Genomic DNA, 57671 nt, shown 5'->3' on the forward strand with positions numbered 1-57671 from the left:
GTTTCTTTTCTGCTTACATAATTAAACGTCAGCGCTGCAGAATTCCCATGTCGTAGACTTACAAAAAAACACCTGCACAAAAAGCGCAGATGTTTTTCCAGTAAAAATGAAAAAAGTAACGTGCAGGTAGTAATTCTTGTTTTGCCTTATTCAGCCGCTACGATATTTACCAGGTTTAAAGCAATATCATTCAGCAGGCAGTCGGCTTCTTTTTCTTCGGCCAGTGTCTGGGTTAATAATTTGGCAGCGTCATTTTCGCCAAGCGTTTTCGCGAAAGCGCATAAAGTGCCGTATGAAGCAATTTCGTAATGTTCTATTTTTTGCGAAGCAGCAATAATTCCTGCATCTCTAACTGCCCCCGGATTGGTTTCGAGCAGAATACTGTCGCCTTCTTTTAATAATCCGGCCATGGCTTCGCATTTTTTTCCTTCTGCTTTTTCTCCCAAGGTCTCAAAAACCTGATTTAATCTTTCGATCTGATTTTCAGTTACGGCCAGATGTTCTTCGATAGTACTTTTAAGTCCTGCCGCAGCTGCATTGGCAGCCATTTTTGGCAGGGCGGTTACCAATGCGTTTTCTGCCCAGTAGATGTCTTTCAGACTATCTATAAAAAGTTGTCTAAGTTCTGTTGCAGCATCAGGTGCCGGAACAATAACCAGATCCTTGTTTGTTTTTTTGGTTTTATTTTCTGCTGTTTGTTTTTCTGAATTTTTCATAATTTATTTTTTTTGAAATTAATTGTACAGGTTGGGTTCGCGCTGCCAGAAACGGTGTTGGGACATAGCGGTTATAAATTCCTGAGCAAATCCCGGCGAGGCAATGTCGCTTGTTAAAACAATACCGGAATCATAATTGGTCATTTCTGCAACAAAAGGAGCTCCGCTCACGATAGACGAAGCATCACCATCGGCACCAATAACTTTACAATGTTTGTAGGCATCGTTTAGAAACTCCATTACTTCGGGGTTTTCGGCCAGTTCGTTAAGCATAGTTCCGTGAGGTATGTAAACAGCATCAAATAATACTGACGATGCGGTTAGAAAACTAAAATCGGCAGCAATGGCGCCGCCGGAATCGGTTACAATAGATCCCAGATGCGGTGCAATGATGCATCCTTTTGCATCTTCTTTTTTAAGGGCTTTTTTTATGTTCATGACTGCTGCTTCAGAAACTCCGTCAGCACAAATTATAGCTGTTTTTCTGGATGCAATTGTAGGCGAATTGGTCGGGTTTTTAACCATACTCAAAGCATCCGAAGATTCTACAGCCTGTTCTACGGTTTGCGGTTCCTGATTGCCGCCTTCATTTTCAGGAGAAACTCCCTTATTAATTGGTGTTTCAAGAATTGGCGGTACAGTGGCACCCAGTCCCAGCGCTACTTTTTCTGCTAATTGTCTGTCAACCTGAGATAGCAGTCCCAGCATTCTTACCCGAATTGCGGTTGTTTCTACTTTTCCTAATTCAAAACGCAGGGCTTTTACAATATGGCTTTTTTCTTCATCGGTCTGGCTGTTGAAGAATAGTTTTGCCTGTCCGAAATGATCATTGAAACTTTCGCTTCTTTCTCTTACCTTATGAGCGTCAATTCGTTCGTTGAAGCTTGAGAAACCGCCTTCGGCAATTTTTGCCTGATACGGACAGCCGCCTCCAAGTGAGTTTGGGTGATAACTTACGCGTCCTGTATTGATTTCCTGGCGCATATGTCCGTCGCGCTGATTGTTGTGAATTGGCGCGACGCTTCGGTTAATTGGGATTTCGTGAAAGTTTGGACTGCCTAATCTTGATAACTGTGTATCGGTATAAGAAAATAATCTTCCTTGTAATAACGGATCATTGGTAAAATCAATTCCCGGTACAATATGCCCCGGATGAAAAGCGATCTGTTCTGTTTCGGCAAAGAAATTATCCGGATTTTTGTTCAGTACTATTCTTCCCACAATCGTTACGGGAACAATTTCTTCCGGAACAATCTTGGTTGGATCCAATAAATCAAAATCGTATTTGTGTTCGTCTTTGTCTGGGATTATCTGCACGCCTAATTCCCATTCCGGGAAATTCCCCATTTCTATGGCTTCCCATAAATCTTCTCTGTGAAAATCAGGATTTTTTCCTGAAATTTTCTGAGCTTCATCCCAGGCAACGCCATGTGTTCCTAATTTGGGTTTCCAGTGAAATTTTACAAAAACCGATTGTTCCTCGGCATTTACGAATCTAAAGGTATGTACTCCAAATCCTTCCATCATTCTGTAACTTCTGGGAATAGCACGATCAGACATTACCCACATAATCATGTGCATAGATTCCGGCATCAGCGAAATAAAATCCCAAAAGGTATCGTGTGCAGAGGCGGCCTGAGGCATTTCGTTGTGGGGTTCCGGTTTTACGGCGTGTACCAGATCCGGAAACTTTGAAGCATCCTGTATAAAGAATACCGGAATATTATTGGCAACGAGGTCGTAAATTCCTTCCTGAGTGTAGAATTTAACAGCAAATCCTCTCGCATCGCGGGCAAGATCTGTAGAACCTCTTGATCCGGCCACGGTAGAAAATCTTGCAAATACGGGTGTTTTTTGCCCTTTTTCCTGCAAGAATCCTGCTTTGGTCAATTCAGGAATCGGGTTAGTAACTTCAAAAAAACCGTGAGCGCCTGAACCTCTGGCATGAACGATTCTTTCAGGAATTCTCTCGTGGTCAAAATGTGTTATTTTTTCTCTAAGAATGAAATCTTCTAACAGGGAAGGACCTCTTTCTCCGGCTTTCAGCGAATTGTTATCATCATTAATTCGGACACCCTGATCTGTAGTCAGGAATTTATTTGTGCCGTCCGATTTGTTAATTGATAAATCACGTTGTTTTTCGTCTTGAAAATTTTTCATAAAATATCTTATTAGTTAAATGCTCTTTGAAATTTTATGGATGTTTACTTGCAGATTTATAGTGAGTTACAAGTTTGTAAATATCCAGTTTATCAAAGTTAACTGATAAGATTATGATGTGTTTATAAAATTAGAATTGTAAATTCTACAATTGCCATAAGTAAAATAAGACGAAAAACAAGCTGCGAAATATTCTTAAATCCAGTCATCTCCAACTTTATAATCGTCCGGAAGATAGGTAAGATACTGGACCATTCTTGGGTTTTCTCCCCGGTTTGGAGTAGCGCAATGCGGGAGTCTGCTGTCCCAGATTATAAAATCGCCCGCATTTCCGGTTATAGGCTTTGGTGTTAAGGTCTGGAGGGCTTTTTCCCTCGGATTTTCGCCGGGTTTTAATTCGTCGAGCCACTGATCGATTTGGTTATGAAAACCCGGTACGCAATGAAAAGCACCATCATTTGAACCGCAGTCTGTCAAATAAAAGAGTCCTTGTAAATTATGACTGAACGGACGCTTTAAATTGGTATCCCAATGCAGTCCGCTTCCTAAAAAAACAAATTGTTCATTTTCAGGCGGATTAAAACTAACCTTATCAATGACTTTATAAATTTTAGTGGTTTTATACAGCTGTTCGTATGCTTTTTTTACCCTTGGTGATAATCGGTTTTTGTTTAAGGTTTCATGATCAGAAAAATTAAGCATTAAACCCTTTTGGTTTTTATGGCGTTTATACCAGTTTTCTCTGCTGCCTGGATCTATTTCTAAATAATCCCAGATTGCCTGCTGTGTGTTTCGGCAATCTTCTTTAGAAATGGCTTCTTTAACGATAACATACCCGTTTTCATTCCAGAATTTAAGATCTTCTTCTGAAAGAACATTCTCTGTCAAATCTTCACTTTCAGTATTTACGGTTCGCTGCCTTTTAGTTATCCATGTTTTGAAAGTCTCAAATTCGGGTCTTTCATGAAATAAATACTGCAGAGTGTCTTCCATGCCAATTCCGAGCTGGTATAACGTTTTTACTTCGTTATCCCAATTATTTGAAACGTTTTTAGAAATGTCTTCTGACGGATGTACAGAACGTTTCCATAATCCTTCGAGTATTGTCCAGGGCATATTTTTCAGGGTTTAAGATTAAACAGAAGGTTTCAAAAATAAAGTTTTTAAAGTTTTCTCTTTAAAGTAGAAATACCTGTTATTTCTTTTTTTACAATTTTTCTGATTTTATTCAGGCTATTTGACTGATCCTGAATTTAGTTTTGTATTTTGGTCTTGGTTAATATGGATCGATCCGGTGAAATGAAAAACACGTATTGAAAAACAGTTCCGCTGGAACGGTTCATATAAAACGCAATTCCAAGTTGACAACATTTTTTACAAATATTTTTTAAACATTAATTAAACTTATACATAAAAAACGATGCCCCAAAATCCTTCCCCCGAAGATGTAAAGAAAGTTTTTGATCTCTATTTTAATGCTGATATCAACATTTGGAAAGGATTCTCGGAAAAAATTAAAGTACGGAATTTCCAAAAATCAGAAATTATAAAAGAATACAATGAGATCGAAAAGTACCTTAATATTATCATTAAAGGTTCTGCCGGATTATTTGTATGGGGCGGTGACAGGGATATTTGCATTAATCTGCTTTACGAAAACAGTTTTTTGAGTGATTATCTTTCTTTCCTGAACCAAAAACCGACAGTTATGAAAGCCGAAGCTCTGGAAGATGTTACTTTATGGTCTATCAGTTACAATGATTTAAATGAGCTTTACGGTCGTTCTGAAACAGGGCTGCGGATTGGTAAGGCCATTTCGGAAATGCTGTATATCCGAAAGCAGGAAGAACAAATCAGCCTTTTAACACTGACGCCGCAGGAACGTTATTTAAAACTTATCGAATCGCGTCCTGCTATAGTACAAAGAACTTCTTTAAAAATTATCGCTTCTTATCTTGGACTTACTGCAGAAAGTTTAAGCCGTATCCGTAAGAGGGTGATGGAAAAATAATAGAAAAAATATTATAAAAGTAATTTCTTACCCAAAGTCAATTTTATTTCAGTCCGGGGTTAGTAAGTTTGTCTAGCTAATCAAAAACAAATACGAATCAAATCCCACAATTATGAAAAGTAAAATTAACTTTAAAGCCATTGCAGTTTATTATATAATAGCGCTTATATGCAGATATTTAGCCGTTAAAACAAATCTTTTGGCCGGAATCGAAAACGGGTATATTGTTATTCTGCTTCGCGGAGTTGGACCGGCTTTGGGCGCTTTTGCTGCGATCAAAATATTTTCGATTAAAAACGGAATGTCATTAAAAGGATTTTACAAAAATACCCTGATTCCGTTTGCGGTATACTGGCTTCTTCCTGCATTTTTGATCGCCGGAGTATATTACTTTACAGCGGGTAAATTTCCTGTTTTATTAATGTTTACCGTTTTAGTTTACGGACTTTTAGAAGAAATAGGGTGGCGAGGTTTTCTTCAGGAAGAACTAAAATCGCTGCCGGTTTTTACATCAACTTTAATTATTGGTTTAATGTGGTTTTTGTGGCACTTAAATATAGATATGACGACAAGCAATATGGTTTTCCTTGGTATTATCTTTTTTGGAACCTGGGGAATCGGGAAAATATATTCGAAAACAGCTTCGCTTCTGGCTGTTGCAGGCGTACATTCGCTGAATAACTTTTTTAGAGAAGGACTGCATGATACAGAACTTATCCTGATTGTAGTTTTACTGGTAATCTGGATTGCTTTTGTTATTTTTTATGACAGAAAAAAGAAAACTGTTTTAGCTCAGGAAGCCGTATGATTTTAGCCATTTTTTATTTTTTAACAGGATTAATAACGATGCTGTTCGGGAATTAAATTTTTCTCTTTCAGTTTACTGATGATAGTTATTATTTTTTCAGATACAGGAATATCGCCGATTAATTCCAAAACGGGTGAATCTGTTTTTTCCAGCCACGATTTATGCGCGTTTAAAGTTCTGTTGGCAATTCCTGTATCAAAATCATAATCGTGAGCCCATTTTACAAATTCCTCATATTTTTCTTTTCTCAAAGAATCGGTATAAATCAGGTCTCCGTAACGTTCCAGTTCACGATTTTTAAGACGTTGCATTCTAATTTCATTCGGGAGATGGAGAAAGACTATTAAATCGAAAACCGGAAAAATATTTTCTCCCCAATGAATGATTGAACCGCCCAGAATAAAATTTTTACTCTCGTTTAATGCTTTAGAAATACGGGTATTCCTTTCTTCGGGATTTCTTTTTATAGTAAATGGCGGCTCTGTTTCTTCCCAGAAATAAGCATCACTGTCAAAATAGTCAAGGTTTAGTTTTTCTGCCAATGCTTCTCCTAAAGTAGTAACACCGCTTGCTGATGCGCCAAAAATATGCAGTTTCATAAAAAGAATAATTTACTGATAATGAATTGAGAATAGAATATGAGCAAAGATATTAATTATCATTTCAGGATTCTGTTTTGATTTTTTATGACTGAGGTTTGAAAAAAGGAGTTTTATTTTTAATTTTAAAATTCTAATATTTAAACAATTCAAAATGCCCTGGAATCCTGACATCTATAATAAGTTTAAAAATATTCGTTTTCAGCCTTTTTACGATCTTATTGATTTAATCGAAGACAATGGCAAAATGCAGAGCATAGATTTAGGATGCGGTACAGGCGAACAGACGTACATTCTTTCTGAGAAATTTGAGTCGGCGCAGTTTATCGGAATTGATTCTTCAGAAGAAATGCTGGCAAAATCACAATCACTTAAAAATGAACGTTTAGATTTTAAACAGGGAACGACAGAAGATATTATAGCTTCCGGGCAAAAATGGGATTTGATTTTTAGCAATGCCGCTTTGCAATGGTCAGATGATCATCACAAATTATTTTCTTCGCTTATAAATCTGGTGAATGAAAACGGACAGTTTGCGGTTCAGATGCCTGTTCAGGCCGAAAATATTCTAAACAAAATTTTACTCGATTTGGTTCAGGAAGAACCGTATAAAAGTCAGTTAAAAAACTGGAAAAGAGAATCTCCATTGTTGAGTATAGACGAGTACGCCCAGATTTTATTTGACAGCGGACTCGAAAATATCCAGATCATGCAGAAAGTGTATCCTATTATTGCCGATGATGCACAGCAGCTGCTTGATTTTATATCAGGTTCGGCTTTGATTCCGTATATCGAAAGACTCACAATCGAACAACAGCAGCCTTTTATCAGCGAGTACAAAAAACGTATCGAAAAAGCTTTCCCGAAATTCCCGGCGATTTATGCTTTTAAACGATTATTGTTGTACGGAAAGAAAAAATAGACGTTTTATTTTTCGAGTATTTCTTCGATGATTATTTTCTGTACTTCGGCTGGTTTTTCTGTAAGTACAGAATGTCCTGCGTCTTTAAATGAAAACAACTTCTTTTTAGGAGCTTTTATAACCTCAAAATATTGTTTTGCAATGCCAAAGTTGGTCTGTAGATCTTTTTCTCCCAAGAAGAAATAAACCGGACATTTGAGCTGAGGCAGTTCGGTAATAAGATTTTGCCGAATGGCTTTATTCCATGTTGGCAGCCAGATATCCGACCATGATTTTAGATATTCCTTTAAAGCCGTTGTATCTTGTGGAGAAAAAGGATGTCCATCATAATCAAACATCCATTTTCTGGAATAGTAGATCTGCTGCGAATCTCCAAACGGAATTTTTATTGTTTTCAGTTCTTTCAGCGCTTGTACATTATTTTTTTCTTTGGCGTTAATTTCTAGTTTATCCAGCAGTAATTGTTCGCTTTTGGTTTGATTTATCATAGGGCTGAAAGCAAGATAAGCGTACAAAAGTTCAGGATGTCTGGCGGCCATTTTGAAACCCAGAACTGTTCCCCAGGATTCTCCCACGAGATACAGTTTCTTTTTATTAAATTTTTTTAAAAGCTGTGTAATTACTTCATGAGTATCATTTACCATTAAATCTAGCGTAATGGGAACCGAAGTCTTGTTTAAAGCCAGTGTTTTACCGCTTTCACGCTGATCCCACTGAATTACCATAAAATGCTGCTGGAGCATATTACTGAATGTTTCTGCCTGTTTCATTCTGGAACTGCCCGGACCGCCGTGCAGAAACAAAATCAACGGAGCATCTTTAAGACCCTTATACGAAACGGCCTGTTTTATTTTTCCAATTGTTAATGTATCCAGAGTTTGGGCTTGTGTAAACGTAACACCTGCTGAGAAAGCGAGGCAGAAAGCAATAAAACGAAATTGGTTTTTCATATAAGAGGCTTTAAATCAGTTTTATAAATGCTAATTTATAAAAAAAGTCTTATGATGAACGTACCTTTGTATTAATTTATTGATAGTTTTAGTGCGTTATGCTTTTTATCCTAAGGATATATCATAAGAAACATAAAAGCAAATAAGTTAACCAGCAGGACAACCCCGTAAACAATATTCGATTTTCCTTTGCTTAAAGACAGCATTACCGTAAAAACCGAAAGCGCCAGCAGTACAATCGATTTTATATCGAGTCCGAGGATAATAGGCATATCCATAATAATACAAACCACGGCCACACTCGGAATCGTAAGTCCAATACTTGCAAGAGCTGAACCCAACGCTAAATTAAGACTCGTCTGAAGTCTGTTTTTTCTTGCCGCTATAATGGCCGCTATGGCTTCGGGCAGTAAAATAATCATGGCTATAATAACCCCAACGAGACTTTTAGGCAGGTGATAACTTATAATAATACTTTCGATTGCAGGAGATAATGTTTTGGCCAGCAAGACTACAATTCCTAAACTGACTAATAAAAATACCAGACTGACAGCGAAGACTTTATTTGAAATTTCAACCGGTTCGGTTTTTTCACTATCAGCAGTTCCGGTAAGGAAATACTGTCGGTAGCCTTTTGTTTGTGCAAACAAAAACGAAGAATAAATAACAATACAGGCAATAGAAGCAAAAATAAGCTGAGGCATGGAATAATATGAACCGTGAACACTTTCGGTAAAAGTGGGAAATACCAGTGTAAATACGATAATCGAAACCAGCGAAACCAGGCCGATTGTTACGGAATTTGTTGAGAAATTAGGTTCGTAATGTCTTAGACTGCCAATTAAAAGGCACAAACCAATAATTCCGTTCAGGATAAGCATGGTTGCGGCGTAAACGGTGTCTCTTGCTAATGAAGCGGCTTCAGAACCTTCAGAAATCATCAGCGAGATAATAATAGAAACTTCAATAACAGTTATAGATATAGCAAGAATAATAGTTCCATATGGCTCTCCAACACGTTCGGCAATAATTTCAGAATGATGTACGGCCGACATTACGCTTAGTATCAACAGTACGCTGGCCAGAATCTGGAAAATACTGCTGTTGTCGACAAGTCCGCTGAAAAAGAGAATCCACGATAATACCGGAATAATAACTGACCATTGAAGTAATTGTTTCATATAGTGTTTTTTAATAGGCTGAATAAATTTGTTCTATTGTCGTACTGCACGATTTTTTTAGAATCCGTAATATAGCGATTTTATGGCGATAAACCTTGTCAATTTGGAACATAAAGCGAATTCTAATGGAATTTTAATGTTAGAATTGCATAAAAGAAATACGATAGTCTGTTTTTTTCGTTATCTGATTTATGTAAATTAGCATAAGACAAACCTGACTGAAAAGAAATAATGAAAAGAGTAATTTTAAATCTTGCCGTAACGCTTGATGGTTTTATTGAAGGTACAAACGGAGAAGTAGATTGGTGTATCATGGATAGTGATATGAACTTTGATGCTTTTTTAGAAAGTATTGACACCATTTTTTACGGAAGAGTAAGTTACGATGCCTGGGGAAATTATCAGCCTGAAGAAAATGCAGATAATGCCGAAAAGAAATTATGGGAAGAAATTCATTCAAAAAATAAAATTGTTTTTTCGAGTGAAAACAGAGAGGATGAAAGAGCCGGTTTTATTTCGTCCGGCATTGCAGAAAAAGTAACTGCGTTAAAGAAACAAAACGGAAAAGATATCTGGCTTTACGGCGGTGCCGGTTTAATTAAAACTTTTATCGATCTCGGCCTTGTAGATGTCTATCAAATATCGGTTCATCCTACTGTGCTGGGAAGCGGAAAGCCGTTGTTTGAGGATTTAAAAAATAGAATAAACCTTAAACTTAGCAATACCAGAGTATTTAAATCCGGCGTTGTCGAACTTACTTATATTCCGCAATAAAAAAGTTGTTTAATAAGAAAACAGATGATATGAATAGAGATTTTAAATTAATCATAATCCTGTTTACAGCTTTTCTGCCTATAGCGGTTTCTGCTCAGTTTCAGGAAAACTTATCAAAAAATATCACGCTGAGTATCAATGAAAATATCGAAACGTATTTTTTTGCCGAAAAACTTGCCGTGGAGCATATAGGTTATTATGTATTTAGCAATAAGGATTCAAATTACGACCATCAGCCTCTTGTAAGCCATTCTTTTGAGCATTTTAAAAAATGGAAGGACAGCGAAACGGTTTTAAAAATTGCAGATTTACTAACAAAACTTCGTCCTGTTTTAAGTGACAATTCGCAGATCCTGGAATATCTGTGGTATTGCAAACCTTTTCCTGAAAAGGGATTTCGTTATGAGCTTCCTAAAAGTGCCGCTATTAATGACAGTGTTCATTATCCGGGTGCAAAAGTTTTAACAGCAGAATTGACTAATCTTTTAATTTCATTTTATAAAGAAACCAAAGCAGGCGGGTACATTCGCCAGAATAAAAAGTATTACAAAGGTGCTATGAATGAAGCATCAAAATATATAGCTGTAAAATCGATTCCGTTTGAAGAACAGTGGTACGGACAAAAATTTTCTGGTTATGCTTTTATTCTCATGCCCGGAATGCCTATTCCGCATGGTGAAGATAATTACCGAGCCTTTGGTAATATGCTCATAACACCAAAAGGACAAGAACCGGCCATGGTTTTCAGTTCAAGTGTAATGGTGGATAAAAAAGAAAAATTATCCGATTATAAAAAGTTCGGTTTCGATAATCAGCAGGTTACAAGGTTGTTGACCGTTCATGAATTAGGGCATTCTTTTGTGAATCCGCTTTTAAAGGATTTTAAGAAGGAAATTCAAAGAGATTCACTTTTGCTTACGCCAAAATTGAAAAAGCATTTGGAAACCTCTTATATATTCAGCTGGGAAAATTGTATTACAGAGCATCTCGTTCGTCTGGGAGAAATTAGAACCGCTAAATTAATGAATGATACTGTAGAGGAAGAACGTTTACGAAAAGAACATACCGTAACATTGGGTTTTGTCCTGCTTCCTTTTTTAGAAGAGATAATTGTAAAATATGAATCAGACCGAAAGACCTATCCTGATTTTAAAAGTTTCCTCCCCGTTATATTTGAATCGCTTGAGACGCTGAAACCTGAAGACATTGACAAACTTATTCAAACCTGAAACTTCAAACTTGAAACCTGAAACCTGAAACAAAAAAAACTGTTCATAACATGTTGATAAATAATAGTTTGCCAACTGTGTTAAATAAATTTTTCGAATGCTTAATTATTATAAATTTATAATTGAATGATCGTTAACTATTTAAAAATATTAACCAATGGAAAGAGCTATAAAATTGCAGGTTCGCAAGGAACTGGATGGGAAACAACAATTAAATATTATTAAACTTAAAGGGACTTTGATATCAAAAGGTTTCACCGAAATTATACATATAAGCGATCAGGATGATGAATTTCATATTAATTCATTCGAAACCGCAATGGAATCCCGACGCGAAGTAAAAGAATTTATTCAGGATTTTATCAACAAGGAAAATCTCACTAATACTATAAGTGTTTTAGTGTAATTAGTAATTTGTCAGCTTTGAATGCTGTTTAAGCAATCGTGCTGACAAATACCGGGTCCGGAGTACAATTTTCTGTAGTTTCATCCCAGTCTCCCCAGTCACCGTTATACTTTTTAATAAATACCAGTTCGTTATTATCTCCTGTACTAAGACAGGTTTGATACGGACATGTACTAGATTTTTCGCTGTAAGTTGTTTTTGAAGTTTCCATCGCTTTAGTATTTAGAAGTGTACTGTCAAAATTACAAACTAATGCATATCAGTTTGTTACAGTACAATTGGCTTTGGTTTCAAAATTTACATGCCGCCGTCATCCGTACAAACGAAAGTATTAGTTTAGCTTTTCGGTAGTTTCCATGCGAAGGCAGTACTCACTTCCCAGATAAAGTGGATTTCCATGTTTCTCAGACCAGAATCCGTCTAGTATATCGCGGTTCATACAGCGATAAACCGCAACGCCTTTATATGTTTTATGGTCATCTCCTTTATAACTGAAATTAATCACCAGAATATTATCCTTAAAAAAGCCGTGTCCTTTTTGTTCCTGAGTTCCGTTTATAAGCCAGTTTGCAATTATACGGTTATTCGGGTCTAAGGTTAAAGTCAAAATGCCTTTATAACTCATTTGGTTTCCCTCATCCTGATTACTTCCTGAAATGGCATATCTGCCTGCTAAATCTTGTATCGTCATGTGTTTTCAAAAAATTGAGATGCAAATATAGGAAGGAATTTGTAAAGGAGTGACAAAGCTGCAAAGCGTCATAGGACCAAAGTTTTTTATTATAGAGTAACTATAAAGTTGTCATTTAGGCTGTAGGGAGAAATCACACAAGCAACTCCGTAACGTAATTGTCAATCTTTGTCGATCCCCGTGTGTGATTTCTCCCTCCGGTCGAAATGACAAACTGTAAAAAAACTGTACGTCTTTTGCGGTAAACCCCTGCAGAACTCCAATTCTTAATTAAACTTATATCTCTTATATGGTTCCAAAAACATTCATCAAAAATGCATTTTTTATTTCTTAATCTAGGTTAATCAATCACCAGGCATAACCGAAGTAAATTTGTAAAAGAAAAATCAATAACAATTTAATACATCAAAATACCATGGAAAATAGAATTTTAGGCTTACACCATATTACTGCAATTGCAGGTGACGCTAAACGCAACTTTGACTTTTATTCAAAGATTTTAGGATTACGTTTCATTAAAAAAACCGTCAACTTTGATGACCCGGGAACGTATCACTTCTATTTTGGAGATGAAATAGGAAGTGCCGGAACTATCTTAACTTTTTTTCCTTGGGGAGAAGGAATCCAGCAGGGAAGAAAAGGTTCAGGAATGGCAACCGAAATTGGGTACTCAGTTCCAAAAGGAAGTCTGGATTTCTGGCAGAAACGTTTCGAACAATACAATGTAATCTACAATAAACCGGCTGAAAAATTCGGAGAAAAATATTTGACTTTTCTTGATCCGGACGGATTAAAACTGGAATTAATCGAATCTAAAACAGAAGATAACAGAAAAGGCTGGGAAACCGATGAAGTAAAAGCAGCTGCAGCAACAAAAGGATTTCATAACATTACTTTGACTTTAAACGATATTAAACCAACCGCTGCGGTATTAACAGAAATTTTTGGTTACAAATTGATCGATCAGGATGTAAACCGTTACCGTTATGCAACAGATGCCGTAGAAAATGCTGCAATTGTTGACCTGGTAGAATTAGCTGATGAAAAAAGAGGTTTAAATGCTAACGGAACCGTTCACCACGTGGCGTTCAGAGTAAAAAATGACGAAATTTTGATGCACTTCCGTGAAAAAGTCGAAGAATACGGATTATCAATTACACCGCAGATTGACAGACAGTATTTCCATTCTTTGTATTTCAGAGAACCGGGCGGCGTGTTATTCGAAATTGCAACAGATAACCCAGGATTTACAGTAGACGAAAGTTTAGAAGAATTAGGACAGAACTTAAAACTTCCGGCACAATACGAGCCACAGAGAAAACTTATCGAAGAACATCTGGTAAAAATTAATTAATTCTGACCCGTTAGGAGAGCATATAATTTTAGCATAATGTTGTAAAGAATTGCATCCAAGCGGGTTAATTCAAAATTTTAGTATATTAGAATCATCTAAGAAATTGATTATTAATTTAAAACACTACTCATGATTACGTACAAGAATGTTTTTTTACTCGGTTTAGCAGCACTGTTTTTAACAGCATGCAATAAAGAAAAAGCCTTAGAAAAGGAGAACTCAACAGTTAATGCTTATTTGACAGATACCACATCGGGTATAAAAACCGGAGGCGTGCAGGTTGTACAAATCAATACACCAAAAGGAAAATTCAATGTATGGACAAAGAGAATAGGAAATAATCCGAAAATCAAGTTACTGCTCCTGAACGGAGGTCCGGGAGCAACTCATGAGTATTTTGAATGTATGGAAAGTTTTCTTCCAGCAGAAGGCATCGAGTTTATTTACTACGATCAGCTGGGGACGGGGAATTCAGACAATCCGGATGATACATCCCTTTGGGATCTGCCTCGTTTTGTTGAAGAGGTAGAACAGGTGCGTCAGGCCTTAAAACTGGATAAAGACAACTTTTATCTCTTAGGGCATTCATGGGGTGGTATTCTGGCATCACAATATGCACTTAAATATCAACAGCATTTAAAGGGACTTATTATTTCGAATATGATGATGAGCGCCATAGAATATGATAAATATGCCGATGAGGTTTTAGCCAAACAAATGGACCCGAAAGCTCTGGAAAGAATAAGGGAAATCGAAAAAAAGAAAGATTTCCAGAACCCGGAATACATGGAGCTGCTGTTACCGAATTTCTATGCCAAACACATCATGCGTGCCGATCCTGATTCATGGCCGGAACCTATAAACCGTTCTTTCAGTAAAATCAATCAATCGTTGTATGTTACCATGCAGGGACCAAGCGAATTCGGTCTTTCGGGAAAACTTGAAAAGTGGGATATTACAAAAGAACTCCCAAAATTGACGGTCCCAACTTTGTCCATTGGTGCAAAATACGATACAATGGATCCGGAACACATGAAATGGATTGCCTCTCAGGTTAAAAACGGAACGTATTTGTACTGCGAAAAAGGAAGCCACATGAGTATGTACGACGATCAGGATACTTATATGAACGGACTGATTAAATTTTTAAAAGACACAAATAAAAAAACAAACTAGAAGTTTGAGCAATAAACTTCATTATAAAAGATATGGAAACAATAAAACTGGAATTAGACGAAAAAAAACACGGTGCTTTTAATCTTTACGCAGATGATAAAAAACTGGGAGAAATGACCGTAAGCATTAAACCTGATCTATTGACCGTTTACCACACAGGTGTTGAGCCGGAAGGAGAAGGAAAAGGATATGCTAAAAAACTTCTGGAAGAAATGACGACGTATGCACGTGCCAATAACTTAATGGTATTACCGCTTTGTCCGTATGTACATGCCCAGTTCAAAAGACATCCGGACGAATATGCGGATATCTGGAAGAAATAATTAAAAACAAAAATCATGAATTTAGAAAATATAACAGCCGGAGTGCCTTTAAAAGAAGCCAAAAAAGCATTGATACTTCTTCATGGAAGAGGTGCCGGTTCCAACGATATACTGTCAATAGCAAGACATCTTAAAGTAGAAGATTTTGCTTTGGTTGCGCCACAAGCCGAAAACAGAACCTGGTATCCGTATTCGTTTTTAGCGCTTATTGAAGAAAATGAACCTTTCTTATCTAATTCGCTCGAAACGATTTCAAAGATTGTAACAGGACTTGAAGAAAACGGCATTACAAAAGAGAACATTTATTTCCTCGGCTTTTCGCAGGGCGCTTGTCTGGCCTTAGATTATACAACACGAAATGCAGCCAGATATGGCGGTGTGGTGGCTTTTACCGGCGGACTTATAGGCGATCAGGTTTACAAAGATCATTATAAAGGAGATTTTGCAAATACTCCCGTTTTTATTGGTACCAGCGATCCTGATTTTCATGTCCCGGTAGAACGAGTAAATGATACCGAAGTTTTTCTGCAAAGTATGGGAGCTTTGGTTACTAAAAAAATCTACCCGGATATGGGACATACGATTAGTCAGGATGAAGTAGATCTGGCAAATGAACTTGTTTTTACAAAAAAATAATGATCACCATAACCCGAATTTACAGCGATGCCAATGGCGAAAGTCATTTTGAAGATTTTGAAGTTCCGTTGAAAAACAACGGTGACATCGGGTTTTTATCTGATGATGAACTTGTTCATTCAATTGTTTTCAGGGAAGTTAACCCTTCATATGATTACGATTTTCACAATGCACCGGACCGTCAGTATATTATTCTGCTGGACGGAGGGGTAGAAATTGAAACTTCTTTGGGAGACAAAAGAATTTTTAATACCGGTTCAATTCTGCTGGTTGAAGATACAACCGGAAAAGGTCACAAAACAAAGAATATTGAACAAAAACTCAGAAAGTCAATATTTATTAAATTATAAAAGAAACAGCTCCTGAATTCAATATTCCGGAGCTGTTTTATTTTGATTGAAATAGTATTAATTACTTTTTGCTTTCAGCCATTCGTTTACATCATTAAACATCTGTTGATTAACCGTGTGGCCTTCTTCATACGAATGAAATTCAGGTTTGATGTTTTTAGTTGTAAGATATTCAAAAGCATCAACAGCATATTGATGGTTAAGAACTGCATCTTGTTTACCGTGTGAAATAAAAACTTTTAGTTTTTCAAGTTTGGATGTTTTGGCTTCAAAAGGTTTGATTTCCGGTAAAAGACGGCCGCTCATTACGGCAATTCCTTTTACTTTTTCAGGAGCTGTAAGCGCCGTGCTGTAACTCATAATACCGCCCTGACTAAATCCCATCAGGAAAACTTTTTCAGGATCAAAATCAATTTCTTTTTTCAGATCTTCTATAAAATCAATTAACAGAAGCCGGGAACTTTCAGCCTGTTTCTCGTTAATCTGTGGTTTTCCGCCAGAAAAATCAACCTGAAACCAGGCATAACTTCCCGCTCCAAAAGTAAGCGGACCTCTAGCTGAAACTACAACAAAATTATCCGGAAGGGCAGGAGCAAAAGAAAAAAGGTTCTGCTCATTTCCTCCCACGCCATGCAGTAAAATAACCAAAGGCGGTTTTGTCGTTTTTATTTTAGGCTGTCTGACCAAATAAAACAATTTGGTGTTTTCTGTATTGGTATTCATAATCGTAAAACTGAAGATTGTAAGTAGTGCCAGAATCCCAAAGGAGATTCCAAAAGATTTTTTTATTCTCATGCCTTGTCTATTTTTACAGACAGCATATTTAGAGATCCTGCTACTAATTTGTCGTTAAAAATAGTGGCTTTTTCATCTTTTTCCCTTAGACCTAAAGTGTATAAAAGCGGTAAATAATGTTCAGGTGTTGGTATTGAAAGCAGGAACTCTTTTCCCTGTTTGTTAAAATTAATAAGAGAATTATGATCATGCTCTACGATCATTTTTTTCATTTTTTCGTTGGCAATATGAGCCCATTCGTACCCATAACCCGGAACCATCATTTTATCCCAGGCTGCGAGCTGTAAATTGTGCACCGTGTTGCCGCTGCCCACAATCAGAACGCCTTTGCGTCGGAGTGCAGCCAGTTCTTTTCCTAATTCATAATGATAGGATGCCGGTTTGGTATAATCGATACTCATTTCGATAATCGGGATATCGGCATTTGGGTATAGGAATTTCACCACTGTCCAGCAGCCGTGATCCAGACCCCAGTCATTACTTAATCCAACCGAAGTTGAAGTGATTAATTTTTGAGTTTCCAACGCCAGCTCAGGACTTCCGGGCGCAGGATACTGCACGTCAAAAAGCGCCTGAGGAAAACCGCCGAAATCATGAATTGTAGGTGGCTGCTGCATGGCTGTTACAAATGTTCCTCTGGTTTCCCAATGGGCAGAAATACAAAGTATCGCCTTTGGTTTTGGCAATGATTTGGCTATTTGCTGAAAACCCTGTGTAAAGTTATTATCAGCCAGTGCGTTCATCGGATTACCGTGTCCTAAAAACAGAACCGGCATTCGTTCTGTTGCACCAAAAGTGTCAACAGCAGTTTTAAGTGAGCTCAGTTTCATAGCTGCAGCTCCAATAGGTAATAGTGCCATGGTTTTTAGAAAATCTTTTCGATTCATTTTATTATTGTTGCTTAAAAAGTATCTTTTATTGTGATACAAAGTTGCAGCTAATTACAATGAAAGTGGTAACGATTTTCGGAAGAAAGGTTGTGTTTTTAAGAAAGAAGCTTCTGCATTTCGTCCCTGAACTCCGTTGGAGTCATTCCGGATTTGCGCTTAAAAGCGTGTGTAAAATAGGTTTTTTCATTAAAGCCGAGTTCATAGCCTATAGCCGCCACATTCATATCGGTGGTCATTAAAAGGTTTTTGGCTTCGGTAAGTTTTCGGGTTTCAATAATTTCCGAAACACTCTGCTGTAAAATGGCCTGACAGATGAGGTTTAAATTTCGGGACGACATAAAAAGTTTATCGGCATAAAAATTTACATCTTTGGAATCTTTATAATGCTCTTCTAATAACCGAAGAAAATTTTTAAAAGTAGAGCTTTGTATTTTTTTAGATTCGTCGTTGTTGAGGTTCAACTTTCGGCGCTCTGATTCAATAATCGTAAAAAGTGCGCTGAGCAATTGTTTGATAACCGCCAGATCCGGTGCTTCCTGCGAATATTCATCAAAAATGATTCGGCACAGCATATCCAGTTTTTCATAACACTGATTACTCTGCAGACTTATGTTGGCTTTATCATGAAACGACGCGTAAAGACTGAAAGTGGTTTCGGCAATAAATTCGCTTTTAAAACGAATAACCCACATATCGCATTCACCATCTTTGACAAGAGGTTTTGCTCTATGAATTTTTCCCTGCGTAACAAAGCTTATAAAAGGCGCTTCGATTAATTTAGAATCAAAATCTATAAAATGCTCAAGCATGCCTTTGTTCCCAATAATCAGTTCTTCAAAATTATGGGCATGCGGTTCGTTTACAGACTGCATGATCTTTTCAGATTCGGCAGCAGTAATGCAGAACATTTTAAAAATCTCTGTCATGGTATTTTTTTTGGAGTTTTAAAGGTAGGTATTTTTTTGAAAGTTTAGTTTTTAGAAAAAAAATCCCTTTAAACCCAAAGGCTAAAGGGATGTTTAAAAAGAATAGTTTTAACTCAATGACAGATATGAATACGTTTTATATGAGTTTGATTACGACAATTTCATTTCATCTAATTATTTTATTGTAAAAAACTACATTTCAATAATAATAAACTCGCTTCTTCGGTTCATTTGATGTTCTTCTTCAGAACATTTTACGCCATCGGCACATTTATTTACAAGCTGTGTTTCTCCGTAACCTTTTCCGGTTAAACGGTCAGAAGTTACGCCGTTATCTGCCAGCCATTTTATGATCGATTTGGCTCTTTTGTCTGATAAGGCCTGATTGTATTTATGTGACTGACGGCTGTCTGTATGCGAACGAATATCAAGTTTCATGGTTGGATATTGCTGCATGACCTGGAGTACTTTTTCTAAATCAAGTGCCGCCTCCGGACGAATATCGGCTTTGTTCAAATCAAAATAAATGGTTTTGATTCCCACAAATTTACCCAGATCATCTCCAATCGTTACTTTGGCTTTGGTGCTTTCCAATACTATGTCGGTATTTGTTGTTCCGTTTTCTTTTTTGATAGAAACGGATTGTTCTTTGGACGCATAATTTTCTTTTTCGGCTCTAATCGAATACACGTTTCCGCAGGTTACAGCAAAAGTAAATCGTCCGTTTTCATCTGAATTTATAGTATTAAGCAGCTGATATTTTGCATCGAATAAACTTATGGTACTGTTTGGTAAAATAGTACCCGAAGCCAGATCTGTAATTGTTCCCCTTAGTTCCTGAACACAGATTAATTTTTTGGTTTCTAAAAATTTATAAATATCATCAGAACCAGTACCGCCATTTTTATTAGAGGAGAAAAAGCCTCTGCGGGATTTTGGATCGATGATATATCCGAAATCATCCTGAGGAGAATTGATATCAGTCCCCACATTTTTAATTTCACTTACGCCGTTTTCGGATATTTTTCCGGTAAAAATATCAAGACCGCCAAGTCCGGGATGACCATCTGAGGCAAAATAAATTTCATTTTCGCTGGTTATATACGGAAAGGTTTCTTTTCCTTCGGTATTAATACCGCTTCCTAAATTTTCCGGAGTACTAAACTGGCCATCAGCTTTAATCCCGACTTTAAAAATATCCGACTGCCCGATTGTTCCCGGCATATCTGATGCAAAATACAATGTTTTTTCATCCGGACTCAAAGCAGGATGCGCCGTACTGTAATTATCGCTGGTGAAAGGAAGCGCTGTAATATTTACCCATTTATCGTTTTCAAGGGTCGCTTTGTAGATTTTTATTAAAGTGGTTTTATGCTCGTTTTTCCCTTTTTTTCCATCCACATAATTGTTTCGGGTAAAATAAACCGTTTTTCCGTCTTTGGTAAAAACAGGCGTAGCTTCATGAAATTTGGAGTTGATTCCGTTATTTAATTTTACCGGACTGCCTAAATTGAAATCGGCATCGAGTTCAGCTTCGTATAAATTGGTATACGAACCGCCTGTCCATTTGTCTTTTAGCTGTCCAAATGTACCTTTGTCTCGGGCAGAAGTAAAGACGATTTTGTTTTGGTAAAGTGCCGTTCCGTAATCCGAATATTCAGAGTTGATACCGGCGTTTTCAATTTTATAACGTCCGGAATTGGCTTTGATTTCTTCCAGATAATTTTTATCAGCTTTATACAATTGGGCTCTTTTATCATTTTTTGATTTCTGATAAAATAAATCCAGCATTTCATTGGCTTTTACTGTATTTCCAATTGATTTTAAAGATTGTGAATAACGGTAATAATATTCCGGTTCGGTTTCTGTATTCAAAGCAAACAATTCGCCGTACCATTTTGCCGCTTTTTCAAATTCAGAATTAAAGTAAAACGAATTTCCAAGTTTTTCAAACAGTTCCTGAGATTTGTATCCTTTTTCGGCTGTGCTTTCGTAAATTTTAATGGCATCGATATAGGCATGCGTATCGTATTTTTTATCTGCAGCGGCGATTCTTTTTTCCTGCGAAAAAGCTGTCGAAGAATAAATTAAGGATATAAGAAAGAGAAGTATATATTTTTTCATGGTAATTAATTTAGAAGAAACGTGGATTGGTAACATTACCGCTGTTTTTGAAGAATTCAAAGCGAAGGAATATTTCATGTGATCCTGAATTGTAATTATTTAATTTGGTAGTTTCACGATCGTAGGCGTAGCCAAGAAAAAGTCCGTTTGAGATCTGGAAACCCGCCATAGCACTCAAAGCAGCATCCCAGCGGTAGGAAACTCCGGCAGTAAATTTGTCGTTGAAAAGGAAGTTCGCCGAAAGATCAACCTGAAGCGGTGCGCCTTCAACCATTTTGGTAAGCAGAGCAGGTTTGAATTTCAGATACTGGTACTGATCGAGATTAAATACATAACCGGCAATTAAATAATAATTAATTTTCTCTTTGTAAATCGCTACGTCATTGTCGTTATAACGATTGGTTTCTATAAAATTAGGAATCGACAAACCTACATATGCTTTGTCTGAATGCAGATATACTCCGGCACCAATATTAGGAGAAAAAGTATTGGATGCACTCTGGAATCGCGGATCGCCCTGATTTTTTGGATTTAGTTTATTGATGTCCAGATTGAATAAATTGGCAGTTCCTTTTAAACCAAAAGAAAGTTTATACATCGCTGATGCCTGAATCGTATATGAAACATCGGCAGAAAAATTATTTCGGTTAACCGGTCCGATTTTATCATTGATAAACGAAATACCGACACCAAGATTCGTATCGCTGATAGGTGAATTTACAGAAAAAGAACTGGTTTCGGGCGCTCCGTCAAGTCCGACCCATTGTGTACGATATAAACCAAAAACACTCAAAGCCTCTCTGGATCCGGCATAAGCAGGGTTTATATTTATTGTATTGTACATGTATTGTGTAAACTGTGCGTCTTGTTGTGCAGTACTTACCAAACCGGTTAAGAGAATAGCGACTGTCAATAATTTAATTTTCATGTTTTTATCTTTAATATTTCTGGCTTAATCAAGTCTGGCTTGTTTTAGCGCTTCAGAGAAAAATGGGCTTTGAATTCTTTTTCGGTTTCGTTTTCGTAATAAATGACCTTGAACCAATAATCGGTTGAGGGCAGGGCGGTTCCGTTATAATTTCCGTCCCAGCCTTCGCCGGAAGGTTTTATAGAAGTGATGAGTTTGGCGTAGCGGTCAAAAATGTAAATAATAGACCGCTGCTGGTCTTTTAAACTCGTAATATTCCACAAATCGTTATAACCGTCGCCATTTGGGGTAAAGAACTTGGGATAATCTACAACCAAAACTTCAACGGTAAGGGTTCCGGCACATCCATTTACATCTTTTACCTGTACGATGTGCGTTCCGGCACTGACATTATAGAAATAATTCGATTCCTGTTCCGGTCCGTTGTCAAGTGAATACACAAAGTTTCCTGTTCCGGTAACCGTTGCCATAATGGTGGCATTGGACGCGAAAAATTCTGAAACGACTTTTGCTTTTAAATTTTCAGGGCCGTTAGAAAGAACAACTTCTGTACTGGCCATTTTTGCCGGACAACCAAAGCTGTTAGTCACTTCTACCGTATACGTTCCCGGTTCTGCGGCGGTAAACGAAGCATTTCGGGAAGACTGCAATTGTCCGTCTTTATACCATTTAAAAGTGAAATCGGATGTTGAAAGTCCGGTTTCTATTACGGCAGGAGAGATAAGATTACCATTGGCATCATAACAAATGGTGTATTTTGGGCGAAGATTTACGCCTTCGGCCGGAATGATATTGAGCTCCAGTTCTGATATGGCAAAGCATCCTCCGGTGTTTTGAACTCTGATGAAAACAGAATTTGAATTTGTGATAGTATAGTTTCTGAAATTTGAAATAGGATTGACGTTGTTTTCAGCATTGATTCTGCTGGCAAAATATCCCGAAACAGAAGTTCCGGTTTCGCTATTAAGAATTTCCTGTTCGTAAACACTTAAATCATAAAAATCCTGCTGGCAGATTGTTTTTTCCAGAAGAACGGCAGGTTCCGGTTTTTTGCTGATTTGTATTTGTAAATCAACAAAAGTTTTACAGCCCGAAGCATCTGAAATTTCAGCAATAACCGACTGAGAATATGGAATTGTCATCTGGAAATTTGCCGGATCTGCAATAGCAATTTCGTTTGCCGAATCTGCTGCATTCAAATAATATTTTACATGAAGCTGAGCATTCTGATTGGTGATTTCAGCATTTTTTGAAGTCAGATTTACCATTTTTAGTCCGTCTGCTGTATCATCATCACATTCAGCCAGAGTTGAAGGCGTCTGAACTTGTGGCGGCGTACATTCGGTATCTGTATCTGTGCAGGCAGCGCAGACCGGATTAGGATCTGGAACTGAACTCGAAACGGTAACCGTATTGGTCAGGTTTCCTGTAAAATCTTCGGGAATGACTACTGTAACTTTATAAGTAATTGTAGTTTCTACGGGAATGTTTGCAATAATATCGGTTAAATTACCAGTACCGGTTTTTCCGTTTCCTGTCCAGCTCATAGTGGTAATTCCGGCTGGGATTATGTCGTTTACCGAAACATTTACCGCATTACTCGGTCCGTTATTGGTAATTGAAATATCATAAACTGTTGTAGTTCCGGGTACATAAACGGTTTGGTTATTTGTTTTAACGGTAACCAGATCGGCATTTAAAACAACAGGCGTAACAGTAGGATCGTTTAAGACTGTCGTTTTAGGATTATCTGAAAGTACGGTAACCGAATTATGATCCGGATTTTCACCCGCAGCTTCTGCCTGATTTGTTACAGATCCCGCAGCAGCATCGGCACTGGTTATGGTATGCGATGCCTGAATGGTGGTACTTTCTCCAGGATTCAGAATTGCTGTCAAGGCCGGAGAAATACTTCCTGGATCGGCATTAATATCTGAAATGACAATGTTGCTTATAACTGTTTGTCCAGTATTGGTCAGGATTAAATCGTAAACAATGACATCTCCTACATTGTAATAGGTTTCTTTTTGAGAGGCTTTTGTAAAACGTAAGGCGCTTGCCTGTGCAATAGCCTCAGAGGTATTATTGGTAAGATCAACATCGGTGTTTGTTCCTGTGATAACGGCTTTATTTACAAAATCTCCCGCCGCTCTGATTGCTGCAGTAATTGTAAGCGTTTCGAGTGCGCCTGAAATTAAATTCCCAACAGTCCAGATTCCGGTTGTATTGTTGTAAGTTCCTCGTGTTGTGACAGCATTTACGAACTGATAGCCGTTTGGAAGTAAATCGGTTATGCGCACATTTGTATCGTCTCCTGTACCAATATTAGAAGCCGTTATTTGAAAAACAGCCTGATTTCCAACGATAGAAGTTACTTCTTTTTCAACTTTTAAATCGGTACATGGATTTACTGAAATGAAAACCGGAGCAGAAGGCGCTGTTAAACCACAATCTCTTGTTGCCACCACGGTATAATTTCCGGTTTTTATGGCTGTATATTCCGCTTCTACCGCACCTGGAATAAGCACATCATCCAGATACCATTGATAAGGTTCAAGACCCGGAGTGGTAGACAAAGTAACAGAACAGGTATTGGTTGAACTCACTTTTGCAGGCGGTTCAGGCGAATCGCTGAAAGCAGAGAAAAATCCCGACATAGAGAATCCTTCTCCCTGCTGAATTATACTGGTGGTTAATCGGGCATTGGATGTGATGTTGATTACGGCTGGGTTTCCAATATTTACATCAGTAAAACGGAGCATATAGAATCCTGTACTGCCAATAGGAACACGCGGCGCAGTTAAACTTTCCAGATTAACGCCGTTAAGAAAAACGGGTTCCGTCGCGCTTTCTAAAATGGTGTAGCCAAAGTAGGGAAGATCTGTATTGTTATAACTGATGAATTTTCGGGTAATGATGCTTTTAGAACCGGAACAGCCCCCAATTGGCAGTACGGTCGAAATATCGGTTTCACAGTTTACAGCGGTTGCCGAATATACCACAACGGGTTTTGTTGCATTTACAAAAGTCGAAGAATACATATTTTGTGTATCTCCATGATGAATGGTCACAAAGCTTCCCGGGTTTGGAAGTATTTCTGTGGTCGTACCAATTTGATTTCCTGCTGCATCAAAATGAATTAACTGCACGCTTGTATTGGCTTCTGAGGCCACGATGGTACTTTGTTCAGGATCATTAGGACCTGTTCCGGCTGTTCCGTTACCGCGAACAAGCATATAACGTCTGCCCAGCATATTTACCGGAGCAATCTGATCGACTGTCGCGTCCTCGCCGTTTCCGCTGCAGGCCTGCGGTGTATCGCCGTATGTTCCTACGTTTACAACAACAGCTTTATCCGAAGTCAGCAGAGAACCCATTGGAGCAACAAATAATCGGCTTTGACCTGCGTTTAAAAGGGCTGTCATGGTTCCGTTAAGCGAAATTGCGGTGCCGTTTTCTGTTGCCATTACAGAGTATATAGGTGCGTCATTGACAATTCCGGTATAACTGCTTCGGTAATAACCAAGACGGAAAGCCAGTCCAAGTCCTTCGTTTCCAAAGCTGACAAGTGAGGCATTTCCTTTAATATTGGTATTGTTGGTTCCCGGTGTATCGGAGGCTATATTTCGCATGTTTACCGAAACGGGCGCTGTGGCTTCAACAATAAGACCGCGGTTGGATGCAACGCTGTTTATAGTGTTTCTTGGAAGACTTGCAGGGTCGCCTTCAAAGCGGTACGAAACCGGATTATCTGCTGTTAGGGTTAAAGTGGTAATGGAGGTTCCGTTGCTTTTTTTAAGTTCTACGGTTACAGTTCCCGCTGCGATGGTTGAGATTACAATTTCGTTTGCATCACTCCAATACTGCCACGGCGACGGCGCAATGTAATGCTTAGACGCATACTGCGCCATTGCCTGACAGCTGAAAATCAGAAGGAACAAATAAGGGAATATTTTTTTTAGCAGCATTTCTTAGGTTATCTGAATAGTTCAAATTACTGGCTGATGTAAACCCAGCCGGCTGTTGATTTCGCGTCTTTAAAATGAATAATGTAATAATAGGTTCCATCCGGAAGTCGGTCTCCTTTATCTGATTGACCTTCCCATTCATTACTATAGTTCTGTCTGGTATACACAACGTGACCAAAACGGTTAAAAATCTGCAGGTTCGAAATAGGAGGTAAGTCGGTTAAATCGAAGAAATCGTTCATTCCGTCACCGTTTGGAGAAATTACATTCGGGATATTGCCGTCGTATTCGGTACAGATTGGATTTGGTGCGATGCATTGTAAATCAGTATCAGTGCACGATGCACATGCAGGATTTGGGTCTTCGGTATCGCTTGATACGGCAACGGTATTTACCAAATCGCCTTTGTAATCCTGCGGTGTGCTGATGGTAACGGTGTAAATTACCGAAGTTCCGTTTGGAAGTTCATTTATTGAGGCATTAAGCGCGCCTTTTCCTGAATTTCCTAGATTATCTGTCCATTTCATAATCGAAATGCCTGTTGGAAGTTCATCTTTTACCACCACATTTTTGGCTGTATCAGGACCATTATTCTGAACCGAAATTGTATACACAACGTCTTTTCCGGGAATATAATACTCCTGATTATCGGTTTTTACGGTCACTAAATCTGCTTTCGGAATGTATTCGGTATTGATATCCGTACAAGCCGCACAATCCGGATTTGGATCGGTTGTTGAGCTGGTTACAACGGTTGTGTTGATTAAATTTCCTGTAAAACTTTCTGGTACTTCAATCGTTACGGTATACACTAAAGCATCTCCGTTTTTTAATTCATTTACGGTTTCATCCAGTCTGCCGTTTCCGGAATTCCCCAGATTATCCGTCCAGTTCATGATGGTAATTCCCTGCGGGATTTCGTCATTTACGTTTACGTTATAGGCATTTCCCGGACCATTATTGGTAACAGTAATGGTATAAACGGTATTTGTTCCTGCGATATACGAGTCTTTATTGTCCGTTTTAACGGTAACCAGATCGGCTTCAGAAACAACAGGTGTAACAGTGGCGTCTCGTAATACAGGTGTCGAAGGATCATCAGAATTAACTTTTATAAAGATATCTTCAAAACTTTCGCCCACAATCGTAGCCTGATTGGTTACTTTTTTGGCAGTAATATCGGCTTGTGTAATAGTATGATTTGCGGTAATGGTAATAACCTGACCCGGATTTAATGCAGAAATAGAAGAGGGAGTAACACTTCCGGCATCGGCATTGGCATCGAGAACCGAAAGGTTGTAAAGCGACACATTTCCGGTATTGGTTAAGGTTAAGTCATAAGTAATAACTTCTCCAATATTACGGTAAAGAGATTTCTGTGCTTTTTTGGTTAAAGTCATATTCCATTCCGGTTCAGCCTGAGCTGTATTATTGGATTGGTTTGAATCTAAATTTGCACCTTCAATTTTAGCTGTGTTAAGATGATTTCCGTTTTCATTTACGGCAGCCGTTATTTCCAGAACCGCTTCCTGATCGATATCTAAAGTGCCGATAGTCCAGATTCCGGTTGTTTTGTTGTACGTTCCGTTTGCGGCTGATGCCGAGGCAAAAACATAGCCGTTTGGCAGTAAATCTGTTACTTTTACGCCTGTGTCCTGAAAAGGACCGCTGTTTTTGGCTTTGATAACAAAAGTAATTTTCCCGCTGTTGCCTGCGTTTGCAATTTCTTTGGTAACACTTAAATCACTGCATACTTTAACTAAAAGAGGAGATGACTGATTGGTTATCCCGCAGTCCATAGTTCCGGTAACGGTATAATTTCCTGAGTTTTTAACCGTGATCGTCTGCTCTGCTGCACCCGGAATGGCAACACCGTCAACATACCATTGATAAGGTGCTAAACCAGCCTGAGTCGAAATAACCGTATTACAGTTTTCATTGGATACAATTTCGGGTTTGGTGATGGTTTCATTAAAAGATGAAAAGAAACCCGACATTGTAAAACCATTTCCCTGCTGTACGATACTTACCGTCATTTTTGCATTAGATGTGATGTTGTATTTTTCCGGACTTCCAATTTCGGTATTGGTAAAAGTGATGATATAATAACCCGTAGAACCAATTGCGATTCTTGATTTACCTGTAAGAGTTTCTAAGTTTGAGCCGTTAATAAGAACAGGTTCTGTGGCGCTTGCCAGAATAATATATCCAAAAGCATCCAGATCGTTGCCGTTGTACGAAGTGAATTTTTGCGTAACAATTTCGTTTGAACCTGTACAGTCTCCTACCGGAATAACTGTAGACATATCTACTTCGCATAAATCGGCAGAACCTGAATAAATAATAACAGCTTTATCAGCTTCTACAAAAGATGAGGAATAAATATTTTGGGCATCTCCGTGGTGAAACGTGTACGATCCGCCTTCAAGCGGAATAGTTTGTGTTGAATTGTTCAAAAATACGCCATCCGGACTGTAATTGGCAATTTTTACAACCGTATTGGGCTGTGTAGCTATAATGGTGCTTTGTTCCGGATAATTCAGCTGGGTTCCGGGTGTCCCGTTTCCTCTTACGATGACATAGTTTTTTCCGAGTGACTGTGCCGGAATAACCTGTGTCACGATACCATCAGAACATCCCCCGGGAGCATCAGAATACGCTCCGGCATTTACTACAATCATTTTATCAGATGTAAGGCCGGCTCCCATTTTGGCAGGAAACAAATAACTCTGTCCTTTGTTAAGAGTAGTCAGAACAGCATTGTCAAGCAAAACCTGTGTATTGTCTTCGGTCGCCATAACAGAATATACAGGTGCATTTCCTGATATTCCCGTAAAATCAGTACGGTAATAACCTAATCGAAAAGAAGTTCCTTTTCCTTTATCTCCAAAACTTACCAGAGAGGCATTTCCCTTAATGAAATTCCCCAGGTTGTCAGATCCCGTATTTCCTTCGTCTGAAGCAATATTCCTTACGTTTACGGCAATTGGAGTAGAAGAACTCACAATTAAGCCACGGTCGTTATAAACCGTATTTACAGCATTTCGGGGCGTAGACATGGGTACGCCTTCAAAACGGTAAACAGCAGGAAATGAAGAAGTCAGGGCAAGAGTAACGATTTCGGTTCCGTCACTTTTAGAAATGGTTGCATTTACAATTCCCGTAGAAATGGTCGTAATTACGATTTCGTTGGCATCGCTCCAGTACTGCCATGGCGATGGTGCAATGTAATGATCATTAGAATATTGTGCCGCTGCTTTTGTCGAAAATAAAAGTATCGAAAGGATAAAGAGTAGAACTGCGTATTTTTTCATTGTGAATTTAGTTTACCTGTTAGTCATTTAGCAGGCTGTTTATCTAAAAACAAACTTCACAGACAAAAAAGAATGTCTGTGAGGCTTGTTTGTAAATTATTGTATAGGATTGATTCTTATTTTCTGATCATTTTCTGAACAACCGTTTTTCCGTTTTCAAATAAAATGCGAACCAGATATACACCTTGCGGTACATTTGAAAGATCAATTACAGAAGATTTTCCGTTTGAAATCTGCTGTCCGGTAATATTGAAAACCGTAACCTCTTTCACCACTTCAGAAGCTTCAATAGACGCATAATCTGAAGTTGGATTAGGATAAATGCTGTAGCTTGCTTTATCAAAATCTCCGGTTCCTAATTTGGCTTCAACATTAATAGTATAATCTTCTGTTTCTCCTTGTGAATTAAATCCGCAGGCACCTGAACCTACCCAGCCGCTTACAGCTTTAAAACGCATTCTGGTTGAACCTAAAAGAGCATTTGGCGGTACCGATGTTGTAAATTGTAATGCGCCGCCTACTTCTTCACTTTGAGAAACGTATACCATTTCGTTATCATCAAAAATCATATCCTGATTCCAGTCGATCCATACCGATAAGAAGGTAAAACCAACAAGTGAACCTGTAAAGTGAACATTAAATGTAATATCTGTATTGATATTGGCCGTTAGTACTTTATCTGTAAAATCGCTGTAACCCTGACCTGAACAAGTCGAAGTATTATTTAAATTAACCGCTGCTCCGGTTGTAGCCACACTTATAATTGATAAGTTTTCGCATCCGTTTACAAAATAAGACTCGCAGTATTTGGCAGGCTGGCCAGAAATCGTGATTTCGATTTCGGCAGTAACAGCAAGGTTCGATTTAAGAGAAGCCTTAACTTTTACCGTTCCGTTATCAACAGCCGTTACTTTTCCGTTACTGTCAATTGTGGCCAATGAACTTCCTTCAGTAATAGTCCAGTTCACTTCAGATCCTGCGATTACGTTGTTGTTTAGAGAAACCTGTACATCCAAAATTCCGTTTTTTAGCGTGATCGCTGCCGGAGCGCCGTTTGCTGCCGCAAGCATTAAAACATCTGTAATTGGCTGTTTTGTAGTAATCGCCAAAATCGACATTCTGATCTGCGATGCATACTCTGCACCGGCATCTCCTGCAAAATCAAAGTCTGCGCTTTTTATCGTTTTATTGATATTGCCTGACTCGATGCTTAAAAGAACTTCGTAAAGTCTAGGATTTGTGCTGTTTCCTTCCAGATTATTATTGGCAATATTCACACGCCCAATTCCCTGAATAGCAGCATTGGTTCCGTCGTACCAGTCAGAAACCGTTACATTTGAGATTGTCTGCGAAGTTCCATCTGTAAAATGAACGACAGCATTGAATTTCAGATTGTTTGAACCACCGCCTGAAGCTGCCGCTAAAAGATATAATTTTTCAGAATTTGAAGCAGAAAATTCAAGAGTACCAGTGCTTGCCGCTCCGTTGCCAACATGAGCAGGCGTAAGGAAAAGCGCATTAGCACCGGAATAATCAGCCAGTTGGAATGTTACGCCCGGTGTTGCGGCACTAATGATTTTACCATCGGCAGGAAGACCAAAACTAGGTGCTGCATTTCCGACAGATGCTTTAAAATCAAGAGAAACCAAAGCTCTGGTATTCGCTTCATCAAAACCAACAGTAGTTGATTCAGAAGCATTTCCAATTCCGTTTGCAATAATATCATGGTTAAATCCAGATGTAATCGCCACCGGTCCGTCTGTAGTCGTATCAGAAGATCCGCAGATACTCACCGCCAAGACAGCCGTAGTAGTCGCACTGCCAGATGGAGGAGTCTGTGAAAATGTGATCGAAGTAATTGATTTTTTGAAGTTTGCATCTTCTAAAACCAATTCATTCTGATAAATTCCCGTTTGCGATAAACCATCAAACTGATTCAAAGGCGCCCAGCTTGCACCGCGGGAAACTCTTCCAATGCCTGTAATTACTTTATTCGAAAGCGAACCTGTCTGCCACCAGTCAGTTGCTTCAAGAGGAAAAGTTTGTGTAGTCTGATCGTCAAAGTTTACTGTAACAGTTATCCTGTTGTTTCCTTCGGCAGCTACAGAAGCAATGTATACTTTTTGTGCTTTTTTAGGTGTTGTTAAAGTTAGTGTTCCTGCATTGGTTAGATTATTTCTTAAAACCAAAGCGTTGTTTGCTGTAAAATCAGCAAGTTTGAATTCCAGACCTGCTACAGAAGCACTGGCAACTGTTCCGTTTTCAGGAAGACCGCCGCCAAAAGCTGCAGCACTAACCGAAGAACTGTGCGGGTTTTTAGGCACGAAATCTTTTGTATAAAATACGTTTGCCGCATCGATAACCGCCGTTGTTTTAGCATCAGCATCACCTTCTGTACCTTCTGCAACCACATCGGCATTAAAACCGGTCACTTCAAGAGCTGTAAAAGTACAGGCCATTGGTACAACCTGATTTGAAATTGAAACCGAAATCTCGGCAAAAACAGCTGCATCTGTTTTAAGAACTGCTTTTACTTTTACCGTTCCGTTTGCCAGAGCCGTTACTTTTCCGTCTGCATCAAGCGAAGCAAAAGAACTTCCTTCTGTAATTGTCCAGTTGACATCAGAAGCCGTAATTGCTTGTCCGTTTAAAGAAGCGGTCAATTCTAAACTTCCATCTTTTACCGTAATCACAGCCGGAACATTGTTTAAAGCAGCAAGCGTTAAAACATTTGCCGTTGGTGCCGCTTTTTTAGTCGTAATGGCTAAAACCGACATTCTGATCTGCGAAGCATATTCAGCACCAGCATCTCCGTCAAAACTAAAGTTAACACCTGTGATGGTTTTATTTTGATTGGCTTTTTCAATAACTAATCCTACTTCGTAAAGTCTTGGATTGGTGCTGTTTCCTTCTAAATTATTATTAGCTGTATTCACACGTCCGATTCCCTGAATAGCGAAATTCGTTCCATCGTACCAGTCAGAAACCGTTACATTTGAAATTGTTTGTGAAGTTCCGTCAGCAAAATTTACGACTGCGTTAAACTTCAAATTGTTTGAACCACCGCCGGAAGCTGCTGTTAAAACATATAATTTTTCTGAATTTGATGCCGAGAATTCTAGAGTTCCGCTGTGTGTACTTCCGTTATCCACGTGAGACGGCGTAAGGAAAAGCACATTTGGACCAGAATAATCAGCCAGTTGGAATGTTACGCCCGGTGTTGCGTCACTAATGATTTTACCATCGACAGGAAGACCAAAACTAGGAGCTGTATTTCCGGCAGAGGCTTTAAAATCAAGAGAAACTAAAGCTCTTGTATTCGCTTCATCAAAACCAACTGTCGTGGATTCGGAAGCATTTCCAATTCCGTTTGCAATAATATCATGATTAAATCCAGATGTAATTGCTACAGGACCTTCAGTGGTTGTATTAGAAGATCCGCAAATACTTACAGCCAAAATAGCCGTTGTAGAGGCACTTCCTGACGGAGGAGTCTGTGAGAATGTGATCGAAGTAACAGCTTTTTGCTGATTGGCACTTTCGATCGCAAATTCATTTTGGTAAATTCCCGTTTGCGATAGACCGTCAAACTGATTCAAAGGTGCCCAGCTTGCACCGCGGGAAACTCTTCCAATGCCTGTAATTACTTTATTCGAAAGCGAACCTGCCTGCCACCAGTCAGTTGCTTCAAGTGTAAAAGTCTGAGTTGTCTGATCGTCAAAATTTACCGTTATTGTAACGGTGTTATTTCCTTCGGCAGCTACAGAAGCAATGTATACTTTTTGTGCTTTTTTAGGGGCAGTCAAAGTCAGTGTTCCGGTATTGGTTAGAGTATTTCTTAAAACCAAAGCATTATTTGTCGTAAAATCTGCAAACTGAAAATTCAGGCCTTGTACAGAAGTACTTGCAATAGTACCGTTTTCAGGAAGACCGCCGCCAAAAGCAGCTGCACTTGCTGCAGAACTGTGCGGATTTTTAGGTACGAAGTTTTTAGCATAAAATACATTTGCTGCATCTATAATGGCAGAAGTTTTGGTGTCTGCATTTCCTTCTGTTCCTTCGGCAACCACATCGGCATTGAAACCTGTAAGCTGCAGTGTTTCAAAATTGCATACTGCAGGAGGTGTCTGGTTTGATATTGTAATGTTGATTTCAGTAAAAACGGCTGCGTTTTCAACAGATGTTACTTTAACCGTTACAACTCCGTCTCCTTTTGCTGTTACCAGTCCGCTTGAAGAAATCGCAGCAAAATCTGCTCCAGAAGAAATGCTCCAGATTACATTTTGACCCGCTTCTGCAGGAAGTACTTTTTTTACCAATTGCAAAGTACCGCCCAAAGTGTTGATTGCAGGAGCACCATCGTTTAAAACCGAAACGGTAACTTCTGCAGCGGCAACCTGTTTTTTATGTACCACAACGGTATAATCTTCTGCCTGACCGTATCCTGTTGTATTACAGGCTTCGGCAATTGACTGATTGGTTGTAGAATAGTATTTTTTTACGATTCTCATTCTCGTATTTCCGGTACGCGCATCAGCAGGAACTTTGATATTTCCGGTTAAAGTTTCGATTGAAGCATTTCCCTGAATGTAGCCTAAATAATACGCTTCGCCTTCGTCTAAAAGTGAACCGTTATGATTCCAGTCAAAATAAACCGTAATATGGTTAGAGAAATTATTGATTGTATTCGTATCGTTATTTCCTGAAACCGAAATAGGGTAGGTGCCGTCTAAATCGACATTGCCAAAAACGGTTGTAAAGTCTTCATAAGCCGGAGTAGTTGTTCCAATAGCTTCTGGACTTGAATTTGAAATTCCGGCAAAAGTTACCTGTGTGATGGGTTCTGTATTTTGAGGGAATTTAACCTCACAGTATTTTGTGATAGGAGATTCAATGTCGAATTTTTTCACGACTGTTTTTTCGACACCGCTATCAGAAAAAGCTAAAATTAAATCTTCATTGTTATCAACAAGCAGCGAATTGTATGTTGCCTGACCTGTCGAAGCAAATCCGCCTATTTTTATCCACGACTCATTGTCGAATCCGTAAGCGTAGTTTTTTAAGAAATCAGTATCTTCCCAATTACTGCAAACTACATACGGAACGCCCGATGCCGTAACGGCTATGCTCACGTGCTGTACTCTTCCCTGAGAAAAATTTTCAGCACCAAGATTTTCCCATGCTGTGCCGTTGTATTTTTTTACATTTAGTTTTTGTCCGCCTGAACTTCCTGAAACAAAAGCTAGATACAGATTGTTCGCTGCATCAATAGCCAGCGATGAGTTGTAGTTTTCGCTGTTAGAAGCAGCTGCAATGTTTATTACATTTCCAACCGGATTCCATGCCTGATTAGACGGCGCTGTTAAATCATTTTCGTAAACATGAACGTAACCGTTGTTGTTAAACGAAACGTACACTTTGCCGTTTGTTCCAATTTTTAAATTAATAAAAGCCGGTGCAGCATTTGCAAAACCTGTAGTTCCCACCTGCTCCCAGGCGCCGTTTACAAAGCGTTTGACAGTTCCGTTTGCTGTTCCGTAAGCAGCATATAAAATTCCTGAAGGATCTATAGCCAGAGCCTGTTGTGTAACAGAACCGCCTTCAGGATTAGGGAGACTTGCCCATGATGTACCGTCAAATTTTCTAACATTCATCCCTATATCCGGATAGCCGGCCGGATTAGAAAAGTAAACATTCTGTGCGTCTTTTGCTGCCAAAGCACCAAAAGTAGCAGTTCCGGCTGTTATTCCGGGAGAACCTCCAAGATAAGACCAGCTTGTTCCGTCAAATTTTTGTACAGAACCTTTTGTTACACTTACATCGTAGTAAGAGGCATATAAATTTCCTGCTTCATCTTTAACGAGCTTATTAAAGCTGCTGCCTCCGGCTGAAATTCCGGATAGACCGCCAACATTTTCCCAGACCTGAGCTAAAACGGCAAGAGGGAAAAGTGTTATAAGAAAAGTGAAAAATGATAATTTAAAGTAGTTTTTTTTCATCTAAATCTTTGTAAAAAAGGGTTTGTAATTGATCTTTAGAAAATAATAATTAATATTATTTTGATTTAGTCTAGATAATAATAATATTTGCCGCAAATGTCTTTACTTAATTCTTGTAAGGATTATCATAAGCGGATTAAATTTTATTACAAACGGATTAATTACAAGCCGATGCGCAATTTACAAGTTGATAAAGTACGTACTGATCAAACGATTTATATAGATTTAAATGCAGATTATCAGTATATTAAAAATGATATTTGGGAGATTTCCAATGAAACAGGAGAGGCTTTTTTTAAGAAATTTATATTCAAAAATATTCACTTGTGTTTTGGTGAACTTAAACTGAATAAGAATAAAAATTTGCAATTTTCATTTTCAAATCCCATCATAAAAATGCATTTTTCACTCGATGGAAGCTCAATTATCCGCGACAGCGTAACAGGAAATGAGTTAAAATTTGTAAGTAACCAGCATAATCTCATCTATTATTCGAACAGCGGCTATGCAATTGCTTCTGATGATGAATTGAGTAAAACGTCCTCTTTTCATATTCTTTTTACCGAGGAGCATTTCCTGACTATTTTATCAGCAAACTATCCTGCTTTGGACTCTTTTCATGAGGATATAAAAAACGATCGTTACTCGGTTCTGAATCCGAAAAACATGATTATTACTCCGGAAATGAACAGTATTCTTAACGAACTGATTCATTGTAAAAGAAAAGGAATGCTGAAAACATTGTTTACTGAGGCTAAAATTTTAAAACTGCTGATGCTTCAGTTTGAACAGTTTGAATGTACACAATCAGTCATAAAAGAAATAAGCCTGAAGAATTACGACATCGAAAAAATTCATTTAGCAAAATCGATACTGGAAGAAAATATATCCATATCGCTGTCATTAGTAGAACTTTCGCACCGCGCGGGACTGAATGATTTTAAGCTGAAAAAGGGATTTAAAGAAGTATTTGGCACTACTGTTTTTACCTATTTGTACGAAATTAGAATGAATGAAGCCAAAAGGCTGATTATCGAAGATGAGAAATCCCTTGCCGAAATATCCCTTTTATGCGGTTACAAATTTGTGCAGAATTTCACGAAAGCTTTTAAGGCAAAATTTGGCGCTGCACCAAAGGAGTTTAGAAAGAATTATTTATAAAAATTAAAAATTAAAAATTAAAAATTAAAAATTAAAAAACATTAAAAGACTTATTCTTTTGGATTATTAATAACATGAATCTAAAATATTGTTTTCTTTATCGAGTATAATATAGATTTCTCCGTATGAGGTAAAATAATTTCTGTCAGTTGATTTTTTAAAACCGAGGTATTTTATCAGTTTAATAGTTTTGTCATTGATGATTTTTTCGCCTTTCTGATTGTAAAAGTTGTATTTCAGGTATCTTTCTTTTGTGGGTTCATAGGTTTGATCTTCAATTAAATACAAACCTTCATAAACTTGGGTAATTCTATTGTCGATTTTTGATGTCGGGATTATTTCGTTTCCGTTGTAATCAATGACAAACTCATTGATAACATTTGGATCTCTTTGATTATAATATCTTTTAGAAACAACGGTCTGTCCGTATTTATTAAAATAGCCATACACATTTTTTAGTTCAGGAAGAATCTTAACGGTTTCTAATTTTTCATTAACAATTTTAATGGTCCGTGTTTCCTTCTGCGGAATGGGTTCGCCGTAATAATTATACCGTTGTTTCTCTTTAATAACTTCCTTTACAATGCATTGTCCTTTGTAGAAATTAGTTTGAGGTTGTAAATCACTTTCTATTTTTCTTCCATTCAGGTCAAAAAAGCCATTATTGTAAGTAAAAATGGTGCTTTCAATTGGCGGATAATTAATCAGGAATTTAAAATCTTCCGGTATTTTTTGCTTTTGCCCATTATGCATTAAATGATATTCGTCTTTTTTATTTTTTAAGACATAATTACCCGGGGAATAATAATGAGCTATACTGTCTTTTGTTGTAATTAACTCATTTCCTGTGGTTTTATCAATTAATACTGAAATAAGTGCTTTATTTTTAAAATAATAATTATCCACAGGATCCGAATAACGATCATAAAAACCATTTGTATATTTTAAATCGGTTAAAAATTCGCCATTATTTTTAATTAACGCATGTTTCTTATTTTTTACAGCAGAACCGTATTCATCGACAAATTCTCTTTTTATATCATCTGGTGTCAGTTCATTAGATCCGGAAAAATAATAGTCATCAATAAACTTCAATTCTTTCATCAAATCCAGTACATGCTTTCCTCTTTGGGGTGTTTTTTCTCCGGTAGGATTTTTCCATGCAAATTCCTCCATGAATGCTGGATTATTGCAAGTTGTGTCTATATAATATTCGTTTTTTACACATACCTTTTTGAATTCCTTAGATTTTTGCCCTTCAGGTCCAATAAAAACAAAACCTGTGTCTGTTTTTACTATCGAAAGATATCGGTTGATGACTCTAATATCGCCGGGTTTTTCCAGTTCCTGCGAAGAGGATTTAAACGAAATAAGAAGTATCAGAAACAGTATTAGTTTTTTCATATAGAAGTCAGGATGTTTACTAATGTTGATGAAAAGTATCGAAGCGATTTTTACTTTATATAGAGAATAATTAAATGGAAAAGGTTGGGAGGAAAGGTAAAATTATTTTGGAAAGGATTGTAAAAAGAGGAATAAAAAAGTAAGATTTGAAGGATTTTGTTGGATAGGGGTTCAAAAGATATTGATTTTGCGTGTGTTAAAAACATAAAAACAGAATTCTGCTTTTGTTCTAAACATAATTTTGTTTATACTTGTAGTCATTATTACCATAAGATAAAACTTTACTAAAAATGACCGCCAAATTTCACCAGTTTTCACTAATTTTTCTTCTCGCCGTTTTGCCTTTAAATTGTATAAACGGACAGGAAAATATTCTTTTTTATGATCATCCGGCCAGTTCATGGTTCGAATCCCTGCCATTAGGAAACGGCAGGTTAGGAGCGATGGTGTACGGACAGCCTGTCAATGAAATTATTCAGTTAAACGAAGGTACGCTCTGGGCAGGAGGACCTTACAGAAACGATAATCCAAAAACGGCAGGATCGTTAAAAAAGATTCAGGATTTGGTTTTTGCCGGAAAATATACAGAAGCTGAGGAACTTGCCTGCAAAGATATTATAACACAAGGTGCTCACGGCATGCCGTATCAAACCGCCGGAGAATTGCTTTTGAAATTTCCCGGACATGAAAAATACACTGATTTTAAAAGAGAACTAAATCTTGATAATGCGCTGTCCACGACAATTTATAAGGTGGATGATGTTGAATATAAACGAGAGGTTTTTACTTCGTTTACAGATCAGGTTGTGGTAATTAAAATTTCTTCGGATAAACCCAATCAGCTCCATTTTGCATTGGAACTGCACCGGGAAGGCAGTGTAAATTATGCTGTTAAAGGAAATGATGTATTGCTGATGAAAGGACTTGGTTCTGATCATGAAGGAATTAAAGGGCAGGTAGCTTTTGAAACACAAGTGAAAGTAATGCCGCAGGGAGGAAAAGTTACAGCATCTCTTAAATCACTTGAAGTTTCCGGAGCCGATTCGGCTGTAATATTTCTTTCTACGGGAACTAATTTTAAAAAGTACAATGATATTTCGGGAAATGCTTCAAAAATTGCCGAATCTTATCTTAAGAAAGCACAAAAACAAAGTTATGAATCATTAAAGCACAAACATATTCAGTATTATAAGAATCTGTTCGGAAGGGTTTCTCTTAATCTTGGCTCTTCTTCACAATCAAAGAAAACAACTGATCTGCGTATTAAGGAATTTCCCCAAACATCAGATCCGGAACTTACAGCTTTGTATTTTCAGTTTGGACGTTATCTGCTCATTTGTTCCTCGCAACCTGGCGGTCAGCCTTCGACTTTACAAGGAATTTGGAATAACGAACTCGATCCTGCCTGGGACAGCAAGTATACCGTTAACATTAATACAGAAATGAATTACTGGCCGGCCGAAGTAACCAATCTTCCTGAAATGCATGAGCCTCTTATGGAAATGATCAAAGACCTCTCGGTAACTGGGCGTGAAACTGCTAAAAATATGTACAACAGCAAGGGCTGGGTTACACATCATAATACGGATATATGGCGAATGACCGGAGCAATTGACGGGCAGACCGGAATCTGGCCTATGGGGTCGGCGTGGCTATCGCAGCATCTTTGGGAGAAATACCTGTATAACGGTGATACGGCATTTCTTAAATCGGTTTATCCGGTTTTAAAAGAAGCATCGCAGTTTTACATGGATTTTCTTATTGAAGAACCTGCACACAAATGGCTGGTAGTTTCGCCTTCTATATCGCCTGAAAATGCTCCGTATTCAATTCGAAAACAATGGACTTTAATTGCAGCCGGAACCACACATGATAACCAGCTGCTGTTTGATTTATTTTCTAAAACCATACGAACAGCACAAATTTTGAATAGGGACGCCGAATTTATTGCAGCTCTTGAAAAAGTAAAAGAAAGACTGGCACCTATGCAGATTGGCCGTTTTGGACAATTGCAGGAATGGATGGAGGACTGGGACAATCCGGATGATCATCACAGGCACGTTTCGCATCTTTACGGCTTATTTCCTTCTGGACAAATTTCGCCATATCGCACTCCGGAACTTTTTACGGCGGCGCGTACTTCACTGCTGCACAGAGGCGATCCTTCAACAGGCTGGTCGATGAACTGGAAAATAAACCTTTGGGCACGTCTTCAGGACGGGAATCACGCGCTTAATTTGATTAAAAATCAGATTAGTCCGGCGGTGCTTCCTGTTAAAGGAGAATTTCCGGACAGCGGCGGTACGTATCCGAATATGCTTGATGCCTGTCCGCCCTTTCAGATTGACGGCAATTTTGGCTTTACATCCGGAATTGCCGAAATGCTTATGCAGAGTCATGACGGTGCTATTCAGTTATTACCGGCATTGCCCTCAGAATGGAAAGATGGTTTTGTAAAAGGACTGCGTGCCAGAGGCGGCTTTGAAATCAAAGAAATGAAATGGGAAAAGGGTAAATTAAAATACATTCAAATTGTATCGCATCTGGGCGGTAACTGCAGATTAAGATCTTTTTCGCCTTTGCCGCTTTCTTCCGGTTTAGAAGAAGTAAAGAACGACAAGATAAATCCAAATCCGTTTTATTCAGTGTTCGCTGTTAAAACACCAATTAATCATTCAACGGAAAAAAGTGCCGATTTAGGCATTGAAAAGGTCTATGAATATGATATCGAAACTCAAAAAAATCAGTTATTCGAGGTTTATTTACAGTAGTTTTTTGATATTTAAAGCGTAAATTTAGGGCTGTAATAAATTTTTAAAATTATGAAGTCTATAAAAATTGTAATAGGATGTTTGTTGTTCCTATCAGTAAATTTATCTCATGCACAGCAAACCACTGATAACCAGAAGTGCCGCTATACCAAAACTTCACAAGGCTATTTAATGGTTTTACGTGAAGGTGATAATGTTCTGGCCGAAATTGAAAATCTGGCTAAAGAACAAAAAATACTTTCTGCGAGTTTTACCGGAATTGGTTTTGCGCAGGAAGTTACTTTTGGTTTTTATGATTTCAGCCAGAAGAAATTCAATCCCAAAACGTTCAATAAGGTAGAAATGGGAAGCCTGACAGGATCAATAGCCTGGAGCGGCGATAAACCTTCACTGCACATTCACGGAGTAGCAACCAATGATAAATTTGATGCATACGGCGGTCATATTCTGGCACTAAAAGTAGGAACGGGTTCAATGGAAGTTTATATTATCCTGAACAATGAAAAACTGGAAAGGAAAGTAGAACAGCCTTTAAATGCAAATGTTTTACAATTACCTTGTATAAAATAAAAAAAGGGGATGTCTCGAAAGGAACATCCCTTTTTGATACTAACTCAAAATGTAACGGTCAATTTTTCAATGGATTGAAATCTGTTACTATTTTATTAATCGATTTTGTAACCGTCATCCGCAAAAGTCTCAGGCTCCTCCGGTTCACGGTCATTTTCATCGTAATCTTCTACAAGATCATCGTCAAGATCATCTTGATCGAGATCATCTTGATCGAGATCATCTTCTTCATCCCAATCATCCTCATCATTGTCCAGATCCTCTTCGTCATCGCGATCAAGGGAGTTAGAAAATTCGTTGTCCAGATATTCGTTATCGCTTAGCTGCTGTTCTTGATAAGCATATTCATTCTCCGGTTCGCGGTATTGATTATTTGTATTTTGAATTTCAGCCGCATCATTACGATTATCTTCTTCGTAATTGGTGTATTTATCAGTTGCCATACTAGTTGAATTTAATTAATATTATCCTTTTTTAACTTCTGAATTAAGAAGTATTATAGAGATAAAATTAAAATTTTAACCACCGTCAGTTTTATAGTATTCTGGTTTACAGCTGCTAAATTTTCATTTATTCAAAAACAGTTCACATCATTTTTCCTTCTTTAGCATATTCTTTTTTAATTCCCTGAATAAGATGATGCAGCTTAATGCTTTCATTTTCGTCCTCTAAAGTCCGCAGACAAGCGTACTGAATAATATTGACAATATTGGCACCTGTAATATCATATTTTTTAGAAAGCTCATTCAGGTTAACATCTTCAGCAATTTTGATTCCTTTAGGAAGGTTGTTCTGCCAAAGCTGTAAACGCTCGTTATACGACGGTACATCAAACTCAATTATAGACTGAAACCTTCTGGTAAAAGCCGTATCGATATTAGTTTTGAAATTAGAAGCCAGAATAACCAAACCCGGATGATTTTCGATGCGCTGCAGCAAATACGAAACCTCCTGATTGGCATATTTATCATGAGCATCGCGAACATTGGTTCTTTTTCCAAAAACCGCATCTGCTTCGTCAAAAAACAGAATCCAGTCTTTGTCGGCGGCTTTGTCAAATAATGATGAAAGATTTTTTTCGGTTTCGCCAATGTATTTAGAAATTACCATAGAAAGATCTATTCGGTAGACGTCTCTTTTGGTGTATTTTCCCAAAAGTGAAGCAGTAAGGGTTTTTCCGGTTCCGGGAGAACCGTAAAACATTACCCTGAAACCGGGCTTAATTTTACTTTTCATGTTCCACTCGTGAAGCAGTATATCATTAAATTTCAGCCAGGTTTCTATTTCTTTAATCTGATTTAGAGTAGAAGAATTCAGTACCAGATCGTCCCAGTCGAGTTGTGTTTCGATCAGCTGAGCAGGAAAGATACTGCTGAGCTGCGGTTTCAGGATTTTTCCAGTAATGAATTTTTCAATGTATTCGTCTTCCAGAATCAGCAGACCGCTTAATTTTGGTTCGCCATTTGGAACGGTTTCTATTTTGATAATTCCCTTTTGATATAAATAAGACTGATTGTGAAGGTAATTGTAAAAAGCAATCCGTTCTTCAAGATCATTTCCAGCCAATAAAAATTGAGCCGTTTCACCCGTTGGCAGTATACCTCGGTGATTCTTTGATTTCATGCCGCCAAACTCCGGAAGTTCACCGCCGTTTGGCAGATACTCGGCCATGATAGAACTCAAAAAATCCGGTTTAATGTGCGGTACAAGTCCCAATGCCAATAAAAGCGCATCCGTTTCTGAAAGGGTGTTTTCGATGATAAATTCGTTTATAAAACTGTTGTCATCAACTGCACTTAGAATCGGTTTTGCCGTTGGATTTTCGGCCTGAAAAAGGATATCAAGCTGAAATGTAAATTGGTTTTTGAGAAGGGTGAATACGTTTTCCATTTTATACTAATGCTTCAATTGAAAAAAAGTCTATTTTGGATTGTTTGTAATTTCTAATTCTGTTCATAACCGCGTTTCCGTTATGAGAGCCATCCGAATTAGTATTTCCTTCGATTGTTTCGATAAGATCGCCATTAATGGCCGTTACAATTCCGGTATGAAACCAGTCATTTGTAGTTTTTTGAAGCAGAAATATATCGCCGGGTTTTAATAATGAAGGATTAGTTCGGGCTGTCTGGAAACGTGTGAGTATTTTTTTCTGAAGTCCGGTTGTTCCCACAGTATCACAGCTGTATGTTAAAGGCATAAGAGTTTTGAAATTTTTTCCCTGTACAGAAGCTGCCTGATCGATAATTGCCTGAACAAATCCCATACACCAAAACCAGTCACTTCCTTCATTGCCGTCCATATAACTTCGCACCCACGGACCGCTGTTGCTCTGATTATGAATTACAAGTTCAAAAGGATGATTTTTAAGGTGATTTTTGGCTGTGTTTACTACCAATTCTCTCAGATTACTGCCTTGCACCGGATCTTCAAAAGCTTTTTTTAGCGGCAATACGAGCAGATCAAATGTTTTTTGATCGACAATTCCGTTTTGAGTTACGTTATTGGCTTTTTGAAAATTCAGAACCGCTTTTTCGGTTGCCGGTCCAAAATCCCCGTCGATACCCGCTGCAGTTCCAGAACTTGGATGCTGCATAGAATACAAATTGAGCCAGGACTGGATTTTTTCAACGTCTTTTTTGTTGTTACTGGTACCTCTTCGTTGTTGCGGTGCTTTAATAACGAGTTCTTTTTTGTAGAATGTTTTTTGCATGATTACGGTTTTTTAAAGGTTAGATTCGTTTTTTGGTGGTTTGTCAATGGAGTTTGTTGTAATACTATTTTTTTAGATGGATATGTAAGAAGTCCAAGATTTCGGTATTTCCCACTTTTTGAGCAAAGGTTAAAGTGTCCTCACCAGCTCTGTTTTTATATCCTTCTATCTTTGCTCCTTTACTTATAAGAAATTTTACTGCATTAATATTCTTGTGTGATATAGCAAACATTAAAGGTGTTCCGTTTCCATTTCCATAATTTATATCCGCTCCGTGATTTAAAAGAAATTCTATTAATTCAAAACTGGCGTCAGCTTCGACTGCTCTTATCAATGGTGTTTTCAGATTACCATTATCAGCATTAACATTTGCTTTATTTTCAATTAATATTTTTGAAATAGTGTAATTGTTTCCAGAACATGCTATTTGTAAAGGATTGTTCAATTCATCATTATATAAAGACAAATCAGCCATCTTTTGCAGCAAGGTTTTAATATTATTGGGACAATTGTAATTTGCGGCGTGAATGAGCGGTGTGTTTCCATTGTAATCCTTTATATTAACATTGCTTCCCTGTTCAATTAGGGTTTCTATTATAACTTCAGAATCTTCTACTAAGGCAGCTATATGAATTAGGGCGGCATCAGTACTGCTAAAGTCATCAATACTTGTTTTTTTTACATTTTTGATTTTGTTTAAAAACTCATCGGTCTTTTTTTGATAAATCAACTCTGATAGTTCGTCAATATTCTTTTTCATAATTCATTAGATTATAAACCTGCCTTTTGAATGAAGGCTGGCGATTAACTGCATTGCTTTATTAAAATCGCTTGGAACATTCACAACAGCTCTTGGCCTGCCTGCTTTTCTGGTATTCATTCTTTCTACAAAAGAATCTGGACCACCGCTGTAGCTTGTAAAATTGCCTCTTCGCCTTTCATCATTTATAAATCTTGCCATTGTTTCTGTTAGATGATAATCAGGAAATAAATCAAAATTTTCCATAGCCATCAGAATATTCCAACCTTCGGTATTTGGGTTAAACTTACGGTCTTCTGCTTTTCCAAAGTCAGGAATTTCAATGTTTCCTTTGCTGAATTTTTTTGAGGCAGCAGGACTTGGATTCCAGGTATTTGTATTCGGATCATGATTCATATATCCATACTCAGCGACAACAGTTCTTGGATAACCATGATATTCAATATCTTTTACGCCCTCTGTTGGAAATTGGTCATGAAATGTTACTTTAACATCATACCATAATACTTTTTTCCCGGCAGACCTTACATCAGCAACAGCCGCAGATTCCATTTTGTTATAAAATTCTGTATTTACAGATGATTTCGTAGGAACAAGATTAGAATCGGTGGCTTTTCCACCCAAGCCATCATGTAATAAATGCATTTTGACATAGTTGCCAATTTCTCGAACAGAAGCATCAACTTTTATTAATTTTCCATTTTTGTCTTCAATGGTTTTTCCGCCGCTTACAATGAAATTTTGCAATTTTTTCCAGCCTGCTAAAGATTCCCCGTTGTTTAAACTTGCATCCTCACCAGGCGGCGTTTGTTTTGGATCATTCGTAATATATTTTGCATGAAAAGAAGTCCCTAAAACTCCATTTTGAAAAGCCGGAAGTTCTGCAGGAGGAGGTTTAGGAGTGGTCTTCGAAATAGTTTTTTCACTTTTTTGAATATAATTAAACTTCCAGTTTTCACCTGCATCAGTAACTGATGAAATATCAATTACCGATGAATGATCTCTATTGACTTTATTTTTTATTGCCTGAGCTTCATCAGAAGTGACTTCTCCCTGATCTTTTTCTTTTTCTCCTTCAGAATCAATCTCAGCTAAAGCTCCCGCAATTGGACCTGATGTTGATGTCGCTTCCGGCTGGTTTCGTCCCATCAATCTGTCCAGCATCGCCATTCCCGTATCAACAGCCTTATTCACCAGCCATGTCAATGCTTCGTCAACCATTTTTTGTACTGAAATAATCATTTCGCCTATTTTAGCGCCAATTCCGGTAAGACCAACCTGATTGGCAAGGAATCCAATAACAATAGGCATTGCTTCGCCCATAGTTCTTTCGAGATAATTGGCCGCTGTGGTGACATTTCCTTTGGCGATATCGGCGACACCATTAACAAACGAATTGACTACTTCGAGCATTTCACGCAGGTATTTTACAAAACTTTCAATCGCGTTGTACAGTGCCATAGCACCGTTTATGACCGCCATAATTCCCGTTGGGTCTAACATACTCAGCAGTTTGGCCGTTATTCGGTTGACGATGCGTTCCATCACAAAGTTTTTAACCGAATCCAAAAGGGTATTCCAAAGGTTACTGAGCTGTTCCTGAATTTTATCCCAGATTGCCGCCATACCGCGTTCCTGAACATCTTTTATAAATGTCCAGATACCTTCGAGCGTATTGATCATACCGCGGATTTTCGCCACACGTGCCGGACCAATTCTAGGATGCGCAGCGAGTTTCTCCCATATTTTTTCCATTGAGATTCCCAGAACTTCAAGTACCCACGAAATCACACCTTTTAATGAGAAATCAGTCAGAACAGGAAGATTGGCATCTTTCAGTTCACTCATTAACCAGCCCGTTACACCGTTGATTAAATGGTTTACAATATTGCTGAAGAACTGAACAAATCCCTGCTTAATGGCGCGGAGTATATTTTTAAGGAACCCAATAGGATCTTTTTTGATGTCATCTATGGCCTGCATAGCACGGCTTATGATGTTCCCGATGAGATCGAATGGGAAATTCATGATTTCCAGAATCGCCATAATTACGATTCGTATAATCTCTGCTACAAAAGCAATCAGACGCCCTATTGGTTCACCGAATTTTTCGATAATTCGGGTAAAAGCATCAATAGGATTAATCAGATCGTTGATGGTAAACGAATTCCAGAGATCTGTAAAAAGCTCTATAATAGAGGCAGGTGTCATATTCAGCGCCGCAACTGCAGCTTCGACCTGACCCGCAATTCTGGCTATGGCTCCCGTTTCGACCATTTGAGCATATTGCTGCTCGCCGCCTTCCATCAGACTCATAAAACCTTTAATAAGATTGGGAACCGTTCTTGCCACGGTTTCACCCGTAAATGGATCACGGCCTATAATAACTTTTATAAGCGAATAGCCTCTAACTGAAGCAGCCTGAGCCGACAGCCATCCCAGTAAGGAATCTTTAACGAGTTCCAATACTTTAAGAGCTACGCCGGAAGCAAAATCCCAAACGCGCTGCAGGAATGCGCCTGCCTGTGTTGCAAGAGCCAAAAGATTATCAGCAATGTTTGCCAAATTCGAAGGTTGAATCGCATCCCAGGCTGCTGTGATAAGACTGCGCAGCTCGCCTAAAAGTGAGTTGAAAGTGCCTACCTGAGTATCAAGCCAGTCTGCGGTTTTTTGCAGTGTGCCTTTTTCACGCATTTGTTCCAGCTCGGTTTCTTTACCTATCAGGATTAAGAAATCTTCGAGAATTTCTACCGTTGTGGCGCTGACTTCCTGATTGCGCAGCGGATCGTATTTTATGATTTTTTTGATTAAAGACCAGGCTTTATTTTCGGCCAGAATAGGTTCAGCAACATCGATCAGGGCTTCTTTGATCCAGGTAATCACCTGATCGACAGTTGCACTTACAAAAGATGTGATTCGGTTAACGACTTCATTGAATTTTTCGACAATCAGATCAATAATATCCGTGTAAGGAAAAGATACTGCATTCCAGACATCTTCTACCATATCTAAAATACTGTCGACAGTTAATCCCAATTCGCTCAATTTTCCCTGTACCCAGTCAAAAACTTTTTGCAGAATTCCGTATTCCTGCAATTTGTCAAATATGGCGGTTCCAAACGGAATAAGTCCCATTAAGCCTTCAACAAGATTAATTGGAGTACGCTCGACATTAACCTGACGCAGCGGATCGTATCCTATAATTACGGTAAACAGTGTATATCCCGGAACGTGACGCGCGCGATTGATAATCCAGTCGGGAACAAGATCAAGGAATGAACCCTGAATCATTTCAGGAGCTGGAGTTACCGGTTCTGCTTTTTTACGAATTGAAGCGCCCTGCTGAATGGTATGTGTTAATTCGTGTGCCAGTAAATGTCTGCCGTCGCGCGAATTCGGATTGTATTTTCCTTCGTTAAAATAAATATTGTTTCCGGTTGCAAAAGCCTGTGAACCCAATTGCTGATTCATCTGAACAGCAGTTGTGTTATTATGAATACGCACATTGCTGAAATCAGTTCCAAAACCCGATTCCATTTCGGTTTTTACTTTTCCTGAAAGAGGAGCACCACCGCCTTTAGTGCTGTTTAAGGTGCTTTCGAGATTCGAAGAATCTGATGGATTTGCATCTGCCGAAGCGCTCATCTGTACTTCTTTTTCGTCCTCTTTGGTCTGAATTTCCTCTTCTTCTTTAGCCTGAATTTCTTCTTCTTTTTTCGGCTGTATTACAGATTGCGGTGCAATAACTTTTTCTTTTGGTTTAAGAGAATCGGTTTTTTTCTGAACCTTCTCTTCTTTTTCAGTTTTTAGCTGAACGACTGATTTTTGTTTAGTTTCTGATTCTTTCTGGATTTCTTTTTCCGGATTTTCTTTTTTCTGAACCTCATTTTTCTTTTTACTTTGAAGGGGAGAAGGCGTAAAAAAGGTATCCGGAGTTTTGATTTGTTTGCTATGAACCACCTTTAATTTTGGCTGTACAGCAACAGATGTAGATACCAGCGGTTCGGCAGACGTATTTTTTTTATTTGAGACGACCGTATCAGCAGCTTTATCGGCTTCGACCTCATATTTATCATTCGATTTCCCGATATTTAGTTTTGCCTGAACACCAAAAAAATCCTCTCCGCGTCTTGGACTAAAAGCGGATGGGCTGGAGGAGGGAGATTTTGATTTTTGACTAAATGCTGACATAGACTGTTTATGGTGTTATTCTGATTACTTTTCCGGTACCTTTAAATGCATTTGCGCCACATGAATAAATGGTTTTGCAGAATATTGTATAGCTGCCTTTTGTTGGTGCCGTGAAATTGAATAAGTGTGTGCTGCCTACCGCAACTGGTTCTTCCGGTCTAACTGTTTTTCCGTCAGAATTTGTAATTTCAACCAGGTAAGCCGGACACGGATTTGCTTTTTTATTTTTAGTTGTTGTAAGTGTAATTGCAAAAGTTTTGCACTCATCAGTCGCTTTGAAATCATGATAAGCAACAGGGTCTGATGAAAAATTAAACTCAGTAGTTTTATCACAAACAATCTTAGGTGGCGTTTTTTTCTTTTTATTCCCTTTTCCTTTACCAATAAACAAATCATCCAGACGCCCAATGGTCTGCCCGCCTACAATGCCGTCATAAGTCAGATCGTTTTGTGATTGAAAATCAAGAATTGCAGCTTTGGTTTCGCTGCCAAAATCACCGTCAGCACCAAATTTTGGAAGATCGTAACCAAGATCAAGTAATCCGGACTGGACTTTTTGAACAGATCCTCCTTTAGATCCCGTTGAAAGACGATCCAAACGATCGTGTGTCTGCTCTAATCTGTAATCGCCTTTAAAACGAGCGGCTTCTAAGTCTTCGGATACAAGATTTTGTTCTGTCGATTTTTGAACCATTCCTGTCTGCTGAATTGTATGTGTGAGTTCGTGTGCCAGCAGATGTTTTCCTTCTTTAGAATCCGGATTGTACTTACCTTCATTAAAATACACATCGCTGCCATTGGTAAAAGCCTGAGCGCCCAATTCCTGACTCATTTGCACGGCACTGCTGTCGGTATGGATTTTTACATTGCTGAAATCAGTTCCAAAACCGGATTCCATTTCGTTTTTTGTTTTTTTGTCCAGACCGTTGCCGCCGCCTTTCGAACTATCAAGTTTTCCTTCCAGATCATTGTTCTGAATTTCCGTATTTTGATTTTGAGCTTTTTTCTGAACCGGTTTTTCTTCCTCTTTCTGGTCTTTTTTCTGAACTTTTTCTTCTTTTTGGCAATCTTCACATTTCGCCTGAACCGGTTTTTCTTCTTCCTTACCTTTTTTCTGTACAGGTTTTTCTTCTTCTTTGGCAGACTTTTTCTGTACGGGCTTTTCCTCTTCTTTTTCTTTTTTCTGTACCGGTTCTTCTTCCTTCATTTCTTTAGACTGAACTGTAGAGATAGTTTCAGAGATAGGTTTTTGCTGTACTTCTTCATCTGCTTTCGATTGTAAGAGACCTTTAGAAGCCGTATTGTTCACCACTTTGTCTGCTGTTTTATCGGCTTCGATTTCGTATTTATCTCCTGCAGAACCGGTTTTTAGTTTTTTCTGAACCTTAGAGCTGAAAAAACTGCTGTTTCCGGGAATGTCTTTTTTTCGTTGTTCAAATGCTCTCATAGCTGTATTTTTTTACCATTGGGTATAGATTAATTTTTCGATCCACGGAATTTTGACAACGCTGATATTCCACGGAATTTTTTCGAGCAAAAGATCTTGTGTCTTTCGTTCGATGCTCAGTTTTGGGTTTGTTTCGCTCCAGTCGAATTTGCCCTCGCGCTGCAGGAATTCGGTTCTTAAAACTCCGGTCGAGGTGTTTTTTAAAGCTTTCCAGTGCTGTACAGCAGATTTTAGCATTTCTTCGACCTGAAGTTTTTGATATTCATTTACTTGTATATCCCTTCGAATGGTTTCCTGAAGCGGTATACCGCATAAAAACTTTTCAAAAAGCATCGTATATTCATAATCACTTTCTTTTTGCGTGGCAGCGTAATGCAGAATATGTGCTGCTAATTCTTTGTCTGAAAGCGTATTATTTTCATTCATCACTTTGCATTTTTTCAGCATTTCTTTTAGAAAAGGATGCAGAATAATCAATCCGGCGTTTTGCACATAACAGGATTGAAATGCAGGATCGTTTTGTTGTAAATTTTGTTCGAAATTCCTCTCTTTGAAGTTGTTTTCGTCTTTGTTTTGTATAATTGAAGGATCTTTTATTACAGGATTTTCGGTTTTTGATTTTAATTGAATCTTTTCGGCTGCAGTCAGTTTTTTTGCCTCAATTGGAATTTTTGATTCCTCTTTTACTGCTTTCGTTTCCGGTTTTAAATCTGAAATGTTTTCCTCTTTCGTTCGATTTTTTTCTTCGGATTTATCTCTGGATTCGTCATTAAATTTCTCTTTTACTGAATTGGTTTCTGCTGAAATTCCGGTTGTATTTTCTATTTTTTCAAGATGTATGCCGGTTTGGTTTTCTTCTGAAAAACGAGTTTCTTTTTCGATTTTTAAATTTGTGTTTTCAGTTGTGTTTTTCTTTTTAAAAAACAAATAGTCTTCTTTTATTTTCTGTAGTTCTTCATCTGAAAAATCAGGGATTCCGAATGTTTTCAGGTTTAAAAAATAAACTTCGAAAACCATTTTTTCTGATTGAAAAAGAGCCTCATTTTCAATATAAAACCAAATAAGTTCTGACTGTTTTTTATCTGCCAGAACAGAAAAAAAAGAATACCAGAACGATGATTTAAAATCGTGCGATTTCTTATTTAGTATTTTTAATAAAATATTATTTTCAACCGCTGTTTTTTCATTTGATTTCGAGCTGAAAAATACAATCTGCTCATTCGAAAACTGATTGATAATTCGTTTCTGTACGTTTTTCTGATGAATTAATTGACGAAATGGAATGCTGAATGTGTTATTTTTAAGGTTTTTCAGATTGATTTTTTCTAAGAAATTTTTTTCAGCTTCTTTTGTAATCCACCAGGGCATGCGGCCGTTTTCTATAAAGTAAAGGAGTGTTTTTACCTCTTTATCTTTGGGTGAAATCGTCTTCCATTCTGTACCATTTTCATGCTCATTTTCAACGTGGCTCTGATCCCGTTTTTTTAGGTCATTTAATGTCTTTTGAACCTCTTTTTCGATGCGGTTTTTTATATCATTTTTTGTTTCATTAGAAGCTAAAAAAGTATCATTTTTATGAATATCAGACTGAATCGAAATATCAAGTTTTTCTATCTGAATAATTTGATTTTCAATATTTTGAATGCCGTTAAATTGTTTTTCTATAATAGGAAACAGCTCATTTTGCAGAAACACGGCAAGATTATTTTTGATGGAATCAGCCATTGTCATAGAGCGGGTATCGATCTCTAAAAAAACTCTCTGGATACTATGTGTATTTTTATTCATTTTTATTTGGATGTAATACTTTTTTTACTATCTTTACTACTCCTTAATCGGAATACTGGGACTAATGCTTGTATGATGACTTTGTGTGTTGCGCGTGTGGTATACTTTATATCTTTAATCTCGTTAACTTTTCATGGTAATCTAATGGTAAGCGCCCCATTAAAAGCTTCAGATCCGCTAGCTATATTGGTCTGAAGCTTTTTCTTTTTTATCAATATATCTTGATAAAATTTCCTTGTGATGGCAGCTGATAATAGAATTCTGCTTTTGTTGCATACTGGCTCATAACCGCCGCTACTGCAGCAGTATTTGTTATAGGACCCGGAATATGTATCATGTATTTGCTGACACGATCTTCGTTGTGTAATTTTTTTCTTAAGTTGATGAATAAAACTACTGTGTCATTTGTTTTTTTAAGGTTTGAACGATAGTAATCAAACATGCGGCTATTTACCCAGTTTCCGTTTGTCCAGTCACCGCCAACATAAATAGATCCCATTTTAGCATCAGCAGCAATAAGTGATCTTGCTATTTCGCGCAATTCAAGTCCTGCTGTTTTTTTAGGATCTTGCCCAGGGATTTGTTCAAAATCTTCAAGAGTGTAAGTAAATCTTCGCATGTCTTTCATAATTTCATGATTAACAAGCTGACTTTTATATGATTCCCATCTGGACCAGTCGCCGTCAAAAGCTCCGTAATCGTCGTCTTTATTTACGGGTTCATAAGTACTGTGAATTTTTTGATATACTTTTGGATTGTGTGCGTTAATAAGCGAACACGTAATGCCTGCCGCACGATAAATGCGGTTGTTTTTAATAATTCCGTTTTCGGTGAATTTGTATACCGGACTTGCCCATGACTGGGTTATATCCTGAATTTCAAATTCGTATTTGTCTTTTTCGAGTTTCATAATTTTTAGTTTCTTTTGTTCTTCGATAAAATCAAACAAAAGACCTGTTGGAAACTGTTTGTTCAGCGTTTCCATTACGACATGAAGACGACGCACTATTAATTCCTTTAACGGAATCCTGATGGTAACCGGAGAGGTGACTAAATTGACACCGTTTATAGTATATTTTCGAACACTCAATACATAATGTGTAGGTGTTGCCTTGATTTTACTTGGTGTTCCGTTCAGGCTTCGGCATAAATTGTTGATGTATTTTAAAGAACTGATCCAAGGATAAATACATGCTGAAAGGGTAAAGAATCCCAGTTCGCTTTCCGGATTTATTTTTCCGTCAATCGAAAAGTCCGTAATAAAAGTGGTGCCTGATTTCAGGATTAGTAAAGTGCCGCCTTTTTTTACACCGGCTTTGTGTTCGAACGCATAATTGGTGTTAAACAAGATTTTTAAATCGGCAGCATCTTCTGTAATATCCAGGATGTAATAATCGAAATCGAGTCCGTATTCGATTCTTTTGGTATTTAAAAATGTTTTTACCTCGTCGATATCTTTGTGTAAATAGCCTTCAATTCTGTAAAAATCGTAATCGTCTGTACAGTATTTCAGTGGTGTTCTGATGTAGTCGTTGTTGATCAGACTGGCAGTATGATAGCTGAAATGGTTTTGATGATTGTAAAGACTGCTTTTCTCAAAATCCCAGGCATGCAGGAAATTATCATCGACTTTGTAATAATACGGAACCGATTTACAGCCCAGCTTTCCGGTTGATTTTGAAGGTGTAATTTTAATCCCGTCAGAAACAGTCTGGAAATTGTTTAAAATGGCAGACAATCTTCTTACCAATGAATCAAAATGTTTAGCTGTTTTGTTCTGGTCATAAACCGGTGATTTGTAAAACTGATGTCGGTAATTTTTGTAACGTTTGGTCTCCTGAACAAGTCCCAACAGCAGGTGTTTTGGAAATGAACCAACAGGCGGGCGGCATTCTGATTTTATCTGAATAAAGAGGTCTTTTAATTCTTTGTAAGTCGCCACAACATCTTTTAGTAAATCGTAGATATAGTGAATATCGACCGGAGTATTCGAGTAATCGAAAGAAGTCAGCGAATTAATTTTGTTTGTAATTTCGACGCGTTGCGCATCATACCCGGAATAGGTTAGGATGACGCTCAGATTTTTAATTAAATCATTTCTGAATGAAATATCGCTGACAACCGTATTAAAAAGCTGTTTAATCTGATTGATTGCGGCAGTGCTGTTGAAAGTCGGGATTACTTTTTTTATTCCTAATTCTTCCAGAGTATTGTATTTTTCGAACAGATCGTATTTTTTGTAAAGCGTATCTCTTTTGTCAGATTCGGTTTTTCCAATAATGAAATTGGCTGTGGTTTGACTTACAACTAAGACTCTGAGATTAAAAATTTGTTCACGGCCTTTGTTAGAACAATCGATTTCATCGCACAAAGAAGCATCTTTAGCATAATTTTCAAGATACAGGAGTACCACCTGATCTTTTAAATTTGGAAAACTTTTTAATTCAGATTCACCGCTTTCGGGTGCTCCGTCTTTTGCAGGAAGTAATTCCCACATCTCCACCATTTCGGTATCTGAGAACAAAAAAGGTAGATATTTTGCTTTGTCATTCTCAAATTTCCGATAGGATTTATAATGTATACTTGGAAAATCAATATCAAATACTTTTTGTTTGTTGTCTGATTCACCGTCGATTTCGTTTTTGGCTTCACTTTTTAGTTTGATTAAATCACCGTCGGTTGTAATTCCGGTTCCCTGCGTTATGGTTAGGGTGCTAAAATCGGGACTGGATGTCATTTGAAAGCCGCAGACAATTCCTGTACCGGTAAGAAATATTCGGTTTAATCGGTTTTGGTCATCAAAATAATCGATAGTTTCGTTAAGCTGAAAATGGGTAAGCACCTGATCTGCAACGTAACTATGATAATGTCCTGTAATGGTTTTAAGTTTTGTTTCCATGACCTTATATTTTTATAATGTTCCTAAATTTGTTCGTCCTAATACTATTTTTCCTGAAATTTCTTCTTCTTCGTCTGTGCAGTTGTACAGCGTTCCGGTTGGATAAATAGAATTTAATTTGGATAATGATTTTATAAACTCCGGTAAAGCTTCTTGTTTGTTTTGGGTTTTGTCGAGCAGGAATTTTTTGAAATCTTTTTCAAAATCCAGCAGGTCATTGTCTTTATCTATTTGATGATCTTTGCGATATCCAATCCAGCAGATTTTTCCAAGTATATGCGATGGAATTTCCTGACGAATGACGTTTTCTGCAAAATTTCTAAAGTCAACATCAGAAAAACGATAGGTATATCCCGGAAGCACTACGCTGATTTTAAATGAATACGGATTTGGCACACAGCAGTCTTCAGAACAGTCTTCGATGCAGATTGGCATGTAAAACGTCCCATCGATTGTTTCATCCGGATTGGGAACCAGCAGAATGTGTTCTACCAGAAAAATCCCTTCATCGCTGAATTCTTCCTTGAAAAAACGAAGCACTTTGAGTATCGCTGTTTGTAGCTCTTCGAGCGTATCGTAATACTCGTATTGTTTTGCAATGATTCTGCCGGGATCATCGACTGCGGTTTCCGGATCGATGATCGAAAACGAATAGGTATTGCTTTCAGATTGGGTTATTTCAAAAGTTTTGATTGTGGTATCTTTAAAAGCAATTTGATTGTTTCTGTCGTCAATAAGATCTTTAAAGTCATGCTGAATTTCTTTTTCGGTGGTTTCATAGATTTTCAGGATCGAAAAATACATTTCTTTTACCGCGGAAGACTGATTTTCATACTCTTTTACGGCAGTCAGAATAACTTTGTCCTCGCTGTTTCTAATTCTCCATTTTATTTTTTCGGGCACATCGGGGTCCGGATTATAAAGCTGAACAAATAAACCGGAGATATCTTTTCTTTTAATACCTCGTTTGGACGTTACAGGGTTTTTATCGCCTTTGATTCCCAGCAATCCCGCAATTCTATTTTCGAGTCCGGTTACGTTAAAAGTATTCCACAAATTAGAGGCGGGCTGATTGAAATAATTGAAACCGCTGCCGCGCTGGCTGCTTATGGTATCGTAGCTGATTAAAAAATCGGATTTGTTTTGCAATACAATTTCATCTGAAGAATCGCTGTACAAGGATTTCATCAGGAAAGCATATGACGCAAAACGTTCGGCAAAACGCGAAATAAGATGGTCTTTTATTTGGTTTTGTCTTTTAATGGCATGATCTAAATGACCAAAAAGATATTCATCGAGTTTTTTCTGATCGGACTTTAAATATTCATCGTTTACAATTTCTTCAAAACCCGCCATATCCGATACAGCCTGCGTAAAATAGGTATTCGTAAGCTGGTTATTAATCGAAAGAAGGTCTTTTATACTGCTTAAATGTTTGAAATAACTTGCCAGAATCTGATCAAAAAACAGCAGATAGGCTTTTAACTGTTTTGCTTTGGCTTTTCGTTCTGCACTGGCAGATTCAGAAAGTCCGATTTCGCCAATGCCGTAGTTTTCAGGAAAATTGTTGGTAATGCTGGTATAAAAATCCGTTTCTGTAATTCGGCCTTTCGGAATATTTATTTCTTTGTTTTTGGATGCTTTTTTCTGTGTGTACGCCAAATCTTCTTTTAAATCTTCCAGATATTTTCGGGCTTTGGTTTTATTTACCGTAACCGGAAGAAATCCTTTGCTGAAGTTAAGCGTGCTTTTATTGCACAAAGCAGGTTTTTTATTGGCAGGAATACAGATGTTCCATACACTTCCTTCTTTTTCTATGGCTTCGCAGTTGTTCAGCGAAATGTCCTTTATAACGGTTACGCCTTCTACATTCATGATAATCTGCATAATATCTGAAAGGCGTACTTCGGTTTTTAGGGATGAATTTTCTAATTCGGCAGGATCGATAAATCCGTTTTCCAGCAGCGGACCTTCAAAAATCTGATCGCTGGAATAGCCTTTTTCAAACATTTCTGCCAATGAATAGTATTTCATGGAAGGCGAAAGGTATTTTTCGAGTTCCAATGTAATTAAGGCATGAATGTATTCTTCGTTGGCTTCCGGGGTAATTTCGATTAAAGCACAAACGGCAATTGGCTGAATTTCTATTTCTTTTACTTCCAGAACATCTTCGCAGAGGTTTCTGTTTTCATGGAATTTTTCGATGATTTTGTTTTTCAGAATCACTTTCTGGGCCAGATCTTTTTCATCAAAATCGACTAATATGTTATAGTAGCCTTTGATTTCGGTTTCTTTTATGAAAGTGTCCGGAGTTTCGCTGAAATCTTCTTTTTTAAGCGAAATTCTGCCTTCTTTACAATTGATGAATAATTTTTTGGTTGTTTTTTGAAGCCAGCAGTTTTTAATTCGCTGCGGATCAATATCGATTAAGATTTTTCGGTAATCGAGTGCTGTTACGGCCTGAGTGGGTAAAATTTCAGACGCTGTAAAAAACTGTTCGTCTATAGGACTCGAAATATTGCTTAGCAAATCCTCGATAGGCAGATTGATTCGCATTCCCAGATCGGTAATGGCGTAACAAAGCACTTCCAGAATTGTAATTCCGGGATCATGCGTGTTGTAGTCGGTCCAAAAACGGCTTCCAAGCGATTCGATGTATTCGATTCCTTTTTTTCGAAGGAAATCAAAACTCATGTCATCCTGGGTATTGATGTTTTTTGGTATACTGATATGTTGGTTT

At 37.9% G+C, this 57671-nt stretch carries 41 protein-coding genes (2 of these 41 only partly in view); 14 read left to right on the forward strand and 27 right to left on the reverse strand.

Annotated elements, in window-relative coordinates; genetic code table 11:
* Positions 1-146 precede the first annotated feature (146 nt).
* The 3 genes from OZP11_RS00005 to OZP11_RS00015 all read right to left on the reverse strand — a co-directional run bounded on the left by OZP11_RS00005 (position 147) and on the right by OZP11_RS00015 (position 3992).
* Positions 147-716, reverse strand: coding sequence for a YciE/YciF ferroxidase family protein (locus tag OZP11_RS00005; protein WP_281233189.1), 570 nt, complete (start codon positions 714-716; stop codon positions 147-149).
* 18 nt (positions 717-734) lie between these two features.
* Positions 735-2876 carry a catalase gene (locus OZP11_RS00010; protein ID WP_281233190.1) on the reverse strand — a complete coding sequence of 714 codons (2142 nt, stop codon included), beginning with the start codon at positions 2874-2876 and terminating at the stop codon, positions 735-737.
* A 195-nt stretch (positions 2877-3071) separates the two neighbouring features.
* Positions 3072-3992 carry a phytanoyl-CoA dioxygenase family protein gene (locus tag OZP11_RS00015; RefSeq protein WP_281233191.1) on the reverse strand — a complete coding sequence of 307 codons (921 nt, stop codon included), beginning with the start codon at positions 3990-3992 and terminating at the stop codon, positions 3072-3074.
* A 304-nt stretch (positions 3993-4296) separates the two neighbouring features.
* On the opposite strand from OZP11_RS00015, the gene OZP11_RS00020 reads away from it, so the two are divergent.
* Both OZP11_RS00020 and OZP11_RS00025 read left to right on the forward strand, forming a co-directional pair.
* Positions 4297-4887, forward strand: a complete 591-nt coding sequence (locus OZP11_RS00020; RefSeq protein WP_281233192.1) for a Crp/Fnr family transcriptional regulator — start codon at positions 4297-4299, stop codon at positions 4885-4887.
* A gap of 112 nt (positions 4888-4999) precedes the next feature.
* Positions 5000-5695 carry a CPBP family intramembrane glutamic endopeptidase gene (locus tag OZP11_RS00025; protein WP_281233193.1) on the forward strand — a complete coding sequence of 232 codons (696 nt, stop codon included), beginning with the start codon at positions 5000-5002 and terminating at the stop codon, positions 5693-5695.
* Between the two features lie 29 nt (positions 5696-5724).
* Here OZP11_RS00025 and OZP11_RS00030 read toward each other — a convergent pair whose 3' ends face one another.
* Positions 5725-6294 carry a shikimate kinase gene (locus OZP11_RS00030; RefSeq protein ID WP_281233194.1) on the reverse strand — a complete coding sequence of 190 codons (570 nt, stop codon included), beginning with the start codon at positions 6292-6294 and terminating at the stop codon, positions 5725-5727.
* 154 nt (positions 6295-6448) lie between these two features.
* Between OZP11_RS00030 and OZP11_RS00035 the strand changes: the two genes are divergently transcribed.
* Positions 6449-7216, forward strand: a complete 768-nt coding sequence (locus OZP11_RS00035) for a methyltransferase domain-containing protein (RefSeq protein ID WP_281233195.1) — start codon at positions 6449-6451, stop codon at positions 7214-7216.
* A gap of 5 nt (positions 7217-7221) precedes the next feature.
* Here the strand turns inward: OZP11_RS00035 and OZP11_RS00040 are convergent, their stop codons facing one another.
* Complete coding sequence (locus OZP11_RS00040; RefSeq protein ID WP_281233196.1) at positions 7222-8166, reverse strand: alpha/beta fold hydrolase; 945 nt, start codon at positions 8164-8166, stop codon at positions 7222-7224.
* Positions 8167-8276: 110 nt separating this feature from the next.
* Positions 8277-9347, reverse strand: a complete 1071-nt coding sequence (locus tag OZP11_RS00045; protein ID WP_281233197.1) for a calcium:cation antiporter — start codon at positions 9345-9347, stop codon at positions 8277-8279.
* A 231-nt stretch (positions 9348-9578) separates the two neighbouring features.
* Between OZP11_RS00045 and OZP11_RS00050 the strand changes: the two genes are divergently transcribed.
* The 3 genes from OZP11_RS00050 to OZP11_RS00060 all read left to right on the forward strand — a co-directional run bounded on the left by OZP11_RS00050 (position 9579) and on the right by OZP11_RS00060 (position 11756).
* Entirely contained in the window at positions 9579-10121 is a 543-nt protein-coding gene (locus OZP11_RS00050) for a dihydrofolate reductase family protein (RefSeq protein ID WP_281233198.1), read from the forward strand.
* Positions 10122-10150: 29 nt separating this feature from the next.
* Complete coding sequence (locus tag OZP11_RS00055) at positions 10151-11350, forward strand: DUF4932 domain-containing protein (protein ID WP_281233199.1); 1200 nt, start codon at positions 10151-10153, stop codon at positions 11348-11350.
* Between the two features lie 157 nt (positions 11351-11507).
* Complete coding sequence (locus OZP11_RS00060) at positions 11508-11756, forward strand: hypothetical protein (RefSeq protein WP_281233200.1); 249 nt, start codon at positions 11508-11510, stop codon at positions 11754-11756.
* Between the two features lie 28 nt (positions 11757-11784).
* On the opposite strand, the gene OZP11_RS00065 is transcribed toward OZP11_RS00060, so the two are convergent.
* Both OZP11_RS00065 and OZP11_RS00070 read right to left on the reverse strand, forming a co-directional pair.
* On the reverse strand, positions 11785-11967 hold the full coding sequence (locus OZP11_RS00065; protein WP_281233201.1) for a hypothetical protein: 183 nt from the start codon (positions 11965-11967) through the stop codon (positions 11785-11787).
* 120 nt (positions 11968-12087) lie between these two features.
* Positions 12088-12447 (reverse strand): hypothetical protein, encoded by a 360-nt coding sequence (locus OZP11_RS00070; protein ID WP_281233202.1) that lies wholly within the window; start codon positions 12445-12447, stop codon positions 12088-12090.
* Between the two features lie 415 nt (positions 12448-12862).
* Here OZP11_RS00070 and OZP11_RS00075 point away from each other — a divergent pair, with 415 nt between their 5' ends.
* From OZP11_RS00075 to OZP11_RS00095, 5 genes are all read left to right on the forward strand, one after another.
* Positions 12863-13801 (forward strand): ring-cleaving dioxygenase, encoded by a 939-nt coding sequence (locus OZP11_RS00075; protein WP_281233203.1) that lies wholly within the window; start codon positions 12863-12865, stop codon positions 13799-13801.
* Positions 13802-13930: 129 nt separating this feature from the next.
* Entirely contained in the window at positions 13931-14977 is a 1047-nt protein-coding gene (locus OZP11_RS00080; protein ID WP_281233204.1) for a proline iminopeptidase-family hydrolase, read from the forward strand.
* 32 nt (positions 14978-15009) lie between these two features.
* Positions 15010-15300, forward strand: a complete 291-nt coding sequence (locus tag OZP11_RS00085; protein WP_281233205.1) for a GNAT family N-acetyltransferase — start codon at positions 15010-15012, stop codon at positions 15298-15300.
* A 15-nt stretch (positions 15301-15315) separates the two neighbouring features.
* Entirely contained in the window at positions 15316-15936 is a 621-nt protein-coding gene (locus tag OZP11_RS00090) for an alpha/beta hydrolase (RefSeq protein WP_281233206.1), read from the forward strand.
* Positions 15936-16286: a cupin domain-containing protein gene (locus OZP11_RS00095; protein WP_281233207.1), complete on the forward strand. Its 351-nt coding sequence runs from the start codon at positions 15936-15938 to the stop codon at positions 16284-16286. Before OZP11_RS00090 ends, OZP11_RS00095 begins: the two co-directional genes overlap by 1 nt.
* 57 nt (positions 16287-16343) lie before the next feature.
* Here the strand turns inward: OZP11_RS00095 and OZP11_RS00100 are convergent, their stop codons facing one another.
* The 8 genes from OZP11_RS00100 to OZP11_RS00135 form a co-directional block, all read right to left on the reverse strand.
* The gene (locus OZP11_RS00100; RefSeq protein ID WP_281233208.1) at positions 16344-17081 is read right to left on the reverse strand and encodes an alpha/beta hydrolase; all 738 of its coding nucleotides are present in this window, start codon (positions 17079-17081) and stop codon (positions 16344-16346) included.
* Positions 17078-17911 (reverse strand): 4,5-DOPA-extradiol-dioxygenase, encoded by an 834-nt coding sequence (gene ygiD / locus OZP11_RS00105; RefSeq protein ID WP_489886120.1) that lies wholly within the window; start codon positions 17909-17911, stop codon positions 17078-17080. The genes OZP11_RS00100 and ygiD overlap by 4 nt, the downstream gene beginning before the upstream one ends.
* 155 nt (positions 17912-18066) lie before the next feature.
* The gene (locus OZP11_RS00110; RefSeq protein ID WP_281233210.1) at positions 18067-18897 is read right to left on the reverse strand and encodes a helix-turn-helix transcriptional regulator; all 831 of its coding nucleotides are present in this window, start codon (positions 18895-18897) and stop codon (positions 18067-18069) included.
* A gap of 192 nt (positions 18898-19089) precedes the next feature.
* Positions 19090-21021: an OmpA family protein gene (locus OZP11_RS00115; protein ID WP_281233211.1), complete on the reverse strand. Its 1932-nt coding sequence runs from the start codon at positions 21019-21021 to the stop codon at positions 19090-19092.
* 10 nt (positions 21022-21031) lie between these two features.
* Complete coding sequence (locus tag OZP11_RS00120; RefSeq protein ID WP_281233212.1) at positions 21032-21949, reverse strand: PorP/SprF family type IX secretion system membrane protein; 918 nt, start codon at positions 21947-21949, stop codon at positions 21032-21034.
* Positions 21950-21993: 44 nt separating this feature from the next.
* Positions 21994-25917, reverse strand: a complete 3924-nt coding sequence (locus OZP11_RS00125; RefSeq protein WP_281233213.1) for a T9SS type B sorting domain-containing protein — start codon at positions 25915-25917, stop codon at positions 21994-21996.
* 26 nt (positions 25918-25943) lie between these two features.
* On the reverse strand, positions 25944-29231 hold the full coding sequence (locus OZP11_RS00130) for a T9SS type B sorting domain-containing protein (RefSeq protein ID WP_281233214.1): 3288 nt from the start codon (positions 29229-29231) through the stop codon (positions 25944-25946).
* 116 nt (positions 29232-29347) lie between these two features.
* Positions 29348-35230 (reverse strand): GEVED domain-containing protein, encoded by a 5883-nt coding sequence (locus OZP11_RS00135; protein WP_281233215.1) that lies wholly within the window; start codon positions 35228-35230, stop codon positions 29348-29350.
* A 171-nt stretch (positions 35231-35401) separates the two neighbouring features.
* Here OZP11_RS00135 and OZP11_RS00140 point away from each other — a divergent pair, with 171 nt between their 5' ends.
* A complete protein-coding gene (locus OZP11_RS00140; RefSeq protein WP_281233216.1) occupies positions 35402-36391 on the forward strand; it encodes a helix-turn-helix domain-containing protein in 990 nt (329 codons plus the stop codon).
* A 66-nt stretch (positions 36392-36457) separates the two neighbouring features.
* Here the strand turns inward: OZP11_RS00140 and OZP11_RS00145 are convergent, their stop codons facing one another.
* Positions 36458-37795, reverse strand: a complete 1338-nt coding sequence (locus tag OZP11_RS00145; RefSeq protein ID WP_281233217.1) for a hypothetical protein — start codon at positions 37793-37795, stop codon at positions 36458-36460.
* A 290-nt stretch (positions 37796-38085) separates the two neighbouring features.
* Here OZP11_RS00145 and OZP11_RS00150 point away from each other — a divergent pair, with 290 nt between their 5' ends.
* The gene (locus OZP11_RS00150) at positions 38086-40566 is read left to right on the forward strand and encodes a glycoside hydrolase family 95 protein (RefSeq protein WP_281233218.1); all 2481 of its coding nucleotides are present in this window, start codon (positions 38086-38088) and stop codon (positions 40564-40566) included.
* A gap of 51 nt (positions 40567-40617) precedes the next feature.
* On the forward strand, positions 40618-41136 hold the full coding sequence (locus tag OZP11_RS00155; protein WP_281233219.1) for a PPC domain-containing DNA-binding protein: 519 nt from the start codon (positions 40618-40620) through the stop codon (positions 41134-41136).
* Positions 41137-41231: 95 nt separating this feature from the next.
* Here the strand turns inward: OZP11_RS00155 and OZP11_RS00160 are convergent, their stop codons facing one another.
* On the reverse strand, positions 41232-41579 hold the full coding sequence (locus tag OZP11_RS00160) for a hypothetical protein (RefSeq protein WP_281233220.1): 348 nt from the start codon (positions 41577-41579) through the stop codon (positions 41232-41234).
* 142 nt (positions 41580-41721) lie between these two features.
* On the reverse strand, positions 41722-43026 hold the full coding sequence (locus OZP11_RS00165; protein WP_281233221.1) for an ATP-binding protein: 1305 nt from the start codon (positions 43024-43026) through the stop codon (positions 41722-41724).
* Between the two features lies 1 nt (position 43027).
* Positions 43028-43846 carry a peptidoglycan-binding protein gene (locus tag OZP11_RS00170; protein WP_281233222.1) on the reverse strand — a complete coding sequence of 273 codons (819 nt, stop codon included), beginning with the start codon at positions 43844-43846 and terminating at the stop codon, positions 43028-43030.
* Between the two features lie 64 nt (positions 43847-43910).
* Entirely contained in the window at positions 43911-44606 is a 696-nt protein-coding gene (locus OZP11_RS00175; protein ID WP_281233223.1) for an ankyrin repeat domain-containing protein, read from the reverse strand.
* A 6-nt stretch (positions 44607-44612) separates the two neighbouring features.
* Positions 44613-48797 carry an eCIS core domain-containing protein gene (locus tag OZP11_RS00180; RefSeq protein ID WP_281233224.1) on the reverse strand — a complete coding sequence of 1395 codons (4185 nt, stop codon included), beginning with the start codon at positions 48795-48797 and terminating at the stop codon, positions 44613-44615.
* Positions 48798-48804: 7 nt separating this feature from the next.
* Positions 48805-50244, reverse strand: coding sequence for an eCIS core domain-containing protein (locus OZP11_RS00185; RefSeq protein ID WP_281233225.1), 1440 nt, complete (start codon positions 50242-50244; stop codon positions 48805-48807).
* Positions 50245-50256: 12 nt separating this feature from the next.
* Positions 50257-52032 (reverse strand): contractile injection system tape measure protein, encoded by a 1776-nt coding sequence (locus OZP11_RS00190; RefSeq protein ID WP_281233226.1) that lies wholly within the window; start codon positions 52030-52032, stop codon positions 50257-50259.
* Between the two features lie 211 nt (positions 52033-52243).
* Complete coding sequence (locus tag OZP11_RS00195; protein WP_281233227.1) at positions 52244-54931, reverse strand: hypothetical protein; 2688 nt, start codon at positions 54929-54931, stop codon at positions 52244-52246.
* 12 nt (positions 54932-54943) lie between these two features.
* Positions 54944-57671, reverse strand: partial view of a hypothetical protein gene (locus tag OZP11_RS00200; RefSeq protein WP_281233228.1) — the 3' portion only. It continues 11 nt past the right edge of the window; the window shows 2728 of its 2739 coding nt (coding positions 12-2739); the start codon falls outside the window, past its right edge; its stop codon occupies positions 54944-54946.
* On the reverse strand, positions 57670-57671 hold a 2-nt sliver of the coding sequence (locus OZP11_RS00205) for a baseplate J/gp47 family protein (protein ID WP_281233229.1). Its footprint extends 3190 nt past the window's final position; only 2 of the gene's 3192 nt are visible here; its start codon lies off the right edge, out of view; its stop codon straddles the right edge of the window (only 2 of its three bases are visible, at positions 57670-57671). The genes OZP11_RS00200 and OZP11_RS00205 overlap by 13 nt, the downstream gene beginning before the upstream one ends.

Origin of the sequence: Flavobacterium gelatinilyticum (assembly GCF_027111295.1) — a bacterium.
Lineage (GTDB): Bacteria > Bacteroidota > Bacteroidia > Flavobacteriales > Flavobacteriaceae > Flavobacterium > Flavobacterium gelatinilyticum.

Coding starts and splice junctions, on each gene's coding strand:
- OZP11_RS00080 (WP_281233204.1), top strand. CDS start 13,931: ATGATTACGTACAAGAATGTTTTTTTACTCGGTTTAGCAGCACTGTTT.
- OZP11_RS00065 (WP_281233201.1), bottom strand. CDS start 11,967: ATGGAAACTTCAAAAACAACTTACAGCGAAAAATCTAGTACATGTCCG.
- OZP11_RS00100 (WP_281233208.1), bottom strand. CDS start 17,081: ATGAGAATAAAAAAATCTTTTGGAATCTCCTTTGGGATTCTGGCACTA.
- OZP11_RS00075 (WP_281233203.1), top strand. CDS start 12,863: ATGGAAAATAGAATTTTAGGCTTACACCATATTACTGCAATTGCAGGT.
- OZP11_RS00150 (WP_281233218.1), top strand. CDS start 38,086: ATGACCGCCAAATTTCACCAGTTTTCACTAATTTTTCTTCTCGCCGTT.
- OZP11_RS00015 (WP_281233191.1), bottom strand. CDS start 3,992: ATGCCCTGGACAATACTCGAAGGATTATGGAAACGTTCTGTACATCCG.
- OZP11_RS00070 (WP_281233202.1), bottom strand. CDS start 12,447: ATGACGATACAAGATTTAGCAGGCAGATATGCCATTTCAGGAAGTAAT.
- OZP11_RS00180 (WP_281233224.1), bottom strand. CDS start 48,797: ATGTCAGCATTTAGTCAAAAATCAAAATCTCCCTCCTCCAGCCCATCC.
- OZP11_RS00175 (WP_281233223.1), bottom strand. CDS start 44,606: ATGAAAAAGAATATTGACGAACTATCAGAGTTGATTTATCAAAAAAAG.
- OZP11_RS00050 (WP_281233198.1), top strand. CDS start 9,579: ATGAAAAGAGTAATTTTAAATCTTGCCGTAACGCTTGATGGTTTTATT.
- ygiD (WP_489886120.1), bottom strand. CDS start 17,911: ATGAAACTGAGCTCACTTAAAACTGCTGTTGACACTTTTGGTGCAACA.
- OZP11_RS00090 (WP_281233206.1), top strand. CDS start 15,316: ATGAATTTAGAAAATATAACAGCCGGAGTGCCTTTAAAAGAAGCCAAA.
- OZP11_RS00040 (WP_281233196.1), bottom strand. CDS start 8,166: ATGAAAAACCAATTTCGTTTTATTGCTTTCTGCCTCGCTTTCTCAGCA.
- OZP11_RS00190 (WP_281233226.1), bottom strand. CDS start 52,032: ATGAATAAAAATACACATAGTATCCAGAGAGTTTTTTTAGAGATCGAT.
- OZP11_RS00130 (WP_281233214.1), bottom strand. CDS start 29,231: ATGAAAAAATACGCAGTTCTACTCTTTATCCTTTCGATACTTTTATTT.
- OZP11_RS00095 (WP_281233207.1), top strand. CDS start 15,936: ATGATCACCATAACCCGAATTTACAGCGATGCCAATGGCGAAAGTCAT.
- OZP11_RS00120 (WP_281233212.1), bottom strand. CDS start 21,949: ATGAAAATTAAATTATTGACAGTCGCTATTCTCTTAACCGGTTTGGTA.
- OZP11_RS00125 (WP_281233213.1), bottom strand. CDS start 25,917: ATGCTGCTAAAAAAAATATTCCCTTATTTGTTCCTTCTGATTTTCAGC.
- OZP11_RS00195 (WP_281233227.1), bottom strand. CDS start 54,931: ATGGAAACAAAACTTAAAACCATTACAGGACATTATCATAGTTACGTT.
- OZP11_RS00005 (WP_281233189.1), bottom strand. CDS start 716: ATGAAAAATTCAGAAAAACAAACAGCAGAAAATAAAACCAAAAAAACA.
- OZP11_RS00020 (WP_281233192.1), top strand. CDS start 4,297: ATGCCCCAAAATCCTTCCCCCGAAGATGTAAAGAAAGTTTTTGATCTC.
- OZP11_RS00025 (WP_281233193.1), top strand. CDS start 5,000: ATGAAAAGTAAAATTAACTTTAAAGCCATTGCAGTTTATTATATAATA.
- OZP11_RS00160 (WP_281233220.1), bottom strand. CDS start 41,579: ATGGCAACTGATAAATACACCAATTACGAAGAAGATAATCGTAATGAT.
- OZP11_RS00145 (WP_281233217.1), bottom strand. CDS start 37,795: ATGAAAAAACTAATACTGTTTCTGATACTTCTTATTTCGTTTAAATCC.
- OZP11_RS00155 (WP_281233219.1), top strand. CDS start 40,618: ATGAAGTCTATAAAAATTGTAATAGGATGTTTGTTGTTCCTATCAGTA.
- OZP11_RS00085 (WP_281233205.1), top strand. CDS start 15,010: ATGGAAACAATAAAACTGGAATTAGACGAAAAAAAACACGGTGCTTTT.
- OZP11_RS00055 (WP_281233199.1), top strand. CDS start 10,151: ATGAATAGAGATTTTAAATTAATCATAATCCTGTTTACAGCTTTTCTG.
- OZP11_RS00140 (WP_281233216.1), top strand. CDS start 35,402: ATGCGCAATTTACAAGTTGATAAAGTACGTACTGATCAAACGATTTAT.
- OZP11_RS00170 (WP_281233222.1), bottom strand. CDS start 43,846: ATGCAAAAAACATTCTACAAAAAAGAACTCGTTATTAAAGCACCGCAA.
- OZP11_RS00045 (WP_281233197.1), bottom strand. CDS start 9,347: ATGAAACAATTACTTCAATGGTCAGTTATTATTCCGGTATTATCGTGG.
- OZP11_RS00135 (WP_281233215.1), bottom strand. CDS start 35,230: ATGAAAAAAAACTACTTTAAATTATCATTTTTCACTTTTCTTATAACA.
- OZP11_RS00010 (WP_281233190.1), bottom strand. CDS start 2,876: ATGAAAAATTTTCAAGACGAAAAACAACGTGATTTATCAATTAACAAA.
- OZP11_RS00030 (WP_281233194.1), bottom strand. CDS start 6,294: ATGAAACTGCATATTTTTGGCGCATCAGCAAGCGGTGTTACTACTTTA.
- OZP11_RS00060 (WP_281233200.1), top strand. CDS start 11,508: ATGGAAAGAGCTATAAAATTGCAGGTTCGCAAGGAACTGGATGGGAAA.
- OZP11_RS00165 (WP_281233221.1), bottom strand. CDS start 43,026: ATGGAAAACGTATTCACCCTTCTCAAAAACCAATTTACATTTCAGCTT.
- OZP11_RS00115 (WP_281233211.1), bottom strand. CDS start 21,021: ATGAAAAAATATATACTTCTCTTTCTTATATCCTTAATTTATTCTTCG.
- OZP11_RS00110 (WP_281233210.1), bottom strand. CDS start 18,897: ATGACAGAGATTTTTAAAATGTTCTGCATTACTGCTGCCGAATCTGAA.
- OZP11_RS00185 (WP_281233225.1), bottom strand. CDS start 50,244: ATGAGAGCATTTGAACAACGAAAAAAAGACATTCCCGGAAACAGCAGT.
- OZP11_RS00035 (WP_281233195.1), top strand. CDS start 6,449: ATGCCCTGGAATCCTGACATCTATAATAAGTTTAAAAATATTCGTTTT.